We start from the raw sequence: 56270 nt of genomic DNA on the forward strand, positions 1-56270 counted from the left end.
ACCTCAGGAATGAGGGGTCCTTATTCGACGCCGATCACACCGCTAACGGGGTCCCTTTTCCACGCCGATCCACACCTGAAGACACTGACGCACCGCCTCATAGGGCATGGCGTCCTTACGGACGAACGGCGCCATATAGGTGTCGAACGAGCTGAAGGCCTGGGCGCCCGCCCATTCGTTCTGCAGGGCGCCCAGGAAGTTGACGACCTGGCCGACCGCGCTGGACAGGTGGCGAGGCGGCGCCGACTCGATCTTGTTGGCCACGCCGTTCAGACCTTCCGTGAGCAGGTTTCTGAGCGACCAGCCCGCGCAATAGCCGCTGAGCATGTCCAGATCGTGGATGTGCAGGTCGCCCTCGCGGTGGGCGGCGCCGACGGCGGGCGGATAGAGGTGGGACAGCCAGTAGTTGGCGATCACCTTGCCGGAGACATTCAGGATCAGGCCGCCCAGGGAATAGCCCTGGTTGGCGTTCGCGTTCACCCGCCAGTCCTGCCGGTCCACATATTCGCGAACCGTTTGAACGACGTCGATGGACGGGGCGGCGGGGCGGATGACGGTCAACATATGGTGTATCACTTCTGGTGGATGACTACATGTTGGGTTTTTCCTTGGGGTCGGGTCAATGCGGCGCGGTGCGGCATCGGGCCGCGCGGCGCCGTCCGATAAGCCGAATTCAGATGTCGTCTCCGGGATTGATCGCCATCAAGACGAGGACGGCGACTCCGGCGACGGGCGATGTGACGCGCCGAAACATCGATCAGAGGACAGGGGTTTGCGCCAAGGCAAGGCGCCCGTCGCCGGGCGGCGCCAGAAGGGGGAGCAAGGAGTTCCGCCATGACCACCGATCGCCCCCTTCGCGCTCTTTCAACGCCCGTCCTGTTCAGCTTAGGGCTTCGGCCCTTCTTCCTGTTCGGCGCCCTGTGGGGAGCGATGGCGGCGCCGCTCTGGGTCTATGTTCTGGCGCATGGCGACGGACGGATCGCCGGTCGCGCGGGGATGGACTGGCATATCCATGAGATGCTGTTCGGCTATGTCGGCGCCGTCATCGGCGGTTTTCTTCTGACCGCCGTGCCGAACTGGACCGGTCGCGCGCCACTCGCGGGAACGCCGCTGGCGGTGTTGTTCGGGCTCTGGGCCGTCGGACGTCTGGCCCTGTCGACCCCCGGAGCCGACGCCTTCACCCTGCTGATCCTCGACGGCCTCTATCTGACAGGGCTGAGCCTGGTCGTCTGGCGCGACGTCCTGGCGGCGCGCAACTGGCGCAATCTCGGCGTCGCCCTGGCCGTAACCGGACTGGCCGCCGCCAATCTGGCCTTCCACCTCAGGTCAGGAGAGGCCGGCGGTCTGGACGCCGTGGTGCGCGCCGGTCTAGGCCTGATCGTCATGCTTCTGGTCCTGATCGGCGGCCGTGTGACGCCGAACTTCACCCGCAATTGGCTGGCGCGCCAGGGAAGAGGGCGGCTGCCCGCCCCTGCCTCGCGGTTCGATCTGGGGGTCATGGCGTTTACCCTGACGGCTCTCGTCGCCTGGGTGTGGCGGGCCGACCATCCGGCGGTCGGAGTGGTCCTGGCCTTGGCGGGGCTCTTGAACGGCGTGCGGCTGGCCCGGTGGTGCGGCTGGCGCACCGCCGGCGAGCCGCTGGTCTGGATTCTGCACCTCGGCTACGCCTGGCTCGCCGTCGGCCTGGTCCTGCTGGGGCTGGCCGCCATGGGGGCGAGCTTTGCGCCTTCGGCGGGCGTCCACGCCCTGACGACCGGGGCCATGGGGGTGATGATCCTGGCGGTGATGACCCGGGCCACGCGCGGCCATACGGGACGGCCGCTGGAGGCGGACCGGGCCACGGTGGTCTTGTATGGGCTCGCCAATCTCGCCGCCGTGGTGCGGGTGGCGGGCGGGCTGTGGCCGGAGGTCTATGGCGCGGCCCTGATCGTCGCGGGCGGCCTTTGGGCGGCGTCTTTGCTCGGCTATGCCCTTGTCTACGGGCCGATGTTGCTAGGACCGCGCTTGAGGTGAGGCGCCGCGGCTTGACCGGTGGATCGTTCGGCCTGAACTCAGGCCGTGCGCGGCGCGGCGGAGACGCCTGAGGGGGCCGGCGGCGGAGGCGCGCCGGGCGTCGTGGTCAGGCTTTCGGTCCCCGCCCGTCCGATCGGAAGCGGGCCGGCCTTGACGTGGTTGTCGATGAGCGGCGAGGGGCGGGCCAGGCGCTCGAGCGCGCGAGGGCGCGCCAGATGAATTTCCGGGCCTCGCACCTGAACCCCGTAGTCCGCCAGTTGGGCGAAGGCGCGCGACAGATTCTCGGGCGTCATGCCGAGGAGAGAGGCCAGGACGCGTTTCCCATACGGCAAGACGATATGATGAGGGTCGCCCTGCCGGGCGCTTTGCGCCAGAAGATAGTTGGCCACGCGTTCCAGGCAGCCGCGCAGCTTGTGAGCCTTCACCATACGCACCACGCCGCGGTAGCAGCCGGCCAATTCCTGCACCACGGCGAAACCGAAGGCGGGGTCTTGCCGCGTGGTCCGGCGCAACGCCTCGCCGGACAGCATCAGCACCTCCGACCGCTCCAGGGTCCGTGCGGACATCAAGGCCGGCGCCTCGAGCATCACGGCCGCCAGAATAAAGGTCGAGACGGGGCGCAGAACGGCGAGAACCGCCTCTTTCTCTTTCCAACTCCCCTGGAGCTCCACAGCGCCGTCCAGCAAGACATATAGAAAGTCGACCGGATCGCCCTCCATCAGCAGAGTGGTGCCGGCGGGAAACCGTTGCAGAAAAGCCCCGGCCGTGGCGTCGCGGAAGACGCTCGGGGTCATGTCCGCGAACAGGGGCAGGGTGCGGATGCGGTCAAGGTCTGTCTGACGAATGGACATGACCCACAGGATCACGTCGGACGAGATTTCCGATTGATCCCGATCAAATCGCCTTCAAAGGGGTGAAGACTCCGCCCGTCGGTGTTCAAAGGAGTCCGATTTGCGCAAAGGCAAGGCGGGCGAAGCCGAGACCGGTCATTCTGAGGCGCACGAGATGTTGCGGCGGACCGGACGGCCATGGCCCCACGAGCGGAGAAGACGGGAAAGACCGGGATCCGCGCGGCCGCGTGGGCCCTGTCCCAAGCCGTTCGCCTGGCGGATCGGCTGGAGCCGGTTCATGCGGCCGACGACAACTGGCCCCATGGGCTGGGCGATCTACTCGCCGAATTGCAGGACGGCCTGGACCTTTGTCAGGCGCGCGAGACTGGGCGGTTCGCACAGGATCAGGCCCCGGCCTCTCAGACGCGGCGTCGCGCTGAGATCCTTCGCCGCGCTCGAGCTCTGGGGGCGGTCGAGCGCGCCCTGGAGCAACTCTCGGCGTCCGCCTCCGCACCCGCAGACTGGCTTCGTCTTCAGGCGAGCTGCCGGGTCGTTACGCGCGCTCTGCGCGATTGCTGGGCGTTCGAAAGGCCGAGCGGCGGCTGCGCTTGCGCTGAGGCGGCATGATGGTCGCGCCCCTCGTCCTTCTGGTCGATGACGACCCTGCGGTGGCGCAATCCGTCGCCTTTGCGCTCGAAACCGAAGGCTTCAGGGTCCGACGATATGGCAGCGCCGAGGCGCTGCTCGAGGCCGTGGAAGATCGCGTCGGGGAGGGGGCGGGATTGCGGGCGGCGCGCTGCCTCGTCCTCGACTATCATCTGCCGGGTCTGGACGGGCTGGCGCTTCTGAATCGACTGAGAGCCGCGTCGCTCGCCGGCGGCGCCATACTGATCACCACCCACCCGCGCCGCGGGGTCTGCGAAGACGCCGCCCGCGTCGGCGCGGTCCTGCTTGAGAAGCCCCTGATCGGAGGCGCCCTGCTCGAGGCCGTCAGGGACGCCTGCGGCCTCAGCCGCCTCGCGTCAGAACCGTGACGCGAACCAGCTCGGACAGGCTGCGCACCTGCATCTTGGTCATCACATTGGCCCGGTAGACCTCGACGGTGCGCGGACTGATGCCGAGATCATAGGCGATCACCTTGTTGGCATGGCCGGCGACGAGCCCCTCCAGAACCTCTAGCTCGCGTTGGGACAGCGAAGCGAGGCGCTCGGCGACGAGAGGGTCCCGTGCGGCGGTGCGGGCGCCGTCGGGTTCCGCGAGCGCGCGCTGGAGCGCCTCGATCAAGACGGCGTCGTCGAACGGCTTTTCGATGAAGTCCTGGACGCCGGCGCGCATCGCCTCCACGGCCAAGGCCAGGTCGGCGTGTCCCGTCATCACCACGATCGGAGTGGTCGCGCCGCTCGCGCGCAGACGCCGCGCCAGATCGATACCGCTCATCTCGGGCATGCGCACATCAGTGAGGATGCAGCCCGACAGGGGTTCGCGGCGCGCCGCCTCCAGCAGTTCGAGCGGTGAGGCGTAAAGCCGCGGCTCCAGGTCGTTCGTCGAGATCAGAAAGGCGAGGGAGTCGCGCAGGGCCGCATCGTCATCGACCACGTGCACTGTCGTGTCAGCCTGGATCATCGTCGCCATCGGTGTCGTCTTCATCTGCGGTCTTCAAGGTAAAGGCGAACTGCGCGCCGCCCTCCGGACGCGGGGTCGCCCAGATGCGTCCGCCATGCGCTTCGACGATGGTTCGGCAGATCGACAGACCCACGCCCATTCCCGTTCGCTTGGTGGTCACAAAGGGCTGGAAAAGCATATCCGCCACCGACGGGTCCAGTCCCGATCCCGTATCGGCGACGGTGACGCAGGCCTCGTCGGCGCATCGCGTGAGCGATATGGTCAGATCCCGCCGGGGCTGGTCTTCCATGGCCTCGATGGCGTTGCGGATCAGATTGAGCACGACCTGCTGGATCTGGACACGATCCGCCAACACCAGATCGACGTCGGGCGGGAAATCGAGCGTGACGCGCACGCCATGCTCTTTGGCGCCGACCAGCGCCAGGGCGCCGGCCTCCTCGATCAGCTTGGGCAGGCTTTCGACGCGGCGTTCCACCTCGCCGCGCGCGACGAAGTCGCGCAGCCGGCGAATGATGTCGCCCGCGCGCAAGGCCTGGGCTCCGGCCTTGCGAAGCGCGTCCTTGAGCACCTCGCGCGGCAGTTCCTCACGATCGAGCAGACGCGCCGAGCCGTTGAGATAGTTGGCCATGGCGGTCAGGGGCTGGTTCAGTTCGTGGGCGAGGGCCGAGGCCATTTCGCCCATGGCGGTCAAGCGCGAGATATGGATCAGCTCGGTCTGCAACTCCTGTAGCCGGGTCTCCGTGGCCTGGCGGTCCGTCAGGTCGCGAATAAAGCCGGTGAAGTAGCGTTCCTCGCCGGACTGCATCTCGCCGACCGCCAGTTCGAGGGGAAAGGTCGCCCCATCGCGCCTTTGACCGACCACGACCCGACCCTGGCCGATAATCCGTCTTTCGCCCGTCCGCCGATAGCGCTCGAGATAATCGTCGTGTTGCGCCTTGTAGGGCTCGGGCATCAGCCGTTTGACATTCTCCCCGACGACCTCGCTGGCCGTCCAGCCGAACATCCGCTCGGCCGCCGGGCTGAAGGACCTTATGACGCCCCTTTCGCTGATCACGACCATGGCGTCAGGGACCGTGTCCAGGATGGACTGCAGATGCGCCTCGCGCGCGCGTAGGTGAGCGTTGGCCGCGACGACGCCGCGGCGGCCCCGGTGAAGAAGTTCCCCGCCCACGCTCAAGCCGATTCCGACAGCCAGAAAGACCAGGGCGGTGGCGATGTCGCCGCCGGTCCTTGGCCCAGCCTGCCAGGTGATCAGCAAACCCCCGGCGGCGCCGAGCAAGGCGGCGAGGGCGCCGGCGCCGAATCCGCCCACGGCGGCGGCGGCCGCGACGGCAGGGACGAAGAAGAGAAAAGCGATCCGCTCGCCCAGCATGGGCGCCATCGCCCACCGCGCGGCATAGGCCAGGCCCACTCCGCCCAGAGCGATCGCGGCGCCGACCAGATGCCGGTGCGGTCGCACCCGTTCGGCCCAAAAGAGCGGCGCGCTGATTCGGCTGGTTTTCATCGGCCTCCATCCGCCTGTTCAGGCGAGTCTGGCACGTCCGCCGACGAAGAACCATCCGGGGGGAGGAGGGAGCCTTGTCCTTTGCGCGCGCGCAAAGGCGCCAAGGGCGCCGGTTGCTAAGAGACCGGCGGCGGACGGGACCGGGCCGCCGCCTGCGACGGGAGATTTCGATGACCACGCGACGGGCGCTGCTGACGGCGGCGGCGGGATGGGGGCTCGGCGGCGCGTCCGCCGCGCGCGTCCACCGCGTTCAGATGCTGAACCGCGGGCCGGGCGGAGCCATGGTGTTCGACCCGGCCTTTCTGCGCGCCGAAATCGGAGATCTCGTTCGCTTCGTGCCGACCGATCCCGGGCATAATGCGGAGGTCATCGTCGGGCTCGCGCCGACGGGAACGCCGCCGACGCGCGGCGCAATGGGGGCGGTGTTCGACCTTCGTCTCGAACGACCCGGCCTCTACGGCGTCAAGTGCGCGCCTCATTTCGGCATGGGCATGGTGGCTCTGATCGCCGTTGGCGATGTCCGCGCCAGCCGCTCCGGGTTTGAAGCCGGTGTGGCGCGCCTTCCAGGGCTGGCCCGACGACGCATGATCGAGGCGCTGACGAGACTGGGTTGATCCGAGACGGCAACTCGGGTCTTTCCCCTAGGCGACACACCCGAGTACCGAAATCGGCCTGTCCCCCGTAGCGTCACGGCGTTGAATAAACCCGAGGTCGCCATGTCCGCAGCCCTTCTCGCGATGACCCCCGAGCCGCTCGAGCGTCCGCTCCCGACGCCAGAGCCCGAAGCCATGTGCCCGCTCAACGCCGCCTTCGCCGACAGTCAGGCTCTTCGCACCACCGTCGATCTGGGCGACGACCTGTTTCTCGCCGGCGCGGCCGCCGACTACGCCTATCGCGTGGAGGCGGGCGTCTTGATGAGCTATCGCCTGCTGCGGGACGGTCGTCGCCAAGTCGTGGACTTCCATCTGCCTGGCGAATTTCTCGGGCTTGAGGCGGGCGTGGACTATACGACCGCTGTGCAAGCCATCACGCCGGCCGTCGTCGCCGGGATGCGGCGTCGGCGTCTTTCGGCCTTGGCGGCGACCGATGTCCGCCTGACCGGCGCCCTGTGGGCGGCCTCGGTGAGGGTCTGCCAACGCAGTCAGGATCATGCCGCCATTCTCGCTCGCCAAAGCGCCACCGAACGGGTCGCCGCCTTTCTTCTCGCCTACGCCCGACGAGTCGGATCGCTCGACGACATGATCTTGCCGATGAGCCGCCAGGACATGGCGGACTTCCTGGGTCTGGCGATCCACACCGTCTCGCGCACCCTGACCCAAATGGAAGGCTCCGGCCTGATCTCGGCGCGCTCCAGTCGGCACGTTCGGCTGGTCCGCCGCGACCGGCTTGAAGCCCTTTGTTCCTAATCCGGTCTGTGAAGACCTGAAACGAGAAAGCTGATGAATATGACTGACCTTCTGAGTGATATCGACGTCCATCATGCGCCGCGTTCGGTGTCTGATCGCATCGCCTGGGGTTTTGTGAAGTCGCTCCGCTTCTGCGCGGACACCTTCTTCGCCAAGCGTTACGGCCACCGGGCCGTTGTGCTGGAGACGGTGGCGGCCGTGCCCGGCATGGTCGGAGCCACCCTGACCCACCTGAAAGCCCTGCGGCGCATGAGCGACGACCGCGGCTGGATCCGCACCCTGATGGACGAGGCCGAAAACGAGCGCATGCACCTGATGACCTTCATCGAGGTGTGCCAGCCGACCCTGTTCGAACGTTTCATCGTCATGGCCGTGCAATGGCTGTTCTATCTCTTCTTCTTCGGCCTCTATCTGGTCTCGCCCCGCACCGCCCATCGGGTCGTCGGCTATTTCGAAGAAGAGGCGGTGATCAGCTACACCCATTATCTCGCTGAGATCGACGAAGGGCGTAGCGAGAACGTCCCTGCGCCAAAGATCGCCCGCGACTACTGGGGTCTGCCCGCGTCCGCAACGCTGCGCGACGTGGTTCTGGTGGTGCGCGCCGACGAGGCGCATCACCGTGACGTCAACCATGGCTTCGCCGATGAACTGGCCGGCGGACCGGTCAAGGCCGTGCGGCCGGGTCCTGCGCATGTTCCGCTTCAACCGCATTGGACGGTTGCCTGAGGCGGGGGATCGCGATGCCGACCTCCCTGCCTCAGGCCTGGATGACGCATGCCCGTCGGACCCTGCCACGCTACACCAGCTATCCCACCGCCGTCGCTCTGCGGCCCGGGACGCTCGAAGAGGTCGAGACCTGGTTGATCGCGGATGAGGGGGAGAGCCTCTCGGTCTATGTCCACATCCCCTTCTGCGATCGACTGTGCTGGTACTGCGGCTGCCACACCAGCATTGTCTCGGACTATGAGCGGGTGGCGGCCTTCCAGGCCCAGTTGTTGCGGGAGATCGCGCTCTGGGCCGAACGGCCCGGGGTGCGGCGCGGGGTCGTGCGCCATCTGCATTTCGGCGGCGGCAGCCCCAACATCCTGCGGCCTGCGGATTTCGTCGCCGTCGTGGACCGGCTGAGGTCGATCTTCCGCTTCGCGCCCGACGCGGAGGTGGCGGTCGAACTCGACCCGGCTCGACTGGAGATCGGTTTCATCGCGGGCCTCGCGCAAGCCGGGGTCACGCGGGTAAGCCTTGGGGTTCAGACCTTCGATCCGGCGGTCCAGGCGCGGGTCAATCGACCGCAGCCCTATGCTCAGGTGGCTGAGGCCGTCGAGGAATTGCGGCGCGCAGGGATCGCGGGCGTCAATTTCGATCTGATGTATGGCCTGCCCGGTCAGACGCCGGACAATGTGGCCGAGACGGCGGACCTGGCGGCGGGGCTCGCGCCCGACCGACTCGCCGTCTTCGGCTATGCGCATGTGCCCTGGTTGAAGAAGCACCAGAGCATGATCGCCGAGACCGAACTCGCCGACGCCGCCGGACGTTGGGCCCAAGCCGGGGCGGCCCACGACCGACTGGTCTCGGCCGGTTACGAGGCGATCGGTCTGGACCACTACGCGCGTCCCGACGATCGTCTGTCGCGCGCCCTGGCGCAGGGCGGGCTGCGGCGCAATTTCCAAGGCTATACCGACGATCCCGCGCGGGTGCTCGTGCCGCTGGGGCCGTCGGCCATCGGTCAGTGGCCGACGGGACTGGTGCAAAACGCCGCGGATGCGCGGGTCTGGCGGCAGGCGATCTCCGATGGCCGGCTGCCGGTCGCACGGATACTGCCCCTGACATCCGAGGATCGGCTTCGGGGGGCGGTGATCGAAGCCCTGATGACCGGGCTGTCGGCGGATGTCGATCAGATTTCCCAGAACCACGGGCAGTCTTCCGATCACCTCGACGCCTGTCTGGACCGGCTTCGGGAGGCGGCGGACGCGGGCTTGTGCCGGATCGACGGGCGGCGCGTCTGGATCCCGGACGCGGCGCGGCGGCTGGTTCGCACCGTCGCGGCGGCGTTCGACGCGGCGGGCGAGCCGCCGCAACGCCATGCGCCGGCGGTTTGACGACGCCGGGGCTTGAGGGGCGTCAAGCCATTGAGCGCGAGGGGTCAAGGCGCTCGCGGTCGGGCGGGCCTAAATTCCAGACAAAGGAGACCCCATGCGCCCTCATCCCCTGGCTCGACTGGCCGCGCTCGTCGCCCTAGCGGCGGGGCAGGCCGCAGCCCAGACGCCCGCCGCGGACATCGTCCGTCGCGCCGACGACCTGCCGGCCCCGCTCACGGCCAAATCCCCGCGGACGCATCAGGTGCGGTTGGAGGCGATTGAGCGTGACGGCGCGCTGTCGGACGGACAGACCTATCGCTATTGGACCTTCAACGGTCGTACGCCCGGCCCCTTTTTAAGGGTGCGCGTCGGCGACAGGATCGAACTGACCCTCGCCAACGCCGCCGACAGTCAGATGATGCACAATATCGATCTGCACGCCGTGACCGGGCCGGGAGGCGGGGGCGGGGTCACGCGGGTCTATCCCGGCGAGAGCGCCAGCTTCCGCTTCAAGGCCCTGGCGCCGGGCCTCTATGTCTATCATTGCGCCGAGGCGATGGCGGCCCAGCACATCGCCAACGGCATGTACGGCCTGATCCTGGTGGAGCCCGAAGGCGGACTGCCGCCGGTCGATCATGAATTCTATGTCATGCAGGGCGAAATCTACGCCGAGGCGGACGGCGAGGGCCGTCTGATCGAGGATCTGGATCGGCTTCTGGAGGAGCGGCCGTCGCATTATGCGATGAACGGCGCGGTGCGCGGCCTGACGGGCGAGCGTCGCATGCGGGTGCGGGTGGGCGACACCGCCCGCCTCTATTTCGGGGTCGGCGGTCCCAACAAGACCGCCAGCCTGCATCTGATCGGCGAGATCATGGATCGCGTCTATCCCAACGCCGCCTTGACGGACGCCCCCTTGCACAATGTCCAAACCGTCAGCGTGCCGCCTGGCGGCGCGACCGTCGTCGAGTTCACCTTCCAGGTACCCGGAGACTACGCCCTGGTCGATCACGCCCTGACCCGGGTCGATCTCGGCGCCTTGGCGGTCATCCAAGCCGAAGGTCCGTCGTCGCCCGAGGTGTTCGACGGACGAGACCCGCACGGCCCTCACAGTCACTGATCCCCGATAGGGACGCGTCGAAGCCTTTGCGGAGACAGGAGGGCGGCGGTCAAATCCTCGGCGACGAGCGCCTCTGGCCAGGGGGCGCCGCCCAGCATCGCCGCGGCCGCCTGACCGAGCGCGGGCGCGCACTGGACCCCGGACCCGCCCAAGCCCGCGATCCAGAAATAATCCGCCGCATCGGTCGCCCAGCCCGCCACCGGATCGCGATCGGCCGCGAAGCTCCTCAGGCCCGCCCAGTGCGCCGTCGGCGTCCACTCGGTCCGCCCGGTCAGATCGTTCAGGCTTTCGCAGGCCAGAGCGACGGAGAGGGGATCGGACTGGGCGTCGCAGGGCGGGGACGGCGTCTCCTCGCAGGCGCTCGCCCAGACGGCGTCCCCGGCAGGACGCAGATAGCCCTGTCCGTTCGCCTGTTTGAGGATCGGCCAGGTCCGCACTTCCACGGCAGGCGGGGGCGCGGCTTCGATCAGGGTCCGCCGGTACGACTGCAGCCCCAGGGGCTGAACCCCGGCGAGACGCGCCGTCTCGTCGGCCCAGGGGCCAGCGGCGTTGACCAGGACCGCGCCGGCAAGGGTCCGCTCCGCCGATCGAAGCCGCCAACAGCCCTGACGCCGTTCGATCGTCTCGGCCTCGAAGCCGGTGACGATCGGGCCGTGCCGCAAGACGGCCCGGCGCAAGCGATCGACCAGGCCGGCCAGGTCGATCAGGCCGGCGTCCGTCTCCAGGAAGCCCAGAGCGGTCGCCCCTGCCCGGAGGCCGGGCGCGAGCTTCGCGATCTCGGCGGCGTCGATCCGTCGTCCCCGTCCCCATTGCTGGACGGCGGCGAGATCCGTCTCTTCGGACGCCAGATGGAGGGCCGCGCGCGGCTCCAGCAGATCAGGAGCCAGAAGGCCCCGAGACGCGCGCGCCAGCCTCGAGACGACGGGGCCGCCATAGGTGGGGATGAACATGGCGGCCGCCCGGCCGCTGGCGTGGCGACAGAGCCAGGCCTCGCGCTCGACCAGGCAGAGCCGGCGGTGCGGCGCCAGGGCGGCGGCGACGGCCAGACCCGCAAGGCCCCCGCCCAGGATCAGAAACTCGAATCTGACTTGCATGGCGGCTCCCGTGGCCGGGACAGCCTATCGGCGACGGCGGCCGCAAGGATTGAGGCGGATCAAGCCCCGAAATGACGCCGGGCAGGGCGGCGATTGAGACCGGTTCAGCCCGATCAGACCCGGCTGGGTTAGGAGCCGGGGCATCCGCGACGCAGGACGCCCCATGCCCTTTTATTCCACCAAGACCTATGGCCCCGAGCGCGGCCTGTCGTGCGCCTATCGTCAATGGGACGCCGGAACCGATTGCCAACTGCTGCACGGCTATGCGCTGGGGTTTCGGTTCGTCTTTGCCGCCGAGCAACTCGATCGGCGCGGCTGGGTCGTCGATTTCGGCGACGGCGGTTTCGGCAAGATCCGGCGGTGGCTGCACAAGATGTTCGATCACACCCTTCTGGTGGCGGTCGACGACCCGGCCCGCGACGTATTCGAATCGCTCGCTGCGGCCGGGCTGGCGGACCTGCGCACCGTGCCCAGCACCAGTTGCGAGCGGCTGGCGCAGCATGTCCACGACGCCGCTCAGGAGATTCTTCACGACGCCACCCAGGGACGTTGCTGGCTGAGTTCGGTGGAATGTTTCGAGCACAGTGCGAACAGCGCTCTGTTCGAGGCGCCTGATGCGGTCCAGCGCCAGACGGTCGCGGACGTCCTGCAGGCGGTGCTGCGGGAGATGAAATGAGCCCGCGCCTGAACCGGATTGTCGAAAGCGCGGCGGCGGAAGCGGCTCTGATGGCCCTGCGCGCGATCCCCGAGGCGGTGCTCGGAACGGCCATTCGCCGTCTTCGGCAGCGACGACCGGATGTGTTCGAACGCCTCGGGACGGCCGCGTCCGCGACCGTCGTCCTGGCGCCCACGGACCTGCCGGTCCTGTTTCGACTGACCCCGGACGCCGAGCGTCCTGTTCGCGTGGCGCGCCGGGACGATGATCGCCCCAGCGCGGCCCGGATCAGCGGGCCGCTCGTGCTGTTGCTGGGGGTTCTGGACGGCGGGCTTGACGCCGATGCGGCCTTCTTCTCGCGCGAGATCCGCGTTTCGGGCGACACCGAGACCGTGGTCTCTCTGCACAACACCCTGGAGGCGGCGGCGCTGTCGCCGTCGGATCTGCTCGGCGCGCCCGCCTGGCTGCGCGGCGTCGCCGATGCGGCGGCGCGCGGGGCGCTCTCTTGGGGTCAGGCGCGAAGGACATCATGATGGGGTCCATCGAACTCGTCTGTCCCGCCGGTTCGCCGGCGATGTTGAAAGCGGCCGTCGAGGCCGGCGCTGACAGCGTCTATTGCGGGCTGCGTGACGAAACCAACGCCCGCAATTTCCCCGGACTGAATTTCTCGCCCGAGGAACTGGCCCAGGCTGCGACTTGGGCCCACGCGCGCGGGCGAAAACTCCTCGTGGCGGTCAACACCTTTGCGCGGGCGGGACAAAGCGCCCGGTGGCGCGCCTCCGTCGACGCCGCCGCGACCTCGGGCGCCGATGCAGTGATCCTCGCCGATCTGGGGCTTTTGGCCTATGCGCGGGAGCGATGGCCGGATTTGCGACTGCACTTGTCTGTTCAGGCCGCGGCCGGATCCCCTGAAGCGGTCCGGTTCTACGCCCAGGCCTATGGCGTCCGCCGCATCGTCCTGCCGCGCGTCCTGAGCGTTCAGGAAGTCGCCGCTCTCGTTCGCGAGACAGAAGCCGAAACCGAAGCCTTCGTGTTCGGCGGCCTGTGCGTGATGGCTGAAGGGCGCTGCGCCCTGTCGTCTTACGCCGCCCGCCGCTCCCCCAATCTTTGCGGCGTCTGCTCGCCGCCCGAGGCGGTGTCCTATACCGAAGAGGACGAAGGCCTGGTTTCGAGACTGGGGGGCTTCGCGCTAGACCAGTTCGCCCCGGGCGAGAAGGCCGGATATCCCACCCTGTGCAAGGGACGGTTCGAGGCGCGCGGCCTGCTCTCCTATCTGTTCGAAGACCCCGTCAGTCTGAACGCCATGAGCCTTCTCGCCGGATTGAAGGCGGCGGGGGTCACGGCCGTGAAGATCGAAGGCCGCCAGAGGGGCAAGGCCTATGTCGCCCGTGTGGCCGGGGCCTTCCGCCAAGCGATCGACGCCCTGGATTCGGGCGCCGATCCCGAGGCCTTCGCCCCTCTGCTGACGGACCTCGCCGAAGGCGGGCGGGAGACGGCCGGCGCCTATAGAAAGTTGTGGAGATGACGGCCATGCGGATCGCGCTGGGGCCCTTGCTGTTTCACTGGGCGCCGGATCGGATTGAAGCCTTCTATGCCGAGGTAGCCGACGAGCCGTCGATCGACAGGGTCTATCTGGGCGAGGTGGTCTGCGGCAAACGTTCGCCCCTCACCCAATATGCGCTCGCGGCGGCGGCGGAGACCTTGAGCGCGGCAGGCAAGGACATCGTCTGGTCGGGCCTGGCCCTGCCGGCGACGGTCCGGGATCGCAAGGGACTGGCGGCGCTCGCCGCCCTGCCGGACCTCATTGAGGTCAACGACGTCTCCGGTCTGTCGGAGCGGCGCGACCCCTTCGTCGCCGGACCTTTGTTGAACATCTACAACGAGGGGGCGCTTGGGGAGCTGGCGCGACGCGGCTGTGTGCGCCTGTGTCCCAATGTGGAGCTTTCTCTGGAGGCGATTTCGCATCTTTCGGCGGCGCAGCCACAGGTCGAGATCGAGCTGTTCGCCTTCGGTCGGCTGCCGCTCGCCCTGTCAGGGCGCTGCTACCACGCGCGCAGCCACGGCCTGCACAAGGACGCCTGCCAGTTTGTCTGTGATCGCGATCCCGACGGGATGGATCTGAGGACCCTGGAGGGCCAGCCCTTCCTCGCGGTCAACGGCGTGCAGACCCTGTCTTGGGCGATGCAATGCGTCGATGCGCCGGTCGCCGCCCTGCGTGCCGCCGGCGTCGGAGCGTTGCGCCTGTCGCCCCATTCCGGCGATATGCCGGCCGTCGCGCGGGCGTTTCGCGCCTATGCCGACGGCCTGTGCGATCCCGATGGGCTCCTCCAGCGACTGCAGGAATTGAACCCCTCCGTCGCCTTCGTTAGCGGCTATCTGCACGGTCTCGCCGGTGTCGCCGGGACCCGCTGATCCGGGAACGGCCGGGCTTGACCCGCCCGGCGTGCGCGCAATCCTTGACCGGCTCGATCGTCGGCTGGTGACCCTGCTGGCCCTGCGCCTGAAGGTCGCCGACGCCATGGCCGCGTTCAAGTCGCCCGGGACGGTGCGCGATCCCGCCCGTATCGCGGCGGTGATCGATCATGTCCGTCAGCTGGCCGAGACGGTCGATCTGTCGCCGGACTTGGTCGAGGCTCTATGGCGGCAATTGATGCAAGCCAGCGCCGTCCGCCAGGCGCGGCTTGTGGCCTTGCACCGAAAAGCCGGCGACGCCGCCGCCGGCCTTCCTGTGCATCAGAACAGCCAGCCATGACTGCCGGCGACCGCCCCGAACACCGTCGTCAAGGCCAGGACCAGCAGCACCATATGGGCGGCGTGCAGCAGGCGGAACGCCTGATCCGGCGCGCGCTTGGCCCAGGCCGGAAAGAAGCGGTGGAGCAGAAAGGGCTCCACCACAAACAGCAGCAGGACAAACACGGCCCAGACGCACACCATGGCGTGCATCCACCAGAAGCGTAGGTCGCTGAATCGGTCCCACAGCGCCATCCGCTCAACGAGATAGACGCCCGACAGGCCGACAAGCGCTACGGCCGTGCGCGCCTGCCAGATGAAGCGACGCTCGAAGGCTTCGAAAGCCGCCAGGCGGTCGGCGCCGAGAAGCCCCCTGCGAATGGCGGGAAGCGCAACGGTGGTGGCCATCGATACGCCGCCGATCCAGATCACCACGCCCAGCACGTGAATCACGCGCGCGAGAGCCAGGTCGTCCATGGGAGTTTGTCCTTGTTCTGATCGTCAAGCTCGGTCGGGCGCGCCTCTGGTCAAGGCGCTTCTCTGGAGGGGTCAGGGGCAATGGACCCGTCGCGCAGGGGCGTGATCTGGAGCAGCACATCGTCCTGGCGCGCAGCGGCCCAGTGTTCGCCCCCGACCACAGGCAGCAAGATCAGGCTGCCGGGACCAAACACCCGCTCCGCCGCCGGATCGACGATCCCGCCGTCGCCCCAGGACAGATGGCCGGACACGACCGTGATGAGCCGCAGTCCCCCTTCGCCGCCGTGCGGCGGCAGAAGTTGACCTTTTTCGATCCAAAGGAGCATGACGGCGGGACGGCCCTGAGCGTCGAGGGCGACGAGGGTGCGGCGTGCGCCGGCGACATCCGAAGACGGCAGGCGATCCACGTCCAGCCGCCGGGCCTGGGCGGCGGCGGAAAGGGGCAGGGCGGCCGATGCGACGGCGGCGAAGGCGAACAAAGACAAGCGCTTCATGATAGGGTCTTTCTTGCGAGGTTAGAATTTGAGGCTCACGCCCGCGCCGAAGGCGCGACCGTCGCCGGGAAGGAAAACCGCCTGATCGGCGCGCGCCTGGTCGACGACGAGGGTGGAGGCGGCGTAGGTTTCGTCGAACAGGTTCAGGCCTTCGGCGAAGACGACCAGGCCGTCGCGGATCTCGCGCTCAGCCCGCAGGTCGAAGACGGCGTAAGGGTCGCTGTAGAGGGTGTTGAGGTTGTCGATCGGCGTTTTTTCCGGAACCCAGCGCACCCCGCCTTGCAGCAGCCAACCCGGCCCAGGCCGCCAGTCCAGACCGGCCTGGACCCAATGCGGCGGCGTGCCGGCCAGATGATTGTCGCCGCGCAGAGGATCGTCGTGGAAGCGGAAGTCCTGCCAGGTATAGGCGAGGCGTCCGGTCAGGTCCGGCGTCATCCGTAAGCTCAGTCCCAGCTCCAGCCCCAGGTGACGGGTGCGAGGCGCATTGACCGCGCCCAATGACACGCCGGTTTCGTCGCGCAGGCTGAGGAGCTCGTTGCGCACCCAGGCGTGATAGGCGACGGCGTCCCAGGTCCAGGCGCCGGCTCGAGCGCGCCAGCCCATTTCTACGGTCGTCGCTCGCTGCGCCTTGAGCGCGGGGGTGGCGAAGACGGCTGCGGCCTGATTGGGCGCGGCGGGATTGGGGCGTCCCGGACTGCTGTTGGGCGTGCCGTTGACGGTGGCGAACAGATCATCGTGCGTCGGCGGTTCGAAGGTCTGATTGGCCGAGACGAAGACGGTTTGCCGGTGGTCCGGCCGCCAGGTCAGGCCGAGGGCCGGGCTCCAACCCTCGTAGGTTCGTTCATAGCTGGACCCGACCGTTGGGACGGCGCCGAACGGCAGAGCCAGGCCGGGATTGGCGGGACTATAGGCCGCCGTCGGCCGCGTGGACGGCGCGTAGCGGTCCTGGTTGTCGCGCGTGGCGCGCGACCAGGCCGCCGAAGGCGACAGGGTGAGCGTCCGTCCGAGCGGGAGGTTGAAGCCGCCGTTCAGGGACAGGGTGTCCGCCTTCAGTCGATTGCGGCCGAACTGCGCGCCTCGGCGTCCTGAGAGATTGAGATAATAGTCGCGGTCGGCGGTTCCGGTCACCCATTGCAGCGTGCCCTCGAACAAGGGGATGGCGCGCGCGGGATCGGGCGCATATGCGTAACGGGCGACGACGGTGGCGTCGTCGCCGCGGGTGTCGCGCACGCCCGCCGAGATCGGAAACCGGAACATGTCGTCGGTCTGGGCATAACCCAAGGCGACGTCGATCAGATGGGCGTCCATCACGCCCGTGGCCCGAACCCCCGCATGGAATTGCGTGGCTTCGCGACGGGGCTGGTCGCGCACCACATTGGGGCCTGGATTGACGGCGCCCGTCGGCGTCACGGTCGGGCCGGTGAAGACGCTGCGCGAGCCGCTGTCGAGCAGGGCGCGGGTCAAGGGACCGGCGACGTCGAAGCCGAGGTCGGCGTAGCTGGCGAAGGCGCGCACTGTCACCCGATCCGACAGTCTCACGCCGAAGTTGGCGCCCACAGCCGATCGACTCGAGCCGTTATAAGTCCGGGAACCGTCCCGCTCGGTGTGGTCAACGCGCAGCAGAGCGTCGATCGTGTCGTGGACATAACCGGCCGAGGCGCCCGTCCCGATCTGGCCGAAGTCGCCGGCGGAGGCCTTGAGGCGCAGCCCGGGCGCGCTTCGTCCCGTCGGAGAGATGAGGTTCAAGGCGCCGCCGAGCACCGTCGCGCCGAGCCGGTTCGCGGCGTGACCGCGAAAGATCTCGATCGACTGGGCCTCGGCGGGGTTGGCGAAACCGACGATATAGGAGCCGTCGGCGCGATTGACCGGCAGGCCGTTGCGCAGCATCAGCACCCCGCGCTCGACGGGGTTCTGCTGCAGGCCGGATCCGCGAATCTGGATGCGGGGCTGATCGTTTCCGCCGAAGAAGTCCTGCACGACAACGCCCGGCGCGAAGGCGAGGGCGCGTGAAATCGTCAGATTGGCGCTTTGCGGCAGGTCATCCGCCTCGATCAGCCCTGTTGCGCCGGCCGTGGCGTTCAAGCGTTCGGCGGCCGAGGCGCGGCGGCCGATGACGACCACATCTTCCACAAAGCCCGGCGTGGCGGACTGCGCCTGGGCGGGCGCGGTGACAAGGCCCGGAGCGAAGCCGAGCGCGAGAGCGCTGCAGGTCAGAGCGAGACGAGCGACGCCGTGCGGTAAGAACGGCTGGGAGAGCGGAACGGGGAGGGGCACGGCGGGTCTCGATTTGCTAATGCGACCCGTTTTCATCTAAAGCATGCCGAACGGCGCTTTATTGCGCCAGCGCAAACTGCGGCGAGAAGTCCGCCCGATCCGGTGTCGATCCGGGCCCGCAGGAGAGGAACAGGCCCATGTCCGACCCCGTCCGGAGCGAGACCATCGCCGGTTTGGATCTGTTCCGGGGCGCCGCTTCGGCGACGTGCGCCGATCTCGCCGAGACTGTCCGGGTCGATCATCATCGAGCCGGAGCCTATGTCGGCGAACAGGGCGCGAAGGTGGAGCGGGCCTATGCGCTGAGCCGCGGCAGCGCCCGTCTGATCCAGACCGGCGCCGACGGCGGGCAGGCGCTGATCCGATTTCTGGGACCCGGCGACATGTTCGCAACGGCCGCGCTCTTTGCGCAAGGGCGCTTTCCGGCGGACATTGTGGCTCTGGAGGCGGTCGTGGTTCTGAGTTGGCCCCGCGAGGTGCTGTTCCGCATTATGGAACGCGACCCCGTGGTTGCGGTGAACGTCATTCGTATTCTGGGGACGCGCTTGGCGCAATTGCAGGAGCGGATAAGGGAGAAGTCCTTCTTGCGTGCTGACCAGCGCATCGCCCTGGCCCTTCTGCGGCTTCTGGACCCGTCCGGTCGTCCTCAAGACGCCGCCGCCATCACGATCCCGCTGCGCCGCCAGGACGTCGCCGAGTTCGCCGGTACGACCCTGTATACGGCGAGCCGCATCATCGCCGGATGGGAAAAGTCCCGTTGGCTAAAGACGACAGGACGCCGTCTCATGGTGCTGGATCCCGCCGCGCTGAGACGCCTCGCCGAGGACGGCGTGAACGGGTCCAGCGCCGCAACGCACGCTGCGGCGAGCCGATAGCCGCATCCGATTCAGTCGAAAACCACGGGGTCGCCGGCGGTGTCGAAGGCGAGGAAGCGCTGGATGGCCCCGGTGTTGACAGCCTCGACCATGTTTTCGAGCGCCCGGTCTATGTCGGGCTTGGCAGGGGCGTATCCGTCGCGCCCGGCAAGGGCCGCGGCGAACACCAGGCCCCAGGGCGGTCCGGCCGTCGCCGCTTCGGCGGCGAAAACGTCGAAGCCCGCCAGGTCCTCTGGCGCCTTGTCCACGCACATCAAGGGGGTCAGGGTTCCACCCCGACCCAGGCGATGACGCTCGCGCTGCTCGGGCGTCGGGGCGTCCGGCAAGGCCACGGCGGCGAAGACGAAAAGCAGGCGGTGCGGGGTCTGCTGGGCCAAGGCGGCGGCGACGAGTTGCTGAAAATGAGAGGTCTGGGTCATCCGAGCAGAATGCCGCCTGATCCCCGCGCTGGGCTTGCGCCTGAACAAATCACGTTCGATTTGATCCTCAGCTCCATGGCGGGGTCTGTCCCGTTGGCGAACCCGAGCCCCGGTTTTCGCGCTTCGGCCAGCGCGCCCCGACAATCTCGCTGACCCCTTGTGCGATGCAACATTCCATGCCAGCAATGTCAGGCGGCGTCCTAAAGCGCTGCGCGTAACGGGGCGTCCTCAATGAGGGGAGACGCGCCGGACATTCAGCAGATTTCGGCAATGAAGCCGCCCGGGGCGCTCTGACATGAGCGTGTCGAGGCGGCTTTCGTGCGTCCGCGATCCGCACCGGGTTTGAACAAGCCACCAAACATGGCGGGGGATGAAGGTGATGGACAAGCGCAGATTCCTGATGGCCGGCGGCGCGCTGCTGGCCGGCGCCGCAGCGGGCCTCGCCGGATGTGGCGAGAGCGAGCCGCGTTCGAACGGCGCCACGGCGCCGGCGGGGACGGTCGAAAAACCCAATCTCAAACTCGGCTTCATCAAGCTGACGGATATGGCGCCCCTGGCGATCGCCAAGGAGAAGGGCTTTTTCCTTGAGGAGGGCCTGAACGTCGCCCTCGAACCCCAGGCCAATTGGAAGGTCCTGCTGGACGGCGTGATCGGCGGCCAGCTGGACGCCGCCCACATGCTGGCGGGGCAGCCGATCGCGGCGACCATCGGTCTGGGCACCAAGGCCGATCTTATCGCGCCGCTCAGCCTGGACCTGAATGGAAACGCCATCACGGTGTCGAACCGGATCTGGGCGCAGATCGCGCCGACCCTGCCCAAGGGCGCCGACGGCAAGCCCTTGCATCCGATCTCGGCCGCCGTCCTGATGCCGGTCGTCGAGCGTTTCCGGTCCGAGGGGCGTCCGCTCAAGTTCGGCATGGTCTTCCCGGTCTCCACCCACAATTACGAGCTTCGCTATTGGCTGGCGGCCGGCGGGATCCATCCCGGCTTCTATCTGCCGCGCGACGTGGCGGGCACGACCGGCGCGGACATCCAGCTGTCGGTCACGCCGCCGCCCCAGATGCCCGCCACCCTCGAAGCCGGCACCATCGAGGGCTATAGCGTCGGCGAGCCTTGGAACCAGGCGGCCGTCAAGAAGAAGATCGGCGTGCCCCTCATCGCCGATCACGACATCTGGCCCCGCAATCCCGAGAAGGTCCTGGGCATGACCCGGGCCTTCGCCGAGACCTATCCCGCCACCACCACCGCCCTGATCCGCGCCCTGATCAAGGCCCAGCAGTGGCTGGACGCCGACCAGGGCGCCAATCGCCCGGAGGCGGTGCAGATCCTGGCCCGCTCCAACTATGTCGGGGCCGACGCCGACGTGATCGCCGCCTCCATGACGGGGCGGTTCACCTATGCGCCCGGCGATGTCCGCCCCGCCCCGGAGTTCAACATCTTCTTCGGAAGCTTCGCCGGCTATCCGTTCGCTTCCGACGCGGTCTGGCAACTGACTCAGATGCGCCGGTGGGGCCAGATCGCCGAGGATCGTCCCGACGCCTGGTACCTGGAAACCGCTCAGGCGGTCTATCGCGCCGACCTCTATCTGGCCGCCGCGCGCGCGCTGGTCGCCGAGGGGGTGATCCCGGCCGAGTCCGTCCCGGAGACGGACGGCTTCAAAGAGGTGCAGACCGGCTTCATCGACGGCGTCGCCTACGACGGGCGCGCGCCCAACGCCTATCTGGCCAAGTTCGCCATCGGTCTGAAACAGGGTCAGCGGGTCGCCGCCTCCGGCGTCTCGCCGGCCTGATCGCGCAAAGGGGAGAAGATTGATGCTGACGAACCAGGTCGCGCCCGACGGTGAAACGCCCACCAAGGTCATCGGTCGCATACCGTCCGAGACGGCGCCGCGTCGGACGCCGTCCGAGGACGCCGCGTCCGACACCCGTTCGGCGTCGGAGGAGGGGAGAGCGTCCAGGCTCGTCCGTTTCGCCGCCGGGCTTGGAGTCAAGCTGGGGGCCAGATTGCGCGCCCTGGTTCCGCCCCTGGCGGGCATCGGGATTTTCATCCTGTTGTGGGCCATGGCGGCTCCTATGGTGAAGACCTCGTTGGGCGCCCTTCCCGGGCCCGTGGCGGTCGCGGCGCAGGGCGTCGCCCTGGCCGAGGAGTGGCAGGCCGGCCAGGCCGATCGGGCCGCCTTCTATGCGGCCCAGTCCGAGCGTAATGCCGGACTGGAAGCCGCCGGACGGGGGGGCGAGGTTCGCGATTTCCGTTACGCCGGATCGCCCAGTTTCATCGATCAGATCTTCACCTCCCTGTTCACGGTGGCCTTCGGGTTCGGCTTGGCGACGGTGGTCGCCGTGCCGCTCGGCCTGGTCTGCGGCCTGTCCAAGGGGTTCAACGCCGCCTTCAATCCCCTGGTGCAGATCTTCAAGCCGATCAGTCCGCTGGCCTGGCTGCCGATCGTGACCATGGTGGTGTCGGCGACCATGACCCGCCCGGATCCGGCCCTGCCCAAGAGCTTCGTCATTTCGGCGGTCGTGGTGATGCTGTGTTCGCTGTGGCCGACCCTGATCAATACGGCCGTCGGCGCCGCCTCGATCGACCGGGATCTGCTCAATGTCGGACGGGTGCTTCGCCTCAGCCCCTTCGCCCGGCTGAGACGCCTGATCCTGCCTTCGGCCCTGCCCTATATCTTCACGGGCATGCGGCTGTCGCTGGGCGTCGGCTGGATGGTGTTGATCGCCGCTGAGATGCTGGCGCAGAACCCCGGACTGGGCAAGTTCGTATGGGACGAGTTCCAGAACGGCAGCGAGCAGTCGCTGGCCCGCATCATGTTCGCGGTCATCGTCATCGGCCTGATCGGCTTCTTGCTGGATCGGTTGATGATGGCCCTGCAAGCCCTCGCCTCGCGGAACCACGCCAAATGAGCGCGCCGATCCTGTCCTTGCGGGGACTGAGCAAATCCTACCTGGGGGCCGACGGCGCGCGCACCGACGTCCTGTCCGGCGTGGAACTGGACGTTCAGGAAGGCGAGTTCGTCGCCGTTCTCGGCTTCTCGGGCGCGGGCAAGACGACCCTGGTGTCCGCCATCGCCGGGCTGATCGAGGCGGACAGCGGCGACATCCTGATCAAGGGCCGGCCCTGCGCCGGCCCCGGACCGGATCGCGGGGTCGTCTTTCAGAGCTATTCGCTGTTTCCCTGGCTGACTGTGGAACAGAATGTCAGGCTGGCGGTCGACGCCGTTCACCTGACGATGCCCAAGACGGAGCGGGTCGAACTGGTGCGCGCGACGGTCGCCCTGGTGGGACTGGCCCATGCGCTGGATCGCAAGCCGGCGCAGTTGTCGGGCGGCATGCGCCAACGCGTGGCGGTGGCGCGGGCTCTGGCGACAAAACCCGAGATCCTGCTGCTGGACGAACCCCTGTCGGCGCTGGACGCCCTGATCCGCGCCAAGCTCCAGGACGAGATCGAGCGGATCCGGCGCCAGGAGAAACGCACCATCGTCCTGGTGACCAACGACGTGGACGAGGCCCTGTTGCTGGCCGACCGGGTCGCGGTCCTGACGCCGGCGCCCCACGCCCATATCGGCCGAATCTTCGAGGTGGCCCTGGCTCGGCCGCGGGACCGCACCGAGCTGAACCATGACGAGGCCTATAAGACGCTGAGAAACGAGATCGTCGGCTATCTGGGGCGTCTCGCCGGCGGGGCGCGCGAGGCGGCGGCTTCGAACGTGATCGACCTGCCGACGGTGGCGCCGCTCGATCTCTTGGCGCCGCCCAAGGCCTATCAGGACGCCGCCTATAGTCCGATCCATCGCCGCTATCTCGAGTTCTACAACCTGTCCAAGGTCTATCCGACGCCCAAGGGCCCGCTGACGGTGGTCGAGAAGGTCAATCTGCTGATGGACCGCGGCGAGTTCATCTCGCTGATCGGGCATTCGGGGTGCGGCAAGTCCACGGTTCTGACCATGGCCGCCGGTCTCAATCCGATCTCTGACGGCGGCATCGTGTTGAACGGTCGGGAGATCGAGATCGCGGGACCGGACAAGGCGGTGGTGTTCCAATCGCCGTCCCTGATGCCCTGGTTGACGGCGCGCCAGAACGTGGCCCTGGGGGTCGAGCGTGTCTATCCCCACGCCACCCGCGCCGAGAGAGCCGACATCGTCGCCTATTATCTGGAACGGGTCGGCCTGGGCGACGCCATGAACAAGATGGCCGCCGATATGTCCAACGGCATGCGCCAGAGGGTGGGCATCGCCCGCGCCTTCGCCCTGTCGCCCCGACTGCTGCTGCTGGACGAGCCGTTCGGCATGCTGGACAGCCTGACGCGCTGGGATCTGCAGGACGTGCTGGTCGAGGTCTGGAACCGCACCAAGGTCACGACCGTCATGGTCACTCATGACGTGGACGAGGCGATCCTGCTGGCTGATCGGGTGGTGATGATGACCAACGGGCCGAACGCCACCATCGGCAAGGTGCTGGAGGTCGATCTGCCGCGTCCGCGCGACCGCCGCGCCCTGCTGGATCATCCGCAATTCTACGCCTATCGTGAGGAAGTGCTTCAGTTCCTGGCGGACTACGAGCACGGCGCTCACGCCGACGCCGCCTGATGCGGGTCTTTCTGGCCGGCATACCCTTGCATGACGCGCTTGTCGTCGTGGTCGGCGACGGGGAGGCGGCGCTGGCGAAACTGCGGCTGTTCGTCGGCTCGCCCGCCCGACTGGTCTGGTTCACCCCCGGCGGCCCCCCCGACGCGGATCGCCGGCCGGCGAACGCGCCCACGCCCAGGGCTCGCGCGCCGACGCGGGCGGATTTTCAGGAGGCGCGGCTGGTCTTCATCGCTCTGGAGCAGGAGGATGAGGCCGAGGCGGTCGCCCGCGATGCGCGGGCGGCGGGCGCCCAGGTCAATGTGGTGGACCGGCCGGCCTTGAGCGATTTCCAGACGCCGGCCCTGATCGACCGGGATACGATCGTCGTCGCCATCGCGACCGGCGGCGCCGCGCCGATCCTGGCGCGGGACCTGCGCAGCCGTATCGAAGCCATACTGCCCCAAGCGCTCGGCCCCCTCGCCGAGATCGCCGGCGAGATTCGTGACCAGGTCAAGACGGGCATTCCGGACTTCATGGCGCGGCGACGGTTCTGGGAACGGGCGTTTCGCGGTCTGGCCGTTGATCTGGTCGGACAAGGGCGGATATCGGCCGCCCGCGCCGAGATGATGCGGCTTATAGAGGCGGCGGCGCCGGAGGCGGGGAGTCTGTATGGTCTGGGGGCCGGATCGGGCGATCCGGAACTTTTGACGCTCAAGGCGCTGCGGATCATGCAGGACGCCGATGTCATCCTTTACGACCCGGAGGTCTCGGAGCTCGTCCTGGCGCGGGCGCGACGTGATGCGCCTCGGCGAAACCTGGCGGACGCCGGCCCCGCCGAAGCCTGCCGTCTGATGGTCGAACATTGGACTCAAGGCGAACGCGTCGTGAGACTGTATGCCGGCAATCCTGCGGCGTCTGAGCGGGCGAGGCGCGAGCAGGATGCCCTGAATGCAACAGGTTGCGAAATGATCGTCGTCCCGGTCGCGCTCGACGCGGCCCGTCTAGACTCTTGACGGAGGGCGCCGCTTACTCGCGTCGGGGAACATCACAATTGCGTATCGCCATCGTCGACGACACCGGCCTGCGCGCGACCATCCTGAAAGAGGGGCTGGCCGAGGCGGGCTACATCGATATCGAGGTCGTGGCGCCCCACGGCGGTTTCGTCGCGCGTCTGGAACGGATGGCGCCCGACATCGTGCTGATGGACCTGGGCGATCCCAGCCGCGACACGCTCGAGGAAATGCTGACCGTCAGCCGCGCTCTGGCTCGACCCATCGCCATGTTCGTCGACCGGTCGGACGATGCGATGATCGGCGCCGCCATTGACGCAGGGGTATCGGCCTATGTCGTCGATGGTCTCAGGAAGGAAAGGGTGAAGCCGATCCTGGAGCTGGCGATCCGCCGGTTCAACGCCTTCAACATCCTGAGGGCGGAGCGGGACGACGCGGTCACGGCCCTGGCCGACCGCAAGACCATCGATAAGGCCAAGACCCTGCTGATGCAGGGTCGCGGTCTGTCCGAGCCCGATGCCCACGCCCTGCTGCGCTCCACCGCCATGAACCAGAGCCGCCGCATCGTCGAGGTTGCCGAAGCCTTGATCACCGCCTACGCCCTGATCGACCCACCCAAGGGAACCGGACGATGACGCCGCTTTCAATCGCCTTTCTGCCCCTGACCGACAGCGCGGTGCTGGTCGCGGCCAAGGAGATGGGTTTCGCGGAAGCGGCCGGGCTGGACCTGACGCTGGTCCGCAACACCTCCTGGGCCACGGTTCGAGACCGTCTGGTCTACGGCCAGGTTCAGGCGGCGCACATGTTGGCGCCTCTGGCCGTGGCGGTGACCTTGGGGCTCAGCCAACAGCCGACCCGGCTGGTGGCGCCCTTCCGGCTGGGGATGAACGGCAACGCCTTGACCCTGTCGCATGAGTTCGCCGCCGCCCTGGACCCGGTGCTCGCGCATCGGGTCGAGGATCCTGTCGCGACCGCCCATGACTTCGCTTCGGCCATCGGCATGCACCGTCGCAAGCCGATCATCGGCGTGGTTCATCGGTTTTCCAGCCACGCCCTCATGCTGCGCTACTGGCTGGCGTTCGCGGGGGTCGATCCCGATCGGGACTTGACCCTGCGGGTGGCGCCGCCGTCCTTGATGGTGGAGGCGTTGCGGACCGGCGAGATCGACGGCTTCATGGCGGGCGAACCCTGGAGCAGTCTCGCCGTGGACGAAGGCCTGGGCCAGATCGCCGCTTTCGGATCACGGCTCTGGCGCCGGGGGGTGGAAAAGGTCCTGGCCGCGCGCGCCGACTGGGCCGAGGCCAATCCGGAGGTTCTGAACCGGCTCTTGATCGCCTTGGACCGTTCCGCCGCCTGGTGCGACGCGCCGGAAAATCGCCCCGCCCTGGCCCGGCTGCTGGCGGCGCCCAATTATGTGAACCAGTCGGCGGCGGTGATCGAGCGCGCCTTGGCCGGGCGACTGGTGCTCGGCCAGGGGGAAGCGCCCGTGGCCGAGGCGGACTTCCTCATGCTGCACCGCGAAGCCGCCACCGCGCCGGCGATCGATCATGGCCTGTGGATCTACTCGCAGTTCGTGCGTTGGGGCATGATCGAGGCGTCCGAAACGGCGCGCGCGGCCTCTGCGGCCGTCTTCCGTCCGGACCTGTATCGTCGCGCCGTTCCAGGCAGGGACGGGGCCGGAGCGGTCGGGAACTTCTTCGACGGCCGGCCCTTCGATCCCGACCGGATCGAGGCCTATGTCGAAAGCTTCGCCGAGGCCGCCGCATGATCGCGGACAAAAACCTCTTTGTGCGATGCAAAATGACCCCTTGCCGAGCAGGGAGAAACGAGTCAACCTCATCGAACTGAGGCAAGGACGCCTCGGATTGGTCGGAACCCTCCATCGATGGGGAGTCCCGGCTTTCGCGCCCTGACCGGATCGGTGGGGGTGATCGAGATTTGGCAAAGCCGCCATGCAGGCGCTGGGAAACCAGCGTCTGCATGGCGGCTTTTTTCGTTTGGGGCGTCGAATGGACGGTTTTGCAAAGGTCTTGGCGCGGTCCACGGGCGCGACCCGGGACACCCGGGAGCATCTGGTCGTCGTCGGCAATGGCATGGCCGGCTGCCGGGCGGTGGAGGAAATTCTCGCGCGCGACGCAGACCGATACCGGGTGACCATCTTCGGGGCCGAACCCCATGTGAACTACAACAGGATCATGTTGTCCCCCGTGCTGGCGGGCGAGAAGACCTTCGATCAGATCGTCATCAACGACCGCGCCTGGTACGCCGACAATGACATCGAACTGATCGTGTCGGATCCCGTCGAGGCGATCGATCGCGCCGCCCGGACCGTGACCGCGAAGTCAGGCCGCACCGTCGGCTATGATCGTCTGCTGATCGCCACCGGATCGGACCCCTTCATCATCCCCGTGCCGGGTCACGACCTCGACGGCGTCATCAGCTTCCGCGACATGGCCGACGTCGACCGGATGGTCGCCGCCGCGCAGCAGGGCGGGGACGCGGTTGTCATCGGCGGCGGCCTTCTGGGCCTGGAGGCGGCGCACGGCTTGAGCCTGCGGGGCATGAAGGTGACGGTCATCCATCTGATGCCGAACCTGATGGAACGGCAGCTGGACGAGGCCGCCGGCTGGCTGCTGAAGTCGGCGCTGGAGGCCCGGGGGCAGACCATCCTGACCGGCGGCGATACGGCGGAGATCGTCGGCGACGTCGGCGTCGAGGGGGTGCGACTGAAGGACGGTCGGCTGATCCCGGCGTCCCTCGTCGTCATGGCGGTCGGCATCCGACCCAATATAAGTCTAGCGCGTGCGGCCGGACTGGCCGTGGGGCGCGGCATTCATGTGGACGACCATATGGTCACCTCCGACCCGGCGGTTTTGGCCGTCGGAGAATGCGTCGAACACGCCGGTCAGGTCTATGGCCTGGTCGCCCCCCTGTGGGACATGTGTCGCGCCCTGGCCGATGGACTGACGGATCGTCATACGGGCTATCGTGGCTCGGTGACCTCGACCAAGCTCAAGGTGTCCGGCATTGACGTGTTTTCCGCTGGGGATTTTTCGGGCGGCGAGGGGGCGCAGGACATCGTCCTGAGGGACGCGTCGCGCGGCGTCTACAAGCGGGTGGTGGTGCGCGAGGACCGGATCGCGGGCGCGGTCCTGTACGGCGACACCGCCGATGGCGGCTGGTATTTCGACCTGATGAAACGGGGCGAGGACATCTCGTCGGTCCGCGACATGCTGATCTTCGGTCAGGCCTTCGCCCTGGGAGGAGGGCCGCCGGACCCTAGGGCGGCCGTTGCAGCCCTCTCGGACGAAGCCGAGATCTGCGGCTGCAACGGCGTGTCCAAGAAGACGGTTGTCGCCGCAATCGAGGGCGGCGCGGCGACGCTGGACGCCATTCGCGGCGGCTGCAAGGCTTCGGCCTCCTGCGGGTCCTGCACCGGTCTGGTGGAAACCCTGCTGGCCGTGACCCTGGGCGACGACTATGCGGGCGAGCGCGCCGTTCGGACCCTGTGCAAATGCACCAGCTTCGGTCACGACGACGTGCGTCGGGAGATCGTGGCCCAAGGGATGCGGACAATCCCTGAGGTCATGCAAAGACTCCATTGGACGACGCCCGACGGCTGTTCGTCGTGCCGTCCGGCCTTGAATTATTATCTGCTGTGCGCCCTGCCCGGAGACTATGTGGACGACCAGCAAAGCCGGTTCGTCAACGAACGTCTGCACGCCAATATCCAGAAGGACGGGACCTATTCGGTAGTGCCGCGGATGTGGGGCGGGGTCACCAATCCGCGCGAACTGCGCGCCATCGCCGATGTGGTCGAGAAATACGACGCCCCCCTGGTCAAGGTCACCGGCGGCCAGAGGCTGGATATCTTTGGCATCAAGAAGGAGGATCTGCCGGCGGTCTGGGCGGATCTGAACGCCGCAGGCATGGTGTCGGGCCACGCCTACGGCAAATCACTCCGCACGGTGAAGACCTGCGTCGGGTCGGACTGGTGCCGGTTCGGCACCCAGGACTCCACCGGTCTGGGCATCCAGGCCGAGCGCATGACCTGGGGCAGCTGGATGCCCCACAAGTTCAAGATCGCGGTGTCGGGCTGCCCCCGCAACTGCGCCGAGGCCACCATCAAGGATTTCGGCGTCATCTGCGTCGACAGCGGTTATGAACTCCATGTCGGGGGCAACGGCGGCATCCATGTTCGGGTCACCGATCTGTTGTGCAAGGTCGCGACCGAGGCCGAGGCGCTGCACTATTGCGCCGCCTTCATCCAGCTTTACCGCGAACAGGCCCGCTATCTCGAGCGCACCGCGCCCTGGATCGAACGCGTCGGACTGGAGTGGATCAAGGCCCGGATCGTCGAGGACGCCGAGGGGCGCGACGCCCTGGCCGCACGCTTCCTCTACGCCCAGAGCTTCAGCCAGGAGGATCCCTGGGCCGCACGAGTGAGCGGGGTCGATCGCGAACTTCACCAACCCCTGGTCCTGGCGGAGACGGCGTGATGCGGGCGGAGCGATGGATGGATGCGGGGGCCGTCGAGGAGATCCCCCTGCGCGGCGCCCGCACGGTGACGGTGGGTGAAGACGCGATCGCGGTGTTCCGCACAGGCGACGGCGCCGTCTTCGCCCTGATCGATCGTTGCCCCCACAAGGGTGGCCCGCTGAGCCAGGGTATCGTCCACGGCCACAGCGTCGCCTGCCCGCTGCACAACTGGAGCATCGCCCTGGCCACCGGCGAAGCGCAGGCGCCGGATCGCGGCTGCACCCCGACGATCCCGGTCAGGATCGAAGCCGGGCGGGTGCTGATTGCGACGTCCAGCCCGGTCCTCGCCTGAGGTGACCCGGCCCGTCTGCACCACCTGTCCCTATTGCGGCGTCGGCTGCGGCGTGGTCGCGCGCGTCACGGGCGAGCGCACGGTGGACATCGCGGGCGACCGCGACCACCCCGCCAATAGGGGGCGGCTGTGTTCCAAGGGCACACATCTGGGCGAGACGGTCGGACTGAACGGCAGGCTGCTGCACCCGATGATCGGCGACCGGCGCGCCGCCTGGGACGAGGCGCTGGATCTGGTGGCGGACCGTTTCGCGACCGCCGTCGCCGAGCACGGCCCTGACAGCGTCGGCTTCTATGTCTCGGGCCAGCTTCTGACCGAGGACTATTATGTGGCCAACAAGCTGATGAAGGGGTTTATCGGCTCGGCCAATATCGACACCAATTCAAGACTTTGCATGTCCAGCGCGGTGTCGGCTCATCTGCGGGCCTTCGGCGAGGACGTCGTGCCGGCCTGTTACGAGGACCTGGAGGCGGCCGATCTGATCGTGCTGGTCGGCTCCAACACCGCCTGGTGCCATCCCGTGGTCTGGCAAAGGATCGAGGCGGCCCGGTCGCGGAGCGGCGTCAAGCTTGTCGTCATCGATCCGCGCCGCACCGAGACCGCTGAGATGGCGGATCTGCATCTGCCCCTTCGCGCCGGAACAGACGTCAGACTTTTCAACAGTCTTCTGGCGGCGCTTCGTGCACGAGGGCAGGTCGATGAGGCCTATATCGCGGCCCATGTCCTCACCCCTGAAGGCTTTTGGGAGGGGATTGCGGAGGACGCGGACCCGGGCGCCGCCGCGGCGGCCTGCGGTCTCGATCCTGTCGTCCTCGACGCCTTCTTCGATCTGGCGGCCCGTCATCCCCGCACCGTCACCCTGTTCAGTCAGGGCGTGAACCAGTCGACCCAGGGCGCCGACAAGGCCAACGCCATCATCAATTTTCATCTGGCGACCGGTCGGATCGGAAAGCCCGGCGCGGCGCCCTTCTCCATCACCGGACAACCGAACGCCATGGGCGGGCGCGAGGTCGGGGGGCTGGCCTCCACCCTGGCCGCCCATATGGATTTCGCCGAGGACAATCGGGATCGGGTCGGGCGGTTCTGGGGCGCTCCGGCCCTGGCGGCCGCGCCCGGATTGAAGGCCGTGGATCTGTTCCGGGCCGCCGGCGACGGTCGGCTCAAGGCCCTGTGGATCATGGCCACCAATCCGGCCGTCAGCATGCCCGACGCCGGCGCGGTCCGCGACGCCCTGGCGGCCTGTCCCTTCGTCGTCGTCTCGGACGTGATGGCCGACACCGACACCGGCCGCCTGGCCCATGTGCGGTTCCCTGCGGCGGCCTGGGGGGAGAAAGACGGGACGGTCACCAACTCCGAGCGTATGATCAGCCGCCAGAGACCTTTCTTCCCTCCGCCGGGCGAGGCGCGGCCCGACTGGCGGACCCTCGCGGACGTGGGGCGTCGGATGGGGCACGGGTCCGGTTTCGCCTGGACCACGCCGGCCGAGGTGTTCGACGAACATTGCCGTCTGACCGCCTTCGAGAACGACGGGCGTCGGCGTCTGGACCTGTCGCCGCTGATCGGTCTGGATGCGGCGGCCTATGACCGGATGACACCCGTCCGTTGGGGCGCCGATCGCGTCTTCGCGGACGGTTCTTTTTCGACGCCGGACGGCCGGGCCCGTCTGGTGGCGGTGCGCCAGCAGCCGCTGGTGAACCACGACCTGATCCTGAACACCGGACGCTATCGGGATCAGTGGCATACGATGAGCCGCACCGGATTGTCGCCGCGCCTGTCCCAGCACCGTCGCGAACCCCTGGTCGAGCTACACCCCGACGACGCGGCGCGGTTCGGCCTGGCTGACGGGGATCTGGCCGTCGTGCGGACGGCGCAGGGCGAGAGCGTCTTCCGTCTTGCAATCACCGACGCCCAGCGACCGGGCGAGGCCTTCGCGCCGATCCACTGGACGGACCGGACGGCGTCAGGGGGGCGGACGGGGCGGCTGGCCGATCCTGCGGCGGACCCCGTGTCGGGCCAGCCGGGGTTCAAACGAACGGCCATGACCGTGACCCGGCTTCACACCGACTGGCGCGCCTTCTTGATCCTGCGGGGGGAGACCGGGGTTCAGCCGGACTGTGTCTGGTGGGCGGCGGTGACGGCCCCCGGCGGCCGACTGTTCGAACTGGCGGGGAACGGCGATCCGCACGCCCTGGAGGCCCTGCTGCCGGACGGCGAGCGGATGACGGCCGTGGACCCGGCGCGCGGGACCTTGCGGATCGGCGTCCTGAAGGACGGGCGGCTTCAGGGCGCGCTGTTTGTCGCGCGCGACGGGCGACTTCCGGCCCGGGACTGGCTGCTGGCCCAGCTGTCGGAGACGGTTGAGACCGCCGGGCTCCTGGCCGGGCGAGCGCCGGGGGCGGCCGTGGATCGCGGGCCTGTCGTCTGCGCCTGTTTCGACGTGCGCGCCCGGACCATCCTGACCGCCATCGCCGAACAGGGGCTGACGAGCGTGGCCGAGGTCGGCGCAGCCCTGTCCGCCGGCTCCAACTGCGGCTCGTGCCGCCCCGCCATCGCCAGACTGCTTGCCGCCTAGGAGAGCGACCGTCCATGACCCGCAAAGATCCGTCTCACGCCGCCTTTCCCCGTCGAACCTCTATCAAGGCTGGCGGGTCCATCGGGGGCGAGGTCTGGCTGGTCGGGGCCGGGCCGGGCGATCCCGACCTGATCACCCGACAGGCCGAACGCCTGATCCGCGCCGCCGACGTCGTCTTTTATGACGCCCTGGTCGGGCCGGGGGTTCTGGCGCTCATTCCCGATGCGGTCGAACGCGTTTGCGTGGGCAAGCGGGCCGGCGTCCATTCCAAGCCCCAGGGCGGCATCAACGATCTGCTGCTGGCGGCCGCCCTGGCAGGCCGACGGGTGGTGCGGCTGAAGGGCGGCGACGCGTCAATGTTCGGCCGGTCCGCCGAGGAATTGGCTCATCTTCAGGCGCATGGGGTGCGCGTCCATGTGGCGCCGGGGGTTACGACGGCCAGCGCCGCCGCCGCCCGCGCCGGCGTCTCTCTGACCCTGAGGGGCGTGGCGCGGCGGGTTCAGTTCGTCACAGCCCATGCCCGCGCCGGAGAAGCCCTGGACATGGACTGGGCCGCGCTCGCCGATCCCAGCGCCACCCTGGCCGTCTATATGGGGCGAGCCGCCGCGCCGGAACTGAAGCGACGCCTGATGGCGGAGGGCATGGCGGGAGATACGCCCGTGCTGGTCGCCGTCAATGTCAGCCTGGCGGACGAGAAACTGCTGTTCACGCGGTTGGACCTGTTGCCCCTGACCGTCGGCGCCCTGGCGGAGGACGCGCCGACCCTGATGCTGATCGGCCAGGCGGTCGGTCGGCAAGCCGCTGTGGCGGAAACGCCCGTCGGCGCCGACGTCGCCGCAGCCGGTTCGGCGCGGCCGTGGTGAGCGACCGTGTGTCCGTCTGGATCAGCCGTGTTCGGGCAGGGCGGCTTCAGCCAGGGCCAGGTCGTCAATCGTATTGATGTTCACGAAGGCGTCGTCGTCCTCCGCAGGCCAGTCCACGATGACGCGGCCCACGGCCTCGCTGAGGCCCTGCAGGGACAGCCGGCCCTCGTCGGCCCGGCGCCTTAGGACCGGGACGGCGGTGGTGCGCCACAGGGCGCAGACCGGATGAAGCCGGCCCCCGCTTGCGGCCACGGCCACGCCCGACTCGGCCGTCAGGGCGGACTGGAGCCGCGATAGCAGATCGCCCGGCACGCGGGGCATGTCGCAAGCCAGGGTCAGAACCTGGTCGAAGCCGGCGTCCGCCGCCCAGACCAGGGCTGCGAGCAGGCCCGCCAGGGGGCCGTCGATATCCGGCGCATCGAGCACGATCGTCTCGGCGAAACCGTCCGCCTGGGCGGGATCGCGCACCACCAGGATCACCGGCCCGGCCAGGGCGTGAGCCTTGTTCAGCGCATGGTCGAGCAGGCGCAGCCCGTTAAGCCGCCGACGCGGCTTGTCGCCCCCCATTCTTCGGCCGGCCCCGCCGGCCAGGACCGCGACAACGACGGGGCTCATGGGACCTCGCGCGGACGGGGCCGAGGCGGCTTGGCGCGCCGGGTGCGAGGCACGAGCGCAGGCGGCGCGGTCAGACTTGCGGCCTCGGCGGGACTGCTGACCGTCGTCTCGAGATCGCGCACCAGTCCGTCGCGTATGGAATAGATCCAGCCGTGAATCGACAAGACCTGGCCGCGTCGCCAGGCGTCGGTGACGAAGGGATTGCGCGACAGAGCACGGACCTGAGCCAGGACGTTCTTCTCGCAGATGAAGTTCACGCGGGTCTCGGCGTCATGGATAGCCTCTAGGTCTGTGGCGTGGTCCTCGCACAGTCTCTGGACTCGTTGCATCCAGTGATCGAGCACCCCGTGCCTCTGGCCGTCGAGCACGGCGCGAACCCCGCCGCACCCGTAGTGGCCGCAGACGATGATATGCCGGACCTTCAGGGACTCCAGGGCGAACTGGAGTACGGCGAGCAGGTTCATGTCCTGGGCCGGCGCCAGATTGGCGACATTGCGATGGACGAACAGTTCGCCCGGCTGCAGTCCGACCACCTCATTGGCGGGCACCCGGCTGTCGGAGCAGCCGATCCACAGATATTCCGGCGACTGTTGCGCCGACAGGCGACGGAAATACTCTGGATCCAGTCGGGTTCGCGTCGCCGCCCAAGCCAGATTGTTGCGAAGCAGATCCTCGATCATGATGCGGTCTCGCCCATTGGCGCCTCCAGCAGGACGCCCCGGCGCGCCGCAATACGGATGCTGAGCGATCGGAGGTCCGCCGCCGTCAGACGCAGGCGGGCGATGGGCAGGACCACGGCGTTCTCCAACGCAATATGGCGACGTTCACGCGCGGCGAAATCGACGAACAGCTGTCGCGTCTGCAGATCATGGCCAGGCGCCCGACCGTCCATCAAGGCCTTTTGCAGCCGGTCGATCAAGGTCTGCGCATGGGTCAAGTCGTCGCGATGTTCGGCGGACAGGGCGCCCAGGACCGCGTCGAGTTCGTCGGCGGGCTGACACCGCCGACGCAGCAGCGGAAAAAGGTCGTCCTCCTCGTCGATGACGTGCAGCGGCATGTCGTGGCGCAGGAAGTCCAGGATTTCCTGCGCCTCGTCGCCCAGCAGGACGGTCGCGGTACCGACGCGCTCGATCAGTTGGCAGAGCTGGCGATGGCGATAGTGTTCGGCGAACAACCAGTTCAACGGTTCATGGACCAGCTCGGGAGGCAGCCGTTCGATCAGAGAGGTCTGGCTTGTCCTCGCGTCCTGTCCCGTCATGGGTCTAGAACCGGTAGTCGACGGCGGCCCAGACCTTGTCGCGGTCGGCGAAGGCGACCTGGCTTCCATCGAAATGGGCGGCCTTCACCTCCAGAGCCCACCGCGCGTCCAGCGTCAGTCTGGCCGATACGTCGAGCTCCCGACCGTAGCGGACCGAGGCGTCTGCGTCCTGGAAGTCGCGCCAGGCGGCGGTCAAGACGGCGCTGCGCCCCAGCGGCGGTCGGGTCACCGTGTAGCTGATGGTGGCGGAAACGTCGCGCAGACCGTTGGGAGGCGTGGTCAGGAAGACGTCGGCCCAGCCCTGGAAGGCGTGCAGGGTGGCCAGGGGCGTCTGGAAGGCCTGGACGCCGTCGCCATCCAACCGCTCGAGCGCCAGCGTTCCCGTCACAGGGCCGCGCTTCAGTCCTGCGGAGATCTGCCCGTAGTCGAGATCGAACCGGGCTGGATTGGCGCCATATTCCGACTGGCGCGCGTATTCGAGGGCGAAAAGGGCAGACCATTCAGGAGACAGGGGCCGACTCCCTTCCAGTCGTGCGCCCCAGGTCGCCGAGGATTGAGCGGGCGCGTCGGCGAAGTCCAGCAGATAGCCATAGGTCGTGAGCCGTCCCACCGGAGTGGGGGCCTCGATATTGATCAAATGACTGTCCGAGCGCCATTCCCCGACAGGACTGTCGTCGCCGAAGACGCGATGAACCTTGTCAATCCAGGCCCAGGTGACGGTCAGGGGCTCGAACGCCTTGGTCGTCACCTTGACGGCGTCGAATGTCTGTTCGTTCTGGCGGAAACCGACATTACCGACGAAGCGGGCGGCGCCGAGCACGATCCGCTGGCGGCCGAGGACCACCTCGGTGTCGGGCAGGCCGGTCCAGGCGACCTGCAGCCGGTTCAGCTCAAGGGCCTCCGGATCGCCCACGACCGCCCGGTGCGCAGGGCCGTGAATCGTGTCGTTATAGTCGTCGACCAAGGCGGTGACCGCCTCGCCCTCGACCAACAGGCGAAAGCCCGAATAGACCGGACTTTGCCAGCCGAGGCGCGCGCGCAGGGTCAAGGCCGTGGCGTCGTCGAGCCCGTCTTGGCCGACGTCTTCATAGCGCAGGCGGCTATCGAACAGGATGTCGCCCGCCGGACTGGAGGCGGCCGCCGGTGCTGCGGGGGACTGGGCCTGCGCCACGGCGGGCGCCGCTGTCATCAGCAGGCCGACGGCCCAGGCGCGTCCGGTCAAAGCCATGTCAATGTCTCCGGATCAGGGTGAAGGTGCGTGCAGGCTCCACCAGTTTCGATTTCAGAATGGCGCGGACGCAGGCCAGGGCCGGGTCATCGGCGCCCTGGGCGGCGGAGATCAACCGGGTCCATCCCTCGTCGTCGGCCTCGCGGATGAAGTTGGTGATTTCCCCCTGGACGAACTCGGCGGTCGCCACGCCCGCCTGGGCCGCCGTGTCGCGGGCTCGGGCGGCCAGGCCCGGATCCGCTTCGTCGAGCCAGGCTTCCAGCCGCGCCGTCACGGCGGACTGGTCGTTCAGAAGGTCGCCCAAGGACAGGGCCGCCGAAGCGACGGCGCCGTCCTCGGTCACGCTCAGCCTCACACCGCCTTCGCGGGCCTCAGCGGCCAGACCGGAGACATAGCGGGCGGCGGCCGCCGTCCAGGCGCGGCTTTCCAGGTGCAGGGCGATGCGCGGCAGGACGTGCTCGAACGGCAACTGGCGGCCCTCTATGCGCCGATCCAGGCGCAGGACATGCCAGCCGAAGCGCGACCTGACCGGTTCGGACGCTGTTTCGCCGTCCTGAAGCGCATCGAGACCCGCTTCGACCTCGGCGGCGAGATCGCCCGGCGAGATCTGACCCAAGGATCCGCCAACGCCCTTGGACGGGCAGTCGGACAGGCGCTGGGCCAGGTCGGCGAACCGATGCGGATAAGCGGCCAACTCCGTGATCGCAGCCTTGGCCGCCGCCTGCGCTTCGGCCCAGGCGGCCTCGTCCTGAGTCTGGGGCGCCAACAGGATGTGGGAGGCCTCGGTCAGGGCCGGTGTGCAAAACCGTTTCGGCGCATGGTCATAGACGCGACGGCATTCGTCACGGCTGGGCGCGTCCACCAGGATTTCAGCCTCCAGGACCGCGCGGATCAGGGCTTCCTCGGGCGTCTCCTCGCGGCCGTCTTCATCGCACTCCGGGGCCGGGGTCAGACCCAGTTGATCGGCCCGGTCCAGCAGCAGGGCCTTGATGGCCAGGGCGTGGGCCGCCGCCTTGCGCGCCTCCTCGGCGTTCGGCGCAGGATGGTGCTGGGCCTCCTCGGCGACCAGACGCTCTGGCAGGGCCACGCCGTCGATGACGATCATAGCGCTCATCGTGCGGAGCCTCCGATGCGGCGCGTCACGGGCATGCGGCGTTTGCTGCGAACAAGCTGCCAACCGCGGCGGTTGAGATACCAGACCGGCGCGGACAGCATGTGGACGAGCCGTGTGAAGGGGAAGACCAGCAGGATCGTCAGACCCAGCGTCAGATGCGCCCGGAAGATCCAGTGGACATCGGCGATGAAGTTCGCGCTGTTCGGATTAAGGGTGAAGATGCCCTGGGCCCAGCTCATGAACTTGACCATCTCATGCCCGTCGCGGTGGCCCAGCGACAGGGGAATGGTCGCCAGCCCGAGGCAGAGCTGGGTCATGAGGATGATCAGTATGGCCATGTCGCCGAAGCTGGACGTCTGGCGGATTCGCGGATCGAACAGGCGCCGGTGGAGCAGCAACAGGCCGCCCACGAGACAGGCCGAGCCGGCCAGGCCGCCGGCCACGATCGCCAGCATCTGCTTGAAGCCATGGCTGACGCCCAGGAAGTCCCAGACGGCGATCGGGGTCAGCAGACCCACGAAATGGCCCGCGAAGATGGCCAGGATTCCGACGTGAAAGAGAACCGAGCCCACCATCAGCTGTCTGCGCCGCAGAAGCTGGGAGGAGCCGGTGCGCCAGGTGTATTGTTCACGATCGAACCGCAGCACCGAGCCGATCACCAGCACGGCCAGAGCGATATAGGGATAGACGCCGAAGGCGATGAAATTCAGGTCCATGGTCTCGATCCTCAGGCCGCAGCGTCGGCGCGGCGACTATTGTCAGGGGACGGGGCGGCGTTCATGGCGGACAGGATGGCGTCGGCCTTCGGACACCCGGCCTCGGCGGGGCCGAAGGTGACGGCGGTCTCTTCCCAAGCCTTGTCGAGGGTCTCCAGATCGTCCGGATCGTCGTCCGGCTCCTGCATCAAGGCGGCCACCGCGTCGGAATCCGGCACGGCGCCCGTCATGGCCGCCAGCGCACCGAACACGGCGCGATAGGGGCTTTCGCGCTTGTGAAGCCGCTCGGCCAGCGCCGCCAGGACATGGGCGCCTTCGCCGAGCAGAGATGCGGCGTCCTCGTCCGGCAGGGTGGACAGGAAGTCCAGGAACACCGGCAGATGGTCCGGCAGCTCATTGGCGGTCAGCTCCAGGCCGTAAGAGCCGTAGAGCTCGATCAGAGCCGCCATCGCTTGGCCCCGGTCGCGGCTCTCGCCGTGAATATGCTCATAGAGATTGAGCGACAGGGAGCGCGTTCGGTCGAAGAGGTGAACAAACCCCTCCTGAAGCTCGTACAGATCCTCGTGCTCCAGCTTGCGGGCCAGCTTGTCCAGGGCGCTGACGATGGGCGGCGGGACCAGGCCTTCCGAGCGGATGGCGGCCATGATCGCCGGGGCGGCGGTCTGGATGTCCGCCGTCGGATAGGTCAGCAGAAGGGCGAGGGCGCGATAGGTCAAAGCCATGGTCAGGCCACCTCTGCTGTGGGTTTGGCGCGTGAGCGTTTGTCGGGCCCGAATAGCCCCAGTTCGGTGCGGCCGCCGGAACAGCCGTTGCCGAAGGTGAAGCCGCAGTTGCCCCGCAGGTCATAGGCGTCTTCGACCGTCTCGCGGTGCGTCGAGGGAATGACGAACCGGTCCTCGTAGTCGGCGATGGCCATGATCTTGTACATGTCGTCGATCTGGGCCGCCGTCAGGCCGACCGTCTCGGCGAGCCCGTGGTCGATGCGGCCGTCCACCGTCCGGGCGCGCATATAGGCGCGCATGGTCAGCATGCGGCGAAGCGCCAGGGTCACCGGCTCCTCGACGCCTGCGGTCAGCAGGTTGGCGAGATATTTGACCGGGATGCGAAGCGCCTCCACGTCCGGCATGTCGCCGTCCATCTCCAGGGCGCCGACAGCGGCCGCGTTCTGGATCGGGGAGAGGGGCGGCACGTACCAGACCATCGGCAGGGTCCGGTATTCGGGGTGCAGCGGCAGGGCCACCTTCCAGTCAATGGCCATCTTGTAGACCGGGCTGCGCCGCGCGCCCTCGAGCCAGGCCTCGGGCACGCCGTCCGCCCGCGCCTGGGCGATCACCGCCGGATCGTGCGGATCCAGGAAGAGGTCGAGCTGGGCTTGGTACAGATCCTTCTCGTCCGGGGTTGAAGCGGCCGCCTCGATGCGGTCCGCATCATAGAGCAAGACGCCCAGATAACGGATCCGGCCGACGCAGGTCTCCGAACAGACCGTCGGCTGCCCCACTTCGATCCGGGGGAAGCAGAAGGTGCATTTCTCGGATTTTCCCGAGTCCCAGTTGTAATAGATCTTCTTGTAGGGGCAGGCCGAGACGCACATCCGCCAGCCGCGGCATTTGTCCTGATCGATCAGAACTATACCGTCCTCCTCGCGCTTGTAGATGGCGCCGGAAGGGCAGGCGGCTACGCACGCGGGGTTGAGGCAGTGTTCGCACAGCCTCGGCAGATACATCATGAAGGTGTTTTCGAACTGGCCGTAGATCTCCTTCTGGACGTCTTCGAAATTGACGTCCTGCGAGCGCTTGGAGAACTCGCCCCCCAGGATTTCCTCCCAGTTGGGCCCCCATTCGATCTTCTCCATCCGTTTGCCGGTGATCTGCGACCGGGGCCGGGCGGTGGGGAAATGCTTCATTTCCGGCGCCGTCTGGAGATGACCGTAGTCGAAGTCGAACGGCTCGTAATAGTCGTCGATCTCGGGCAGGTCGGGGTTGGCGAAGATCTTGGCCAGGATGCGCCATTTGGCGCCCATGCGGGGCTCGATCTTGCCGTTGGGCTTGCGCCGCCAGCCGCCGTTCCACTTCTTCTGGTTTTCCCATTCCTTGGGATAACCGATGCCCGGCTTGGTCTCGACGTTGTTGAACCAGGCGTATTCCACGCCCTTGCGGCTGGTCCAGACGTTCTTGCAGGTGACGGAACAGGTATGACAGCCGATGCATTTGTCCAGGTTCAGCACCATGCCGATCTGTGCGCGGATCTTCATTGGCCGAACTCCTTGGATTTCAGAGGCTCATCGAGCCAGTCCACCTTCTTCATCTTGCGCAGCACGATGAACTCGTCCCGGTTGGAGCCGACGGTGCCGTAGTAGTTGAAGCCGTAGGCGAGTTGAGCGTAACCGCCGATCATGTGGGTCGGCTTGAGGACGGTGCGGGTCACGGAGTTGTGGATGCCGCCGCGCCGGCCGGTGATCTCCGAACCGGGCGTGTTCACGATCTTTTCCTGAGCGTGGTACATGAAGGTCGTACCCTCGCGGATCCGCTGGGACACCACGGCCCGGGCCGTCAGGGCGCCGTTGGCGTTGAAGACTTCGATCCAGTCGTTGTCGACGATCCCGGCCTTGCGGGCGTCGACTTCAGAAATCCACACCACCGGGCCGCCGCGATTGAGCGTCAGCATCAGCAGATTGTCTGAATAGGTCGAGTGGATGCCCCATTTCTGGTGCGGGGTGATGAAGTTGAGCACGATCTCGGTCTCGCCGTTGGGCTTGAGACCCTTCACATGCGTCGTCTTCAGATCGACCGGCGGCTTGTAGACGCACAGCGCCTCGCCGAAGGCCCGCATCCAGAGGTGATCCTGATAGAGCTGCTGGCGGCCGGTGAGCGTCCGCCAGGGGATCAGCTCATGCACATTGGTGTAGCCGGCGTTGTAGCAGACCGTCTCGCTCTCGATGCCCGACCAGATGGGCGAGGAGATGATCTTGCGCGGCTGGGCGAGCAGATCGCGGAAGCGGATCTTCTCGTCCTCCTTGGCGAGCGCCAGGTGAGCGTGTTGTCGCCCCGTCTGTTTCTCGAGCGCCGCCCAGGCCTTGACCGCCACCTCGCCGTTCGTCTCCGGCGCCAGCATCAGAATGGTCTCGCAAGCGTCTATCGCGCTGTCGATCCCCGGCATGCCCTCGGTCAGCCCCGGTTCAAGCACGGCGCCGTTGAGGGCGCGCAGTTCGTCGACCTCGTGACCGGTCTTCCAACCCAGGCCCTTGCCGCCGTTCCCGAGCGTCTCCAGCAGCGGGCCGAGGGCTGTGAACTGCTTGTAGAGGTTCGGATAGTCCCGCTCGACGACGGTGATCTGGGGCATGGTCTTGCCCGGAATGGCCTCGCACTCGCCGAGGTACCAATCCTGGACCTCGAAGGGCTGAGCCATTTCACCGGGGCTGTCGTGCTGGATCGGGGTGAGCACCACGTCGTGCTCGCGGCCCAGCACCTCGGGCGCGACCGCCGAGAACTTCTTGGCGATCGTCTTGAAGATGTCCCAGTCTGATTTGGACTCCCAGGCCGGGTCCACCGCCGCGGACAGCGGGTGGATGAACGGGTGCATGTCGGAGGTGTTGAGGTCGTTCTTCTCGTACCAGGTGGCCGTCGGCAGAACGATGTCGGAATAGACCGCCGTGGTCGACATGCGGAAATCGAGCGTGACGAGGAGGTCCAGTTTGCCCTCGGGCGCCGCGTCATGCCAAACCACGTCGATAGGCTTGACCTGTCCGGCCTCGCCTAGATCCTTGCCCTGAACGCCATGCGAGGCGCCGAGCAGGTGTTTGAGGAAATACTCGTGCCCCTTGCCCGACGAGCCCAGCAGGTTGGAGCGCCAGATGAACATGTTACGCGGCCAGTTCGCCGGGTCGTCCGGATCCATGCAAGAGAGCTCGATCGAGCGGTCCTTGAGGCCATTCACCGTGTAGGTCTTGGGATCGACGCCCGCCGCCTCGGCGGCCTTGACCAGGTCCAGCGAGTTGGTCTTCAGCGCCGGCGCCGAGGGCAGCCAGCCCATGCGTTCAGCCCGGACGTTGAAGTCGATCATCGAGGCCTTCCACGGCCCTTCCGGCGCCGTCGGCGACAGCAGTTCGTCGACGCCCACGGTTTCGTAGCGCCACTGATCGGAGTGGGCGTAGAAGAAGGAGGTGGAGTTCTGCTGACGCGGCGGACGGATCCAGTCCGTGGCGAAGGCCAGTGGCGCCCAGCCGGTCTGCGGCCGCAGCTTTTCCTGACCGACATAGTGGGCCCAGCCGCCGCCGGATTGACCGACGCAGCCGCACATCACCAGCATGTTGATGACGCCGCGGTAGTTCATGTCCATGTGGAACCAGTGATTCATCGCCGCGCCGATGATCACCATTGACTTGCCGTTGGTCTTTTCGGCGTTGGTGGCGAAGCCGCGCGCCGTGGCGATGATCTGATCCCGCGGGACCGAGGTGATGGCCTCGGCCCAGGCCGGGGAATAGGGCTCCAGGTCGTCGTAGGAGCGCGGCATGCAATCGCCGCCGAAGCCCTGGTCGACGCCGTAGTTGGCCAGGAACAGGTCATAGACGCAGGCGACCAGCGCCTCGCCGTCCTTCAGCTTGACCCGGCGGACTGGGACGTTGCGCGTCAGGACGTCAGGGTGGTCGGTGGAGGCGAAGCCGTTGCTGGCGGTATTGGCGAAATAGGGGAAGCGCACGCCGGCGACCTCATCGTGCGCGTCCTTCAGGCCCAGCTTCAGCGTGGTCTCGCGCCCGGCGGCGTCCCGCTCTTCAAGGTTCCAACGCCCGTCCTCGCCCCAACGGAAGCCGATCGAGCCGTTCGGGACCACGATCTCACCGGTGGCCTCGTCTATGGCGACCGTTTTCCAGTCCGGATTGTTGGCCTGATCGAGATCCCCGACGAAATCCGACGCCCGCACCAGGCGTTCCGGCACATAGCCGCCCTCCTGGGGGACCAGGCGGACCAGCATCGGCAGGTCGCTGTATTTGCGCAGATAGTCGCGGAAATACGGTACCTGCCTATCGATATGATATTCCTTGAGGATCACGTGGCCGAAGGCCATGGCCAAGGCTGCGTCGGTGCCCTGTTTGACGGGAAGCCACAGGTCGGAGAATTTCGACGCTTCGGAATAGTCGGGGCAGATGACGACGGACTTGGCGCCGCGATAGCGGGCCTCGGTGTAAAAGTGGGCGTCCGGGGTGCGGGTCTGGGGGACGTTCGATCCCCACAGCAGCATGAAGCTGGAGTTGTACCAGTCGGCGCTTTCGGCCACGTCGGTCTGCTCGCCCCAGGTTTGAGGCGAAGCCGGCGGCAGATCGCAGTACCAGTCATAGAAGGAGCCGGTGACCCCGCCCAGCAGTTGCAGATAGCGGGCGCCGGCGGCGTAGGACACCATGGACATGGCCGGGATGGGCGAGAAGCCGAACACCCGGTCGGGGCCCCAGCGCTTGGCCGTATAGGCGTTGGCGGCGGCGATGATCTCGGTGACTTCCTCCCAGTCGGCCCGCACGAAGCCGCCGGCCCCGCGCATGCTGGTGTAGGATTTGCGCGCGGCGGGATCGTTCTGAATCGAGGCCCAGGCCGCGACCGGTTCCATCGTCCGGCGGGCCTTGCGCCATACCCGCAGCAGGCGTGAGCGGATCAGCGGATATTTCACCCGGTTGGCCGAATAGAGATACCAGCTGTAGCTGGCGCCGCGCGCGCAGCCCCGGGGTTCGTGATTGGGCAGGCCCGGTCGGGTGCGAGGATAGTCGGTCTGCTGGGTCTCCCAGGTGACGATCCCGCCCTTGACGTAGATCTTCCAGGAGCAGGAACCGGTGCAGTTCACGCCGTGGGTCGAGCGCACGACCTTGTCGTGACGCCAGCGGCTTCGATAGGCCTCCTCCCAACCGCGATCCTCGTCGTTCATGACGCCGTGGCGATCGGAGAACAGTTCGGTCTTGCGCGTGAAGAAGGCGAGACGGTCTAGGGTATGGCTCATGATCAGGCCGCCTTGGGTGCGAGGTTCAGGATCGAGCGCCGGCGGGCGTAGAAGGCCCAGTTGACGACGGCGCAGCTGCAATAGAAGGCGAGGAAGAGGTACAGGGCGATCAGCGGATCCCCGGTCGCCTTCATCGAGTTGGCGAAGGCCAGCGGGATGAAGAAACCGCCATAGGCGCCGATGGCCGACGAGAAGCCGACGATGGCCGCGGATTCCAGCTCGGCCTGCTTCAATCGCTCCGCCGCCGTGGCGCGGGGCATCAGCCGGGGCATGTCGGCGCGGACGAGGGCCGGGATCATCTGGAAGGTCGAGGCGTTGCCGACGCCGGTCCAGAAGAACAGCCACAGGAAGCTGGGGAAGAATAGGCTGAAGGATGGTTCCGCGCCGAAGGCGCCGACGCTCTGAAGCACCGCCAACACCCCCAGGATCAGGGCGTAGAAGACGATCTGTGTGACGTTGTGCCCGCCCCAGCGATCAGACACCCAGCCGGTCAAGGCCCGAGATGCGGCGCCGACCAGGGGGCCGAGGAAGGCGATCTGCAGGATGTTCACATCGGGGAAGAGCGTCTTGCCGAGCAGGGGGAAGGCGGCCGAGAAGCCGATGAAGGACCCGAAGGTGCCGATGTAGAGAAAGCAGATCAGCCAGTTGTGCTTGCGCTGGAACACCACGGCCTGCTCGCGGAACGACGCGCGCGCCGAGGCGACGTCGTTCATGCCGAACCAGGCGGCGGCGGCGGCGATCAGAATGAAGGGGACCCAGACGAAGCCCGCATTCTGAAGCCAGACCTGATGCTGAACACCGTCTTCGACAAAGGTCTGAGGCGCGCCCAGCAGGGGGCTGAACAGGGCCACGCCGGTGATCAGAGGCGCGGTGAACTGGAGGACGCTGACCCCCAGGTTGCCGAAGCCGGCGTTCAGGGCCAGGGCGTTGCCCTTCTGGGCCTTGGGAAAGAAGAAGCCGATATTGGCCATGGACGAGGCGAAGGCCGCGCCACCCAGGCCGCAGAACAGGGCCAGGACGACAAAGACCCCATAGGGCGTCTCAGGGTTCTGGACGGCGACCCCTATGCCGATGGCGGGGATGGCCAGGGACAGGGTCGATAGGGTGGTCCATAGCCGCCCGCCGAAAATGGGGACCATGAAACTGTAGAAGATCCGCAAGGTTGCGCCCGACAGGGCCGGCAGCGCCGTCAGCCAGAACAGCTCGGCGGTCGAAAACTTGAAGCCGACCGTGTTGAGACGGGTCGCCGCCGTGGACCAGAGCATCCAGATGGAAAAGGCCAGCAGCAGATTGGGGATCGAGATCCAGAGATTGCGGCGGGCGATCCGGTGTCCGGAAGCGGCCCAGAACGCGGGATCCTCCGGACGCCAGTCATGCAGAATGTGACGAGACATATGCGTCTTTCTCTAATGCGAACGCAGGGATGAGGAGGCGGCCTTGTCCGGGCCGACGCCCGCCAGTTCGGGGAATTCCGGCAGGTCCGCCAGAATGGGCGCGCGGCGGCGCTCCATCCGGCGCACCGCGAAGTGCATCCAGACGAGGGCGGTCAGGACCAGGAGGAACAGCAGCATGAAACAGCTGGTCCAGACGCCGGTCAGGTCATTGAGGGCGCCGAAGACGATGGGCATGATGAAGCCGCCCAGACCGCCGATCATGCCCACCAGACCGCCGACGGAGCCGACGTGGTCGGGGTAGTAGACGGGGATGTGCTTGTAGACGGCGGCCTTGCCCAGGCTCATGGCGAAGCCGAGGACGAACACCAGGGCCGTGAAGACCGGCAGGCTGATCGCCAGGCGGAAGCGGATCGGGCCTTCGATCCCATCGACCACATAGGCGGTCGCCGGATAGGACAGGATGAAGGTGCAGATCACGCTGATGGCGAAGGTCAGATACATGACCTTGCGGGCGCCGATCTTGTCCGACAACCAGCCGCCGAAAACCCGGAACAACGAACCCGGTATCGAATAGGCGGCCGCCAGCATGCCGGCGACGCCGATCCCCACCCCATAGGCGCCGGTGAGATAGTGCGGCAGCCATAGGGCGAGGGCGACAAAGCCGCCGAAGACGAAGAAATAATAGAGGGCGAAGCGCCAGACCCGCAGATCCTTCAGCGGGGTCAGTTGCATCCAGGCGGCGGCGGCCTTTTCACCACTGCGGCGACGCGCGACCAACTGCGGCTCGTCGCGGGTCAGCAGGAAAAAGCCAAGAGCGATGATCAGCAGGGCGCCGGCCCAGATCTGGGCGACGGCCTCCCAACCCAGGGCCAGCATCACAAAGGGCGCGGCGAACTTGGTAACCGCTGCGCCGACGTTGCCGGCGCCGAAGATGCCGAGCGCCGTGCCCTGACGGCCGGCGGGATAGAATTTCGAGACATAGGCGACGCCGACGGCGAAGGCGCCCCCGGCCATGCCGACGCCGAGGGCGGCGATCAGAAACTGGCCGTAGGTCTGGGCGTAGGACAGCAGGAAGGTCGCCGCCGCCGCCAGGACCATGACGATCAGATTGACGCGCCGTCCGCCGAACTGCTCGGTCCAGACGCCCAGAAAGACCCGAACCAGGGATCCGGTCAGGATCGGCGTTCCGACCAGCAGGCCGAACTGGGCTTCGGAGAGGCCCAGGTTGGTCTTTATCTGGACGCCAATGATCGAGAAAATCGTCCACACCGCAAAACAGGCGGTGAAGGCGAAGGTGCTGACCCACAGGGCCGATGCGGCGCCTGGGGCGGGGTTTTCGGCGGATGCCAACGGACTGCTCCCTTCACGGACGGCGTCTCAGCGGCCGCCGCTCAGCTGTCCTAGCTGGCGTCTCGTCAGTCTTATTTGATGCGTATCAATTCGCGTCTTTGTAAAAGCGGTCGTGTGGCGAATTTATACATGATTTTCCAAGTAAAGCGACATTTGGCAGTTGTTGTCTTGTCTTAGGTCGGGGCGTGGATTGATGTTTGTCAATCGACGGCCTATCGAACGGGGGCGTCGCCTAGATGGAATCAACCTGTTCCGTCGAGGAGACGACTGTCCCGACCGCATCAGGAGCCATAGCCATGACCATGCGCGCTTCCGATCTCGATCGCGTCCGAGCCCTGCCGTTGTTTTCGCGGGCCTCGCCCGAGGTCTTTCGCGACGTGACGGCGGGGGCCTTTCTTCAACGGTTTCCTGCCGGAACCACGCTTCTGATGGAAGGCGACACGGTCGACTTCCTCTATGTTCTTCTGGAAGGCGCGGTGGAGCTTCAGGGCTCGTGGAAGGAGAAGGAGACGACGCTGGCGCTGCTGCGTCCGGTCTCGACCTTCATCCTGGCCGCAGTCGTGCTTGATGCGGACGCGCTGATGTCTGCGCGCACCCTGGAGCGATCTGAAATCCTGATGCTGTCGGGCGAGGCTCTGCGTCGCACCATGCGCCAGGACGCGGACTTCAGCTTCGCCGTCGCGGAGGAAGTGTCCGGCTGTTATCGGGGATTGGTCCGGGCCGTAAAGAACCAGAAGCTGCGGGGCGGGGTCGAGCGGCTGGCCAATTATCTGATCACCCAAAGGGCGCGTCAGGGTTTGCGTGATCCGATCGTCTTGCCGCACGAGAAGCGCGTACTGGCGTCACTGCTGGGCATGTCGCCCGAAAATCTGTCCCGCGCCTTCGCTGGTCTGTCCAGCTACGGGGTCGTGGTGCGCGGCGCGGAAGTGAGCCTGGGACGTCCGGACGCCCTGGAACGACTGGCGCGCCCGCACCCGCTGATCGACAACCATATGCCCGCGCCCGCCGGCGGCGCCGGCAAGGCGGAGATCGAGCGGTGGACGACCCGCTCAGGGCGCACCTGCGGCTCAAGTCTGTCCTGATCAGCCGCCGAGCTGGGCGAGGTTTTTTAGGTCGCCCGAACGACCCGACGCCAGGTCGTGGCCGGCGGCCTTGCCGCCGAGCGAGGAGACGATACGACGGGTGAGGGCTTCGCGGTCGTCGTCGTTCTGCAGCAGTTCGCGCAGATCGACGCCCCCGTCGCCGAACAGGCAAAGCCGCAGTTTGCCTCGTGCGGTCACGCGCAGCCTGTTGCAGCTGTCGCAGAACCCCGGCGCATAGGGGGCGATGAAGCCGAGCGCGCCGGCGTGATCGGGATGGCGGTATTCGAAAGCCGGGCCTGCGTCGAAGGCGCGCGGCGTCGGCATCCAACCGTTGTGATCCAGCCAGGCGCGGAATCTGTCGGCCCTGACATGATGGCGGGTGAAGAAATCGTCGTTTTCGGTCGTCTTCATCAGTTCGATGAAGCGAACGGAGACGGGGCGGTCGCGCACGAAACGCGCCCAGTCGTCGAATCCCGCCTCGGCCGTTTCGCGCAACAGGACGGCGTTGACCTTGACGGCGGAGAAGCCCTCCTCAAGGGCGCGGTCGAGCCCCGTCAGAACCTGGCCCAATTTGTCGTGGCCGGTGATCCGATGAAAAACCTGCGGATCGATGGAGTCGATGCTGAGGTTGATGTGGGTCAGTCCTGAGGCGCGCCAGCCCTCGACCTGGCGCGCCAGGTTCCAGCCGTTAGTGGTTACGGCGATCTTGGCCACGCCGGGCGAGGCGGCGACCGTCCGCAGGATCGCGTCGAAATCCTTGCGGACGGTCGGCTCTCCGCCGGTCAGACGCACCTTGCTGAGGCCCAGGTCCGAAAATCCGGCCACCAGCCGACCGATCTCCTCGACTGTCAAAAACGACAGAGGGCCCGTCTTCTTCCAGCCGTTCGGCAGGCAATAGGTGCAACTGAAGTTGCACACCTCCGTGACCGAGAGGCGAAGATAATGGAACCGGCGGCCAAAGCCGTCGGTCATGGCAGCGGCGTCAAACGCCATGGAAGCTCCTTTCCAGAGGCGGGAGGCGGAGGGATTTCTCCCGCCGCCCTCGATCCTTGCGGATCCGGCCGTCAGACCTTGGCGCGATTGCTGTAGGTCGGACGGCTCGGAGCGAATACTGACTGATGTGTTACACGATGAACCTGCACCCGACTATGATGGGCGCGTGGAATGATCTTGACGAAGATCAAGTCGAAACCCTTCAAGTCTTGTGCGGCCGGGCGGACGACCATGTTAATCGGCCGAAGCGATGCCCGGGGCGCCGCGTGGAGAGACGAGCCCATGTCGATGAAAGAAGGCGATGTCGGACGGCGTCGCGTGCTGGCCCTGATCGGGGCGACGGCTCTGGCGGGATGCGCGCCCCGCTCATCCGAAGACCGGCCGCTCGACCTGTTCGCGGCGGCCAGCCTGCGTGAAGTGCTCGACGCCGCCGCCGCCCAGTATGATCGGTCCTCGGGGCGGCGCGTTCGCGCGACCTATGCCGGCAGCGCCCAGCTCGCGCGTCAGATCGCGCAAGGCGCCCCGGCCGATCTGTTCATCTCGGCCGACGAAGACTGGATGGACTGGCTGCAAGGCCGCGGCCTGGTCGAGATCGCCGCGCGCCGCCGCCTCGCCGCCAATCGGCTGGTGTTGGTCGCGCCGGCCTCGGCTGCGGCCGGCATGGTCGATCTGGCCTCGCCAGACGCCGTGGCTCAGCGACTAGGGGAGGGCCGTCTGGCCATTGCCGAGGCCTCAGTGCCGGCGGGCCGTTATGGGCGACAGGCGCTTATGCGTCTGAACCTCTGGTCCCAGGTCAAGGATCGCCTGGCGCCGACAGCGGATGTACGCGCCGCCCTGGCGCTGGTGGCGCGAGGAGAGACCCCGCTCGGGGTGGTCTATGCGACCGACGCCCGCGTCGAGGCGAAGGTCCGGGTGGCGGCGGTCTTTCCAACGGACGCCCATGTGCCCATCCTCTATCCCGGCGCGCCCGTCCGACGCCTTGACGGGGCCGGGGATATTCAGGGGGCGCAGGTCTTCCTCGATTTTCTGACCAGCCCCCAGGGTCAGGCTTTGTTTAGGGAATTCGGCTTTGCCCCGCCCGTTTGAGCCCGTCCGGTGATCCCGTTCAGTCTCGAGGAACAGCAGATCATCGGTCTGTCGCTGAAGGTCGCGGCGACCGCGACCCTGTTCAGCCTGCCGCCCGGCGTCGCCCTGGCCTATCTCCTGTCGCGCGGCGACTTCCCCGGAAAGGGCCTGCTGTCGGGCCTGACCCATTTGCCGCTGATCCTGCCGCCGGTCGTGACAGGTTATGGGCTCTTGCTGCTGTTCGGACGCAGCGGTCCGCTTGGCGCCTGGCTGGAGCCGCTGGGAATCGTCTTCGCCTTCGATTGGACGGGGGCGGCGCTGGCCGCCGCCATCATGGGGTTTCCGCTGCTGGTGCGGGCCGTCCAGCTGTCGTTCGACCTTGTCGATCCCCGAATCGAGCGGGCCGCTGAAACCCTGGGGGCCAGCCCCTTCATTCGTTTCCTGACCGTCACTCTGCCGCTCGCTCTGCCGGGTCTCGCCGCCGGAACCGTGCTCGCCTTCGCCAAGGCCTTGGGCGAGTTCGGCGCCACCATTACCTTCGTCGCCAACATACCCGGCGAGACCCGCACCCTGCCGCTGGCCATCTATAGTCTGACCCAGGCGCCGGGCGGCGAGGCCGCTGCGCTGCGGCTCGTCCTGATCTCCATCGGCGTCTCGATTACGGCGCTCCTGATCTCCGAGTGGGGCGCCCGGGTCGCCGCCCAGCGGATCGGGGCGACGCGATGACCCTGGACGTATCCTGTCAGATCGAGCGCGGCGATTTCTCGTTGGAGATCGATTTCTCGAGCGACGCCCGCATCACCTGCCTGTTCGGCCGCTCGGGCAGCGGAAAAACCACTCTGGCCGAGGTCGTCGCCGGCCTGATCCGCCCCCGTAGCGGCCGGGTGGCGCTGGACGGAGAGGTCTTGTTCGACGACTCAACGGGTCTGTCGATTCCGACCTGGAAGCGGCGTATCGGCTACGTGTTCCAGGACGCGCGCCTGTTTCCGCACATGACGGCGCGGGACAATCTTCTGTACGGCCCGCGACGGGCCGGCGATCCTCGGCCGGATCTGGAGGAAATCGTCGCCCTGCTGGGGCTTGAAGCCCTTCTGGAGCGGCGGCCCGGCGTGTTGTCGGGCGGCGAGGCGCGCCGGGTCGCGATCGGGCGTGCGCTGTTGACCCGCCCCCGGTTGCTGATCCTGGACGAACCCCTTTCGGGCCTGGACGGCGCCCGACGCGGCGAAATCCTGCCCTATCTCGATCAGTTGTCGCGAGCGGGACCGCCCATTCTCTACGTCAGTCACGCCGTCGAAGAGGTCGCGCGTCTGGCCGATCGTGTGGTGCTGGTCGGTGACGGTCGCGCCGTGGGCGCCGAGCCCCCGGACCAGGCTTTCGACCGGCCGGAGGCCGAGACCGCCGCCGGGCTCAGTGCGCCGCTGTCCATCCTCGACGGGCGGGTGAGCGGGCACGACCCGGCCGGCTGCGCCACGCGGATCGACCTGGCCGGAACCCCCTTCCTGTCGCCGCTTCTGGATGTCGCGCCGGGCGAGCGGCTGAGGATCGTGGTCGATGCGCGCGACGTGGCCCTGGCCCTGACCGACCCGATCGACGCCAGTTTCCAGAACCGGCTGCCGATGCGGGTGGCGAGCCTTGAAACCCGAGGAGACGGGGTTCTGACGCGGCTGGAGGCGGGCGGGCTCACGCTGAAAGCCCTGGTCACGCCTCAGGCCTGTCGCCAGCTCGATCTGACGCCCGGCTTGCCCGTGATCGCCCTGGTCAAGGCGACCGCCGCCGCGCGCTACGCCTGACAGGGATCACGGTCGGGCCAGGCGCGGCGTCGCCAGCATCGGCCCATAGGCGAACACGAATGTGAAAAAGGCCGCCGACCAGAGGGCGGCGGAGACGGTCAGCAGCAGCGGATAGAGGCTGGGCGTCAGTCCGCCCGCCACGCGGGACAGGGCGGCGGCGTTGATCAGTCCGTAGATCGCGACCTCGGTTCGCCCGGCGACCAGGGGCCGTCCGGCATGGCCCCGGCTGGCGCGGGTCATGACGGCCAGGGTCATGACGCCGACCGCCCCCGCCGTCAGGGCGTGCACGCCGACGGACGGTGACATCAGGCGCGGCGCGGTGATCGAGAGACCCATCAGGATCAAGCTCGCAGCAAGCCACATATAGCCGAGGTGCAGGATCCACACGAGCGGTTCGGTCAGGGTCGCGTGACCGCGCCATCGCCCCAGACGCAACAGCGTCAGGCCGCCCGCCGTCAGAAGCGTCGCTCCGGTCCCCGGATGCGCGGGACTGACGCACCAGGCGGTCAGGGCTGCAGCGGTGACGATCAGGGCTGCGGCGTCAAAACGACCCGCGACGGCGGGCAGCGGCCCGCCGCGTTTGATCTGCCAGTTGCGAGTGAAACTGGGCGTGATCCGGCCGCCGATCACGGCGATGAGCAGGGCGACGATTCCGAGCCCCAGTCGGGTGGACAGGGAGGCGACACCGCTCGCCTTCGCCTCAAGGTGGAAGCCGATATTGGCGAGGGCGAAGAGACTGACCATGACGGCGACAGGAAGGTTGCGGCCGTTTCTGCCCGCCGCCGCTTCTCGCCAGATCAAGCCCGCCATGACCGACAGGAACAGGCTGTCGATAATCCCGGGCCAGGCCGCGTCGGCCAGGCTGGGGGCCAGGGTCTTGGCGAGCATGGCGGCCCGACCCGCCGCCCACAAGGCGAACAACTGGGCCAGCGGACGGCCGACGACGGGCAGGCGGCCGGTCCAGTTGGGCACGGCGGTCAACAGGAACCCCGCCACGACGCCGCCCGTATAGCCGAACAGCATTTCATGGATGTGCCAGCCAAGGCCGACCGGACCTCCGGCGAGAAAGGCGTAAAGCCAAAGGGGCGCGGCCACCGCCGACCACAGGGCGCCGAACAGGAAAAAGGGGCGCAGACCCAGGCTGAAGACGGCCGGCCCCCGATAGGCCCGAAGCGCGGCGGCCGTATTCACCGCGGCCTCGGAACGACGGTCTCAGCCCTGACCCTCATCCGCATTTGGAGTAGCCGCACTCGAGACAACTGTCGCAACCCTCCTTGCGCACCAGGCCTGGCGCGCCGCAGCGGGGGCAGGCCGAGGGCGCCGGCCCGGGCGCTGAGGAAACGGGATGAGGTTCGATGGATTCGGCGGACTCGCACCCGCTTTCGGCGGCGAGGCCAAGGTGCCGCTCAATCACTGCGCCGATCGCTGCGGGAAGCGACGGCGTGTAGCGCCCTTCCATCCAGGCGCCGCCGCCGGGATCGAACACCGCCTTCAACTCCTCGGCGACAAAGGAGACGTCCCCGCCGCGCCGGAAGACCGCCGAGACCATCCGGGTCAGGGCGACGGTCCAGGCGTAGTGTGCCATGTTCTTGGAGTTGACGAAGATCTCGAACGGTCGCCGCGCCCCTTCGTCATCGGGGTCCGCGTCATTGATGGTGACGTAGACGGCGTGGGCGTCCAGCGGCCAGCGGATCTTGTAGGTCGCGCCTTCGAGCCGACCGGGGCGCGGCGTCAGAGGATCGACGTCGGACGACGGAGCCGCCGCCGGAACGGAGGCCGGCGCCTCGACGCTGAGCACCGAACCGGTGATGGCGTTGGGGCGATAGGTGGTCAGCCCCTTGCAACCCATCCGATAGCCTTGACGATAGACATCCGAAAACGCCGAGAAGTCGATGTTTTCCGGGCAGTTGATCGTCTTCGAGATCGAGCTGTCGATCTGCGCCTGCGCCGCCGCCTGCATCCTCAGGTGATGCTCCGGGGTCAGGGTCTGGGCGCTGACGAAGGCGTCGCCGGGCGCGCTGTCGAGCGGCGCGTCAGGGCCTTTGAGCGTCTTCCATAACGCCAGGGCGTAGTCTTCGACGGCCTCCTCACGTCGCGTCCCATCGGGCTGCATGACCTTGCGCGTATAGGCGAAAGCAAACACGGGCTCGATGCCGGACGAGACATTGCCGGCCAGGAGGGAGGTGGTGCCCGTCGGCGCGATCGAGGTCAGACAGCCGTTGCGCAGGCCGTGAAGCCCGATCAGTTCCCGAGTCTCCGCATCCAGGCTTGCGAGATTGGGCCGCTGCAGCATCGCGGGGTCATAGAGGGGGAAGGCGCCCTTTTCGGCCGCGAGTTCAGCCGAGGCGCGATAGGCTTCTCGCCGGATCAGGCCCAGCCACCGCCCGGTCAGGGCGACGGCGCGGTCTTCTCCATAGCGGGCGCCGCAGAAGATCAGGGCGTCGGCCAAGCCGGTCACGCCGAGGCCAAGCCGGCGTTTGGCGCGGGCTTCGGCCTCCTGGGCGGGCAGAGGAAAACGGGAAATGTCGATGACATTGTCCAACATCCGCACGGCAGTGCGGGTGAGGTCGGCCAACTCCTGTTCGTCCAGCGCCGCATCGGGCTCGAAAGGCGCCGAGACGAGGCGGGCCAGATTGATCGACCCGAGAAGACAGGCTCCATAAGGCGGCAACATCTGTTCGCCGCAGGGATTGCTGGCCGCGATGACTTCGCAATGCGCCAAATTGTTCGCAGCATTGACCCGATCGATGAAGATCACGCCCGGTTCCGCCGCGTCATAGGTGGCCTGCATCAGTCGGGTCCAGAGATCCGTGGCGCGGACCGTGCGTCGGATTTCGCCGTCGAACACCAGGGGCCAGTCCGCATCCGCGTCCAATGCGGCCATGAAGGCGTCGGGAACCAGAACCGAGAGATTGAAATTCCTGAAGCGGACCGCGTCGCGTTTGGCGTCGATGAAGGCCTCGATGTCCGGATGGTCGATGCGCAAACAGCCCATCATCGCCCCGCGCCTCTGACCGGCGGACATGATGGTGCGGCACATCGAATCCCACACGTCCATGAAACTGAGCGGACCCGAGGCCTCCGCCCCGACCCCTCGCACGAGAGCGCCGGAGGGGCGGACTGTGGAAAAGTCCATGCCGACGCCGCCGCCCTGCTGCAGGGTGACGGCGGCTTCGCGCAGATGCTGGAAGATGCCGTCCAGATCGTCCGGGACGACGCCCATGACGAAACAGTTGAACAAGGTCACGGCGCGACCAGTGCCGGCGCCGGCGAGGATTCGTCCAGCGGGCAGGAACCGGTAGGCGTCCAGCGTCTCGCGGAACCGGGCCCGCCATCGCGCCCGGGTCTTGGTCGGCTCCGCTTCGGCCAGGGCGGCCGCCACACGGTCCCATGTGGCTTCGACGGTAGCGTCTCCCGTCCCCTCGTGCGGGCGGAAGCGATATTTGCTGTTCCAGATTTCTCCGGCCAAGGGACTGTCGAACGCCATAGCTGCACCCTGTCAAAACGTGGCGCTCAGACTCGGTGATTCCCTGCGGCGTGCGGAACAGGCTGCGGCATGTCGCAGGCGCCGACGAGCGTCAGCATCGCCCTTGACGCCGATCAAGCCGAGCGCGGCCTCAGCGGCCTAGAAGGAGCGAAACCCCAGGCCGGGGCGCAAAAAGGGACCCTTCGCCGCATGGCTCTTCGACATCAATCCATCGCCGCGATCGCCGCCTCTCTTCCGGGCGCTTGCGACGTCCTGCTGCGCCACAAGATCGATTTCTGCTCCAAAGGGGAGGCGACCCTGGCCCTGGCGGCGGAGGCGCGTCGCCTGAATCTCGCTGAGCTCCAAGCCGAACTGTCCGCCACCGCACGCCAGGCCGAGCCCTATCCGACCGAACCCGCAGCGCTGATCGCCCACATCATCGAGCGCTACCACAAGGTCCATCGCCTCGAGTTTCCGGGTCTCATTGACACCGCGCGCCGCGTCGAAGCGACGCATAAGGATCGCTGCGACTGTCCACGCGGCTTGCACGACCTGCTGTCGCGCATGTTCGAGGACCTTGAGGACCATCAGCACAAGGAGGAGGCGATTCTGTTTCCCATCATGCTCAACGGCGGGGAGCCGAGCTTGCACCAGCCCATCGCTCGAATGCTCCAGGATCATGTTGAGTTGATCGATGCCCTCGATCTCATGGCCGATCTAACGGGCGACTTTGCTCCGCCCGCCGACGCCTGTGGCTCCTGGCGCGCGCTCTATGTCGGTTGTCGGAAGCT

51 protein-coding genes and 1 riboswitch (1 of these 52 running past the window's edge) are annotated in these 56270 nt (G+C 67.4%); of the genes, 28 read left to right on the plus strand and 23 right to left on the minus strand.

Annotated elements, in window-relative coordinates:
* Positions 1–42 precede the first annotated feature (42 nt).
* A complete protein-coding gene (nrdD, locus tag AC1RSI_RS14135) occupies positions 43–564 on the minus strand; it encodes an anaerobic ribonucleoside-triphosphate reductase (protein ID WP_447941467.1) in 522 nt (173 codons plus the stop codon).
* Between the two features lie 270 nt (positions 565–834).
* Between nrdD and AC1RSI_RS14140 the strand changes: the two genes are divergently transcribed.
* The gene (locus AC1RSI_RS14140; protein ID WP_154725574.1) at positions 835–2013 is read left to right on the plus strand and encodes an NnrS family protein; all 1179 of its coding nucleotides are present in this window, start codon (positions 835–837) and stop codon (positions 2011–2013) included.
* 38 nt (positions 2014–2051) lie between these two features.
* Here AC1RSI_RS14140 and ftrB (AC1RSI_RS14145) read toward each other — a convergent pair whose 3' ends face one another.
* Complete coding sequence (gene ftrB, locus AC1RSI_RS14145) at positions 2052–2879, minus strand: transcriptional activator FtrB (RefSeq protein WP_008259927.1); 828 nt, start codon at positions 2877–2879, stop codon at positions 2052–2054.
* A 587-nt stretch (positions 2880–3466) separates the two neighbouring features.
* Here ftrB (AC1RSI_RS14145) and AC1RSI_RS14150 point away from each other — a divergent pair.
* The gene (locus AC1RSI_RS14150) at positions 3467–3877 is read left to right on the plus strand and encodes a response regulator transcription factor (protein WP_008262946.1); all 411 of its coding nucleotides are present in this window, start codon (positions 3467–3469) and stop codon (positions 3875–3877) included.
* On the opposite strand, the gene fixJ is transcribed toward AC1RSI_RS14150, so the two are convergent.
* Both fixJ and AC1RSI_RS14160 read right to left on the minus strand, forming a co-directional pair.
* Positions 3852–4475: a response regulator FixJ gene (fixJ, locus tag AC1RSI_RS14155; RefSeq protein WP_230307531.1), complete on the minus strand. Its 624-nt coding sequence runs from the start codon at positions 4473–4475 to the stop codon at positions 3852–3854. The two genes, AC1RSI_RS14150 and fixJ, sit on opposite strands and share 26 nt — an antisense overlap.
* Complete coding sequence (locus AC1RSI_RS14160; protein ID WP_008258641.1) at positions 4453–5970, minus strand: PAS domain-containing sensor histidine kinase; 1518 nt, start codon at positions 5968–5970, stop codon at positions 4453–4455. Before AC1RSI_RS14160 ends, fixJ begins: the two co-directional genes overlap by 23 nt.
* Before the next feature lie 170 nt (positions 5971–6140).
* Here AC1RSI_RS14160 and AC1RSI_RS14165 point away from each other — a divergent pair, with 170 nt between their 5' ends.
* The 5 genes from AC1RSI_RS14165 (at position 6141) to nirK (ending at position 10568) form a co-directional block, all read left to right on the plus strand.
* Positions 6141–6584, plus strand: a complete 444-nt coding sequence (locus AC1RSI_RS14165; protein ID WP_154725575.1) for a pseudoazurin — start codon at positions 6141–6143, stop codon at positions 6582–6584.
* A 102-nt stretch (positions 6585–6686) separates the two neighbouring features.
* Positions 6687–7376, plus strand: a complete 690-nt coding sequence (locus tag AC1RSI_RS14170) for a helix-turn-helix domain-containing protein (RefSeq protein WP_154725576.1) — start codon at positions 6687–6689, stop codon at positions 7374–7376.
* A 39-nt stretch (positions 7377–7415) separates the two neighbouring features.
* Positions 7416–8102 carry an alternative oxidase gene (locus AC1RSI_RS14175; RefSeq protein ID WP_154725596.1) on the plus strand — a complete coding sequence of 229 codons (687 nt, stop codon included), beginning with the start codon at positions 7416–7418 and terminating at the stop codon, positions 8100–8102.
* Positions 8103–8116: 14 nt separating this feature from the next.
* Complete coding sequence (gene hemN, locus AC1RSI_RS14180; protein ID WP_154725577.1) at positions 8117–9472, plus strand: oxygen-independent coproporphyrinogen III oxidase; 1356 nt, start codon at positions 8117–8119, stop codon at positions 9470–9472.
* 94 nt (positions 9473–9566) lie between these two features.
* Positions 9567–10568 (plus strand): copper-containing nitrite reductase, encoded by a 1002-nt coding sequence (gene nirK, locus AC1RSI_RS14185; RefSeq protein WP_154725578.1) that lies wholly within the window; start codon positions 9567–9569, stop codon positions 10566–10568.
* Here nirK and AC1RSI_RS14190 read toward each other — a convergent pair.
* Positions 10562–11662, minus strand: coding sequence for an NAD(P)/FAD-dependent oxidoreductase (locus AC1RSI_RS14190; protein WP_154725579.1), 1101 nt, complete (start codon positions 11660–11662; stop codon positions 10562–10564). The two genes, nirK and AC1RSI_RS14190, sit on opposite strands and share 7 nt — an antisense overlap.
* Positions 11663–11825: 163 nt before the next feature.
* Here AC1RSI_RS14190 and AC1RSI_RS14195 point away from each other — a divergent pair, with 163 nt between their 5' ends.
* Genes AC1RSI_RS14195 through AC1RSI_RS14215 form a run of 5 tightly spaced genes read left to right on the plus strand, consistent with a single transcriptional unit; the run spans position 11826 to position 15069 of the window.
* Positions 11826–12338, plus strand: coding sequence for a 6-pyruvoyl trahydropterin synthase family protein (locus tag AC1RSI_RS14195; RefSeq protein ID WP_040349654.1), 513 nt, complete (start codon positions 11826–11828; stop codon positions 12336–12338).
* Positions 12335–12850: a ubiquinone anaerobic biosynthesis accessory factor UbiT gene (ubiT, locus tag AC1RSI_RS14200; protein WP_008262680.1), complete on the plus strand. Its 516-nt coding sequence runs from the start codon at positions 12335–12337 to the stop codon at positions 12848–12850. The genes AC1RSI_RS14195 and ubiT overlap by 4 nt, the downstream gene beginning before the upstream one ends.
* Positions 12847–13842 carry a ubiquinone anaerobic biosynthesis protein UbiU gene (gene ubiU, locus AC1RSI_RS14205; protein WP_040349652.1) on the plus strand — a complete coding sequence of 332 codons (996 nt, stop codon included), beginning with the start codon at positions 12847–12849 and terminating at the stop codon, positions 13840–13842. The genes ubiT and ubiU overlap by 4 nt, the downstream gene beginning before the upstream one ends.
* A 5-nt stretch (positions 13843–13847) precedes the next feature.
* Entirely contained in the window at positions 13848–14729 is an 882-nt protein-coding gene (gene ubiV / locus AC1RSI_RS14210; protein WP_230307532.1) for a ubiquinone anaerobic biosynthesis protein UbiV, read from the plus strand.
* Between the two features lie 31 nt (positions 14730–14760).
* Positions 14761–15069 (plus strand): chorismate mutase, encoded by a 309-nt coding sequence (locus AC1RSI_RS14215; RefSeq protein ID WP_196066329.1) that lies wholly within the window; start codon positions 14761–14763, stop codon positions 15067–15069.
* Here AC1RSI_RS14215 and AC1RSI_RS14220 read toward each other — a convergent pair.
* From AC1RSI_RS14220 to AC1RSI_RS14230, 3 genes are read right to left on the minus strand one after another with little or no spacing between them, the layout of a single operon-like run.
* Complete coding sequence (locus AC1RSI_RS14220) at positions 15051–15524, minus strand: membrane protein (RefSeq protein ID WP_008259168.1); 474 nt, start codon at positions 15522–15524, stop codon at positions 15051–15053. The two genes, AC1RSI_RS14215 and AC1RSI_RS14220, sit on opposite strands and share 19 nt — an antisense overlap.
* A 50-nt stretch (positions 15525–15574) precedes the next feature.
* Positions 15575–16018, minus strand: coding sequence for a cupin domain-containing protein (locus AC1RSI_RS14225; protein ID WP_008263475.1), 444 nt, complete (start codon positions 16016–16018; stop codon positions 15575–15577).
* Positions 16019–16039: 21 nt separating this feature from the next.
* Positions 16040–18292 (minus strand): TonB-dependent receptor family protein, encoded by a 2253-nt coding sequence (locus AC1RSI_RS14230; RefSeq protein ID WP_198004288.1) that lies wholly within the window; start codon positions 18290–18292, stop codon positions 16040–16042.
* 137 nt (positions 18293–18429) lie between these two features.
* Here AC1RSI_RS14230 and AC1RSI_RS14235 point away from each other — a divergent pair, with 137 nt between their 5' ends.
* On the plus strand, positions 18430–19164 hold the full coding sequence (locus AC1RSI_RS14235; protein WP_008260628.1) for a Crp/Fnr family transcriptional regulator: 735 nt from the start codon (positions 18430–18432) through the stop codon (positions 19162–19164).
* An 11-nt stretch (positions 19165–19175) separates the two neighbouring features.
* Here AC1RSI_RS14235 and AC1RSI_RS14240 read toward each other — a convergent pair whose 3' ends face one another.
* Positions 19176–19583 (minus strand): hypothetical protein, encoded by a 408-nt coding sequence (locus AC1RSI_RS14240; protein ID WP_008263563.1) that lies wholly within the window; start codon positions 19581–19583, stop codon positions 19176–19178.
* 379 nt (positions 19584–19962) lie between these two features.
* On the opposite strand from AC1RSI_RS14240, the gene AC1RSI_RS14245 reads away from it, so the two are divergent.
* From AC1RSI_RS14245 to cobA, 10 genes are all read left to right on the plus strand, one after another.
* On the plus strand, positions 19963–21372 hold the full coding sequence (locus AC1RSI_RS14245) for a CmpA/NrtA family ABC transporter substrate-binding protein (protein ID WP_230307533.1): 1410 nt from the start codon (positions 19963–19965) through the stop codon (positions 21370–21372).
* Between the two features lie 22 nt (positions 21373–21394).
* Complete coding sequence (locus AC1RSI_RS14250; RefSeq protein WP_008259493.1) at positions 21395–22492, plus strand: ABC transporter permease; 1098 nt, start codon at positions 21395–21397, stop codon at positions 22490–22492.
* Positions 22489–24174, plus strand: coding sequence for an ABC transporter ATP-binding protein (locus tag AC1RSI_RS14255; RefSeq protein ID WP_154725582.1), 1686 nt, complete (start codon positions 22489–22491; stop codon positions 24172–24174). The genes AC1RSI_RS14250 and AC1RSI_RS14255 overlap by 4 nt, the downstream gene beginning before the upstream one ends.
* Positions 24174–25166: a siroheme synthase gene (locus AC1RSI_RS14260; protein ID WP_008261796.1), complete on the plus strand. Its 993-nt coding sequence runs from the start codon at positions 24174–24176 to the stop codon at positions 25164–25166. The genes AC1RSI_RS14255 and AC1RSI_RS14260 overlap by 1 nt, the downstream gene beginning before the upstream one ends.
* A gap of 38 nt (positions 25167–25204) precedes the next feature.
* Entirely contained in the window at positions 25205–25798 is a 594-nt protein-coding gene (locus AC1RSI_RS14265) for an ANTAR domain-containing response regulator (protein ID WP_008262932.1), read from the plus strand.
* Positions 25795–26931, plus strand: coding sequence for a CmpA/NrtA family ABC transporter substrate-binding protein (locus AC1RSI_RS14270; protein ID WP_154725583.1), 1137 nt, complete (start codon positions 25795–25797; stop codon positions 26929–26931). The genes AC1RSI_RS14265 and AC1RSI_RS14270 overlap by 4 nt, the downstream gene beginning before the upstream one ends.
* Before the next feature lie 241 nt (positions 26932–27172).
* Positions 27173–29662: a nitrite reductase large subunit NirB gene (gene nirB / locus AC1RSI_RS14275; RefSeq protein WP_050771652.1), complete on the plus strand. Its 2490-nt coding sequence runs from the start codon at positions 27173–27175 to the stop codon at positions 29660–29662.
* Between the two features lie 17 nt (positions 29663–29679).
* Complete coding sequence (nirD, locus tag AC1RSI_RS14280; protein ID WP_008260425.1) at positions 29680–29994, plus strand: nitrite reductase small subunit NirD; 315 nt, start codon at positions 29680–29682, stop codon at positions 29992–29994.
* Complete coding sequence (locus AC1RSI_RS14285; protein WP_230307534.1) at positions 29966–32566, plus strand: nitrate reductase; 2601 nt, start codon at positions 29966–29968, stop codon at positions 32564–32566. The genes nirD and AC1RSI_RS14285 overlap by 29 nt, the downstream gene beginning before the upstream one ends.
* A 14-nt stretch (positions 32567–32580) precedes the next feature.
* Positions 32581–33429, plus strand: a complete 849-nt coding sequence (gene cobA / locus AC1RSI_RS14290; RefSeq protein WP_230307535.1) for a uroporphyrinogen-III C-methyltransferase — start codon at positions 32581–32583, stop codon at positions 33427–33429.
* A gap of 21 nt (positions 33430–33450) precedes the next feature.
* On the opposite strand, the gene mobA is transcribed toward cobA, so the two are convergent.
* From mobA to AC1RSI_RS14345, 11 genes are read right to left on the minus strand one after another with little or no spacing between them, the layout of a single operon-like run.
* Positions 33451–34044: a molybdenum cofactor guanylyltransferase gene (gene mobA / locus AC1RSI_RS14295; protein ID WP_008262656.1), complete on the minus strand. Its 594-nt coding sequence runs from the start codon at positions 34042–34044 to the stop codon at positions 33451–33453.
* On the minus strand, positions 34041–34724 hold the full coding sequence (locus tag AC1RSI_RS14300) for a carbonic anhydrase (RefSeq protein ID WP_008258838.1): 684 nt from the start codon (positions 34722–34724) through the stop codon (positions 34041–34043). The genes mobA and AC1RSI_RS14300 overlap by 4 nt, the downstream gene beginning before the upstream one ends.
* A complete protein-coding gene (locus AC1RSI_RS14305; RefSeq protein WP_008263206.1) occupies positions 34721–35302 on the minus strand; it encodes a hemerythrin domain-containing protein in 582 nt (193 codons plus the stop codon). Before AC1RSI_RS14305 ends, AC1RSI_RS14300 begins: the two co-directional genes overlap by 4 nt.
* 4 nt (positions 35303–35306) lie before the next feature.
* The gene (locus AC1RSI_RS14310; RefSeq protein ID WP_008263836.1) at positions 35307–36530 is read right to left on the minus strand and encodes a hypothetical protein; all 1224 of its coding nucleotides are present in this window, start codon (positions 36528–36530) and stop codon (positions 35307–35309) included.
* Between the two features lies 1 nt (position 36531).
* Positions 36532–37644 carry a peptidylprolyl isomerase gene (locus AC1RSI_RS14315; RefSeq protein WP_154725584.1) on the minus strand — a complete coding sequence of 371 codons (1113 nt, stop codon included), beginning with the start codon at positions 37642–37644 and terminating at the stop codon, positions 36532–36534.
* A complete protein-coding gene (gene narI, locus AC1RSI_RS14320) occupies positions 37641–38360 on the minus strand; it encodes a respiratory nitrate reductase subunit gamma (protein ID WP_008263174.1) in 720 nt (239 codons plus the stop codon). Before narI ends, AC1RSI_RS14315 begins: the two co-directional genes overlap by 4 nt.
* Before the next feature lie 11 nt (positions 38361–38371).
* Positions 38372–39082 carry a nitrate reductase molybdenum cofactor assembly chaperone gene (gene narJ, locus AC1RSI_RS14325; RefSeq protein ID WP_008262296.1) on the minus strand — a complete coding sequence of 237 codons (711 nt, stop codon included), beginning with the start codon at positions 39080–39082 and terminating at the stop codon, positions 38372–38374.
* A gap of 2 nt (positions 39083–39084) precedes the next feature.
* Positions 39085–40611: a nitrate reductase subunit beta gene (gene narH, locus AC1RSI_RS14330; RefSeq protein ID WP_008261108.1), complete on the minus strand. Its 1527-nt coding sequence runs from the start codon at positions 40609–40611 to the stop codon at positions 39085–39087.
* Entirely contained in the window at positions 40608–44339 is a 3732-nt protein-coding gene (locus AC1RSI_RS14335) for a nitrate reductase subunit alpha (protein ID WP_154725585.1), read from the minus strand. Before AC1RSI_RS14335 ends, narH begins: the two co-directional genes overlap by 4 nt.
* A 2-nt stretch (positions 44340–44341) precedes the next feature.
* The gene (locus tag AC1RSI_RS14340) at positions 44342–45733 is read right to left on the minus strand and encodes an MFS transporter (RefSeq protein ID WP_008262382.1); all 1392 of its coding nucleotides are present in this window, start codon (positions 45731–45733) and stop codon (positions 44342–44344) included.
* Positions 45734–45745: 12 nt separating this feature from the next.
* Complete coding sequence (locus tag AC1RSI_RS14345) at positions 45746–47083, minus strand: MFS transporter (protein ID WP_154725586.1); 1338 nt, start codon at positions 47081–47083, stop codon at positions 45746–45748.
* A 296-nt stretch (positions 47084–47379) separates the two neighbouring features.
* On the opposite strand from AC1RSI_RS14345, the gene ftrB (AC1RSI_RS14350) reads away from it, so the two are divergent.
* Positions 47380–48165, plus strand: a complete 786-nt coding sequence (ftrB, locus tag AC1RSI_RS14350; RefSeq protein WP_154725587.1) for a transcriptional activator FtrB — start codon at positions 47380–47382, stop codon at positions 48163–48165.
* Here ftrB (AC1RSI_RS14350) and moaA read toward each other — a convergent pair whose 3' ends face one another.
* A complete protein-coding gene (moaA, locus tag AC1RSI_RS14355) occupies positions 48166–49158 on the minus strand; it encodes a GTP 3',8-cyclase MoaA (RefSeq protein WP_008264188.1) in 993 nt (330 codons plus the stop codon).
* A riboswitch (molybdenum cofactor riboswitch) is annotated at positions 49148–49282 on the minus strand. It overlaps the preceding gene by 11 nt.
* A 158-nt stretch (positions 49283–49440) precedes the next feature.
* On the opposite strand from moaA, the gene modA reads away from it, so the two are divergent.
* The 3 genes from modA to modC are packed head-to-tail and all read left to right on the plus strand — an operon-like array spanning position 49441 to position 52013.
* Entirely contained in the window at positions 49441–50244 is an 804-nt protein-coding gene (modA, locus tag AC1RSI_RS14360; RefSeq protein WP_008263547.1) for a molybdate ABC transporter substrate-binding protein, read from the plus strand.
* Positions 50245–50253: 9 nt separating this feature from the next.
* Positions 50254–50949, plus strand: coding sequence for a molybdate ABC transporter permease subunit (modB, locus tag AC1RSI_RS14365; RefSeq protein ID WP_008262437.1), 696 nt, complete (start codon positions 50254–50256; stop codon positions 50947–50949).
* The gene (gene modC, locus AC1RSI_RS14370; RefSeq protein WP_008264113.1) at positions 50946–52013 is read left to right on the plus strand and encodes a molybdenum ABC transporter ATP-binding protein; all 1068 of its coding nucleotides are present in this window, start codon (positions 50946–50948) and stop codon (positions 52011–52013) included. The genes modB and modC overlap by 4 nt, the downstream gene beginning before the upstream one ends.
* Positions 52014–52019: 6 nt before the next feature.
* On the opposite strand, the gene AC1RSI_RS14375 is transcribed toward modC, so the two are convergent.
* Together AC1RSI_RS14375 and AC1RSI_RS14380 are read right to left on the minus strand one after the other, a co-directional pair.
* Positions 52020–53204, minus strand: a complete 1185-nt coding sequence (locus AC1RSI_RS14375) for an NnrS family protein (RefSeq protein WP_154725588.1) — start codon at positions 53202–53204, stop codon at positions 52020–52022.
* A 34-nt stretch (positions 53205–53238) separates the two neighbouring features.
* Entirely contained in the window at positions 53239–55500 is a 2262-nt protein-coding gene (locus AC1RSI_RS14380; RefSeq protein WP_154725589.1) for an adenosylcobalamin-dependent ribonucleoside-diphosphate reductase, read from the minus strand.
* Positions 55501–55569: 69 nt separating this feature from the next.
* On the opposite strand from AC1RSI_RS14380, the gene AC1RSI_RS14385 reads away from it, so the two are divergent.
* Positions 55570–56270, plus strand: the 5' portion of a protein-coding gene (locus tag AC1RSI_RS14385) for a DUF542 domain-containing protein (protein WP_154725590.1). It continues 64 nt past the right edge of the window; 701 of the gene's 765 nt are visible here — the first part of the coding sequence; it begins with the start codon at positions 55570–55572; its stop codon lies off the right edge, out of view.

Source organism: Brevundimonas sp. GW821-FHT10E09 (assembly GCF_058809375.1).

Coding starts and splice junctions, on each gene's coding strand:
- nrdD (WP_447941467.1), bottom strand. CDS start 564: ATGTTGACCGTCATCCGCCCCGCCGCCCCGTCCATCGACGTCGTTCAA.
- AC1RSI_RS14140 (WP_154725574.1), top strand. CDS start 835: ATGACCACCGATCGCCCCCTTCGCGCTCTTTCAACGCCCGTCCTGTTC.
- AC1RSI_RS14150 (WP_008262946.1), top strand. CDS start 3,467: ATGATGGTCGCGCCCCTCGTCCTTCTGGTCGATGACGACCCTGCGGTG.
- fixJ (WP_230307531.1), bottom strand. CDS start 4,475: ATGGCGACGATGATCCAGGCTGACACGACAGTGCACGTGGTCGATGAC.
- AC1RSI_RS14160 (WP_008258641.1), bottom strand. CDS start 5,970: ATGAAAACCAGCCGAATCAGCGCGCCGCTCTTTTGGGCCGAACGGGTG.
- AC1RSI_RS14165 (WP_154725575.1), top strand. CDS start 6,141: ATGACCACGCGACGGGCGCTGCTGACGGCGGCGGCGGGATGGGGGCTC.
- AC1RSI_RS14170 (WP_154725576.1), top strand. CDS start 6,687: ATGTCCGCAGCCCTTCTCGCGATGACCCCCGAGCCGCTCGAGCGTCCG.
- AC1RSI_RS14175 (WP_154725596.1), top strand. CDS start 7,416: ATGACTGACCTTCTGAGTGATATCGACGTCCATCATGCGCCGCGTTCG.
- hemN (WP_154725577.1), top strand. CDS start 8,117: ATGCCGACCTCCCTGCCTCAGGCCTGGATGACGCATGCCCGTCGGACC.
- nirK (WP_154725578.1), top strand. CDS start 9,567: ATGCGCCCTCATCCCCTGGCTCGACTGGCCGCGCTCGTCGCCCTAGCG.
- AC1RSI_RS14190 (WP_154725579.1), bottom strand. CDS start 11,662: ATGCAAGTCAGATTCGAGTTTCTGATCCTGGGCGGGGGCCTTGCGGGT.
- AC1RSI_RS14195 (WP_040349654.1), top strand. CDS start 11,826: ATGCCCTTTTATTCCACCAAGACCTATGGCCCCGAGCGCGGCCTGTCG.
- ubiT (WP_008262680.1), top strand. CDS start 12,335: ATGAGCCCGCGCCTGAACCGGATTGTCGAAAGCGCGGCGGCGGAAGCG.
- ubiU (WP_040349652.1), top strand. CDS start 12,847: ATGATGGGGTCCATCGAACTCGTCTGTCCCGCCGGTTCGCCGGCGATG.
- ubiV (WP_230307532.1), top strand. CDS start 13,848: ATGCGGATCGCGCTGGGGCCCTTGCTGTTTCACTGGGCGCCGGATCGG.
- AC1RSI_RS14220 (WP_008259168.1), bottom strand. CDS start 15,524: ATGGACGACCTGGCTCTCGCGCGCGTGATTCACGTGCTGGGCGTGGTG.
- AC1RSI_RS14225 (WP_008263475.1), bottom strand. CDS start 16,018: ATGAAGCGCTTGTCTTTGTTCGCCTTCGCCGCCGTCGCATCGGCCGCC.
- AC1RSI_RS14235 (WP_008260628.1), top strand. CDS start 18,430: ATGTCCGACCCCGTCCGGAGCGAGACCATCGCCGGTTTGGATCTGTTC.
- AC1RSI_RS14240 (WP_008263563.1), bottom strand. CDS start 19,583: ATGACCCAGACCTCTCATTTTCAGCAACTCGTCGCCGCCGCCTTGGCC.
- AC1RSI_RS14245 (WP_230307533.1), top strand. CDS start 19,963: ATGGACAAGCGCAGATTCCTGATGGCCGGCGGCGCGCTGCTGGCCGGC.
- AC1RSI_RS14250 (WP_008259493.1), top strand. CDS start 21,395: ATGCTGACGAACCAGGTCGCGCCCGACGGTGAAACGCCCACCAAGGTC.
- AC1RSI_RS14255 (WP_154725582.1), top strand. CDS start 22,489: ATGAGCGCGCCGATCCTGTCCTTGCGGGGACTGAGCAAATCCTACCTG.
- AC1RSI_RS14260 (WP_008261796.1), top strand. CDS start 24,174: ATGCGGGTCTTTCTGGCCGGCATACCCTTGCATGACGCGCTTGTCGTC.
- AC1RSI_RS14270 (WP_154725583.1), top strand. CDS start 25,795: ATGACGCCGCTTTCAATCGCCTTTCTGCCCCTGACCGACAGCGCGGTG.
- nirB (WP_050771652.1), top strand. CDS start 27,173: ATGGACGGTTTTGCAAAGGTCTTGGCGCGGTCCACGGGCGCGACCCGG.
- nirD (WP_008260425.1), top strand. CDS start 29,680: ATGGATGCGGGGGCCGTCGAGGAGATCCCCCTGCGCGGCGCCCGCACG.
- cobA (WP_230307535.1), top strand. CDS start 32,581: ATGACCCGCAAAGATCCGTCTCACGCCGCCTTTCCCCGTCGAACCTCT.
- mobA (WP_008262656.1), bottom strand. CDS start 34,044: ATGAGCCCCGTCGTTGTCGCGGTCCTGGCCGGCGGGGCCGGCCGAAGA.
- AC1RSI_RS14300 (WP_008258838.1), bottom strand. CDS start 34,724: ATGATCGAGGATCTGCTTCGCAACAATCTGGCTTGGGCGGCGACGCGA.
- AC1RSI_RS14305 (WP_008263206.1), bottom strand. CDS start 35,302: ATGACGGGACAGGACGCGAGGACAAGCCAGACCTCTCTGATCGAACGG.
- AC1RSI_RS14310 (WP_008263836.1), bottom strand. CDS start 36,530: ATGGCTTTGACCGGACGCGCCTGGGCCGTCGGCCTGCTGATGACAGCG.
- AC1RSI_RS14315 (WP_154725584.1), bottom strand. CDS start 37,644: ATGAGCGCTATGATCGTCATCGACGGCGTGGCCCTGCCAGAGCGTCTG.
- narI (WP_008263174.1), bottom strand. CDS start 38,360: ATGGACCTGAATTTCATCGCCTTCGGCGTCTATCCCTATATCGCTCTG.
- narJ (WP_008262296.1), bottom strand. CDS start 39,082: ATGGCTTTGACCTATCGCGCCCTCGCCCTTCTGCTGACCTATCCGACG.
- narH (WP_008261108.1), bottom strand. CDS start 40,611: ATGAAGATCCGCGCACAGATCGGCATGGTGCTGAACCTGGACAAATGC.
- AC1RSI_RS14335 (WP_154725585.1), bottom strand. CDS start 44,339: ATGAGCCATACCCTAGACCGTCTCGCCTTCTTCACGCGCAAGACCGAA.
- AC1RSI_RS14340 (WP_008262382.1), bottom strand. CDS start 45,733: ATGTCTCGTCACATTCTGCATGACTGGCGTCCGGAGGATCCCGCGTTC.
- ftrB (WP_154725587.1), top strand. CDS start 47,380: ATGACCATGCGCGCTTCCGATCTCGATCGCGTCCGAGCCCTGCCGTTG.
- moaA (WP_008264188.1), bottom strand. CDS start 49,158: ATGGCGTTTGACGCCGCTGCCATGACCGACGGCTTTGGCCGCCGGTTC.
- modA (WP_008263547.1), top strand. CDS start 49,441: ATGTCGATGAAAGAAGGCGATGTCGGACGGCGTCGCGTGCTGGCCCTG.
- modC (WP_008264113.1), top strand. CDS start 50,946: ATGACCCTGGACGTATCCTGTCAGATCGAGCGCGGCGATTTCTCGTTG.
- AC1RSI_RS14380 (WP_154725589.1), bottom strand. CDS start 55,500: ATGGCGTTCGACAGTCCCTTGGCCGGAGAAATCTGGAACAGCAAATAT.